The sequence below is a fragment of the Thalassotalea sp. SU-HH00458 genome (assembly GCF_040362795.1).
In the GTDB taxonomy this organism is placed as follows: domain Bacteria; phylum Pseudomonadota; class Gammaproteobacteria; order Enterobacterales; family Alteromonadaceae; genus Thalassotalea_H; species Thalassotalea_H castellviae.
This window is the reverse complement of sequence record NZ_BAABWW010000010.1, coordinates 1-57,671: the sequence shown is the minus strand read 5'-3', so window position 1 is coordinate 57,671 and position 57,671 is coordinate 1. Positions and strand designations below refer to the sequence as shown.

The window sequence follows — 57,671 nt, the reverse complement described above, 5'->3', positions numbered from 1 at the left end:
ATCTTTTACACAATCAAAAGAAAGATACGGCTACTATTAAAGATTATGCAATTCAGCGTACTGGCGAGCAAACGTTTGACGGCCGTCCTCTTTATGAAAACAAAGAAGGTTGGAGAACTGGTGATTTTGTTTTAACAAATAGTGACCAAGATGGTAAATCAACTATCTTATCATTTGCGGTTAGTAAAGATTTTGATTGGGGCTTAAATGCTACCTTGTCATACGCTTACACAAAATCACAAGATACGAACCCAATGACAAGCTCTGTTGCTGGTTCAAACTACGGTAATATCGCGACAACGGTTCCAGATCAACCACCAATGGAAACGTCAAACTATGAAGTACCTCATCGCTTTACCTTAAACTTAAGCTACGTTACTCAATTAATTGATAACTTAGATACACGCTTTAGCTTATTTGGTTCGGCAAGTGAAGGTCAACCGTACACTTATACCTTTGATAGTTCAGATGGTGCATGGGGTGACTCTAACTGGAATGGCTCTCGCCAAATGTTATATGTACCAGCTGCCAATGATGCGAATGTTGTATACGACGCTGGATTTGATAAAGCTGCATTTGATGCATTTGTTGAAGCAGAAGGTTTAGCACGTGGTGCTACGGTTGGTCGTAACTCACAAAATGCTGATTGGTTTGTTAAATTTGACTTAAAAGTGAGTCAAGAAATCCCAGGTTTATATGAAGGTCAAAAAGGTAGTGCGTTCTTCGTTGTTAAAAACGTAGGTAACTTCCTAAATGACGATTGGGGTATCATGAAGCAAGGTCAATTCGTCGGAAACCGTATGGTTGAAATGAGCATGAATGATGCTGGTCAATACGTTTACGAAGAGTTTAACGAAGGAAACGAAGAGCAAGAAATCTATAATGATGCATCATTATGGGAAATTCGTTTTGGTGTTCGCTACACTTTCTAATCAGGAAAGTTGATTTGAAAAAGCCGAGTTAATACTCGGCTTTTTTTATATCAAAAATCGTATACTTCTTAAAATGAATACACTATAGTTGACCAATTGGTAGGTTTTTATTGTGTAGCATATATGACAGTAACAAATGAACAAAAAACAGCATTAATTCGACATGCTAAAACAGCTTATCAGCGTGCTTATGCGCCTTACAGCAAGTTTCATGTGGGTGCTGCAGCATTAACTAAAGATCAAAATATCGTTAGTGGTTGTAATGTTGAAAATGCCTCTTATGGTTTAACGGTGTGTGCAGAGCGTAATTGTATTGCTCAAGCGGTTATCAACGGTGAGCAAAACTTTAAAACCTTGGTCATTTATACCGAACAAGAAAAATTAACGCCGCCTTGTGGAGCGTGCCGACAAGTGATTGTTGAATTTTTTGAACCTCAAGCCATCATCATGGCCGTTAACCATTTAGCACAATCAAAAACATGGACAGTGGACGAACTTTTACCTTCTGCTTTCACTCCTAAAGATCTTTTATAAAAGGTATTGTATGTATCTCCCTCAAGAAATAATTCGTAGAAAACGTGATGGACTTAATCTGTCTCAGCGAAACATCAGTGATTTTGTTGATGGCTTAGTTACCGGTCACTTTAATGACGCCCAAGTTGGCTCTATGGCAATGGCTATATTTCAGCAAGGGATGAATACCGAAGAAATTGTTCAACTTACCCACGCTATGATGCATTCTGGTGATGTGATTACTTGGCCAGAGCTTGATAAACCTGTTGTCGATAAACATTCAACCGGTGGTGTCGGTGATAAAGTCAGCTTTATGCTTGCTGCAATAGTCGCAAGTTGTGATGCTTACGTACCTATGATTGCGGGTCGTGGTTTGGGCCACACAGGTGGAACGGTTGATAAATTAGAAAGTATCAAAGGTTTTAATGTTCAACCTAGCATTGCTGATTTTAAACGTATTACCCAAGAGTTGGGCGTGGCCATTATTTCTCAAACGGATAATCTAGCTCCTGCGGATAAGCGTTTATATGGGATCAGAGATATTACCGCAACGGTTGAATCTATTCCGTTGATCACAGCATCAATATTATCTAAAAAACTAGCGGCAGGTCTTGATGCTCTGGTAATGGATGTAAAAGTAGGTAATGGCGCAATGATGCACAATATAGAAGGGGCAACGGCATTAGCTCAATCTATTGTTAATGTAGCGAAAGGCGCGGGTGTGAATACTCAAGCAATTATTACCGATATGAATCAAGTATTAGGTTCATCAGCGGGTAATGCGTTAGAAATGAAAGAAACCGTTGATTATCTTACGGGGAAACAACGCGAGCCAAGGTTGCATCAAGTCACGTGTCAGTTAGCCAGTGCTATGTTAGTGAATACCAAGCTTGCAGAAAATCATGACAGTGCAATAGAAAAAATTGAACGGGTTTTAGCCTCAGGTGAAGCGGCTGAATTATTTAATCAAATGATTGCAAGCTTAGGCGGACCGAAAGACTTTATTGATAATCCGTGGGGGGCTATGAGTCGCGCTGACGTTGTTATTGATGTATTAGCACCGCACAGTGGATATATAGATACCATGCAAACCCGTGATATTGGTTTAGCCGTGGTGGGTATGAAAGGTGGACGTTCAGCAAATGGCCAACAAATTGATCATCGAGTAGGCTTTGATCGTATTCTACCAATCGGCACCTTGGTCAATCGTGGTGATATTATTGCACGAGTGCATGGCAGTGATGCAGAAAGTGCTAAATCAGCGCAGCAGCAATACAATCAAGCAGTGACAGTCAGTGAATCAATGCCTGAAAAACAAACCGTTATACATAAAATCATTTAACTTTATTGCACATTTACCTTGTTACATTTCGACAATCTTTTTCTTTAATTATCCAGCAATTCGACCGAATTGTTGGATAATCCACTCTTCTCACTGTTATTTTTGTTTCTGAAACATGTTGTTAATATTTCGATGAACTGTCTATTGTTAGAGTTCAACAACCTGTTATAGACTAAGAGAATATCTTATATTCAATATGTTGGTATTCGATTGCTTATAAGTATTAAACAAAAATAAATTATTACAACAAAAGGGATCTCAGATGGAAAGACGTGACTTTATAAAGTTATCTGGCGTAGGAGCGGGAGCTATTGCATTACCTATATCGGGTATGGCGGTATCTGCTGAACAATTGCTCGATAAACCAATGGATGTTATTTATAAGAAAAAATTAGCAGACATTGCACTTAATGCGGCAAAAGCAAAAGGGGCAACATATGCTGATGCTCGAATAGGCCGTTATTTGAATCAATTTGTTACCACGCGTGAAACACGTGTAGATAATATTGTTAATACTGAATCAGCAGGAATTGGTGTACGCGTTATTGCCAATGGTACTTGGGGATTTGCCTCAACGTCGAATATGACACCAGACAGTGTTGCGAAAGCGGCAGAACAAGCGGTTGCTGTTGCGAAAGCAAACTCTAAATTTCAAACTGTTCCTGTTCAATTAGCTCCGGTTAAAGGCGTGGGTGATGTTAGCTGGCAAACCCCCATCAAAAAGAACGCCTTAGAAGTTCCGATTAAAGACAAAGTGGATCTGTTACTTTCAGCAAACGATGCAGCGCTTAAAAATGGTGCCAATTACATTACTTCAATTTTGTTTTTAGTAAATGAACAAAAGTATTTCGCGTCTACTGATGGTTCTTATATCGATCAAGATGTCCATCGTTTATGGGCACCTTTTTTCGCTACAGCGGTCGGTAAAGAAGGCTTTAAACAACGTACTGGTCTTGGTAACCCTGTTGGTATGGGCTTTGAGTACCTTGATGGCAAAGAAGAAGATAAAATTCGTATTTCCGGTGCTAATGTAGGCTATAAAAACTCTTACGATATGATTGAAGATGCAGCTGCAGCCGGTAAACAACTTAAAGCTAAATTGAAAGCAAAATCTGTCGAACCAGGAAAATATGACTTAGTACTTGATCCTGCTCACTTAATGTTAACCATTCATGAATCTGTAGGCCATCCATTAGAATTGGATAGAGTGTTAGGTTATGAAGCAAACTTTGCTGGTACAAGTTTCGCCACATTAGATAAATGGAAAAGTAAAAAATTCCAGTATGGCTCTGATATTGTTAATTTATTTGCTGATAAAACTCAAGATTATTCTTTGGGTAATGTTGGCTATGATGATGAAGGGGTGAAAACTAAAGAATGGGATCTAGTCAAAGATGGCGTGTTAGTTAATTATCAAGCAACACGTGATCAAGTACATATGATCGATCAAAAAGAATCTCATGGCTGTTGTTATTCACAAAGCTGGCGAGACGTACAATTTCAACGTATGCCTAATGTTTCATTAAAACCAAATGAAAAAGATCTTTCTGCAGAAGATGTCATTAAAGACGTTGAAAACGGGATTTATATCGCAGGTCGTGGTTCATTTTCAATTGACCAACAGCGTTATAATTTTCAATTTGGTGGACAGTTATTTTACGAAATCAAAAACGGTAAAATTACTGAACAAATTGAAGACGTGGCATATCAATCTAATACCCAGCAATTTTGGAATAGTTGTACTCAAATGGCAGGGAAATCCGATTATCGCTTAGGCGGTTCTTTCTTCGATGGTAAAGGTCAGCCTTCTCAAGTAAGTGCTGTTTCACATGGTTGTCCAACCACGCGTTTTAATGACATTAATGTTATTAACACAGCACGCAAAGTGTGATCTTTACGAAAAGAATAAAATATAAGGAAGAAAATAATCATGACAATTGTAACAGAACAACATGCTAAAGAGCTGTTAACAAAAGTAATAGCTTACTCAAAAGCGGATGAAATAGAATGTAATTTAGATGGTCGCATTGGCGGTAATATTCGTTATGCGCGAAACACAGTGTCAACGGCGGGTGAATCAAGCGATTTAACCTTAGCGGTTCAGTCAACCTTTGGTAAAAGAGTTGGGGTTGCCACCATTAATGAGTTTGATGATGCATCATTAGAAAAAGTGGTACGTCGCTCTGAGGAATTAGCGAAACTAGCGCCTGAAAATCCTGAGCATATGCCAAATTTTGGTAAGCAAACCTATACCAAGTCCTCTACTTATTTTGCTAACACAGCTAAGGTTACCCCAGAAAATAGAGCACAAGCGGCTGAAAATAGCATTAAACCTTCAAAAGCGAATGATTTAATTTCATCAGGTTTCCTTGAAGAAGAGGTCACGTGTACAGCCATTATGAACAGTAGTGGCTTATTTGCTTATAACACTGCGACGAATGTCGACTTTTCAGTGACGATTCGAACGAAAGACGGTAAAGGCTCTGGTTGGGCATCACGTAATTACAGTGATGTAAATTTACTTGATACCAAAGAAGCGTCTGAAATTGCCATTGCAAAATCGAAAGGCTCTGTTGATGCGAAAGAAATGGAACCGGGTAAATATACGGTTATCTTAGAGCCGGCAGCAAGTGTTGGCTTGTTAGGCCGTTTAGCTGGTGCATTTGATCAAAGACAAGCCGATGAAGGTCGTAGCTTCTTAAGTAACCAAGTTGAAGAGGGCAAAGAAGGGCCTAAAAATAAATTAGGTCAAAAAATGTTTGATGAACGTGTTCATATTTATTCTGATCCGAATCATCCTATTGCACCTTCTGCTCCTTTTGCTGGGAATGGTTATCCGAGAAACAAAGTTGATTGGATCAAGGATGGAGTGATTCAAAACATACCAAATACACCGTATTGGGCGAAACATACTGGTACGAAATATGTGCCTCGTGGCGGTAGTTTTATTATGGCTGGTGGTGATGAATCGCTTGAAGATATGATCAAAAATACCCGTCGCGGTATTTTGGTGACACGTCTTTGGTATATTCGCGCACTCGATCCACAAACGCTTTTACAAACAGGTTTAACCCGTGATGGCACCTTCTATATTGAAAATGGCAAGATTAAGTATCCGATCAAAAACTTCCGTTTCAATGAAAGTCCCATTGTAATGCTTAATAATATTGAAGCACTCGGTAAGCCTGAACGTATTGATGGCAACATGGTACCACCGATGAAAATTAGAGACTTTACCTTCAGTAGTCTCTCTGATGCAGTATAGATAGAAGTATTGAGCGCTAACCTAAAAACTTAGCGCTCAAATTTCTTTATCTAATTATGAATAAAAGACAATTTATAAAGTCACTCTCGGCTCTGGCAGCAGCAAATATCCTCCCAAATGTCGTTCATGCAGAACAAGGTTCTGCGTATGATTTTTATTTCACTCGGTTAAGTTATGAATCAGGTGATTGGGAAGTAGATGAAAGGATGCCCGCCAACGTATTAAATTCATTGATTGAATACACCAGTTTACGTGTTGATATAAAAGAACGGATCATCCCGTTGTCGGATCCACAAATGCTGAATTCGCCATTTTGTTATATGGCGGGTCATCGGCTTGTACAATTTAATCATGAAGAAAAACAAAACTTTAAAACCTATGTTGAAAACGGAGGTTTTGTTTTTGTTGACGACTGTAATCATGATATTGATGGTATGTTTGCTCGAACGTTTGAAAAACAAATGGCAGAAATGTTTGGCGAACACGCATTAAAAAAAATCCCGAATGATCATGCTATTTACTCCTCATTTTTTACATTTGATGGGCCGCCAAGAACCTCTATTGAACTGAATGGTTGGGGTGATGATCTCGTGCATAATTATTTAAAAGCCATTGAAATTAATGGCCGTATTGCAGTGTTATACAGTAATAAAGATCTCGGTTGTGAATGGGATTATGACTTTAGAAATAAACGCTGGTTAAAAGTGGATAATACCCGTTTTGCGGTAAATATTGTCATCTACTCCATGACCAGCTAATTCACACTTAACCTCATTAAAGTAGTCACCAAAATAGGCAAGCTATGAAAGAAGAAGCATTAAACGAGCAACAAGTTGAAGAAGCATTAAGTAAATTGCAGCATGTTATTGATGAAGTAGGTAAGGTCATTGTGGGGCAACAAGACGTTATTGAAGAATTACTGATTTGCATCCTTGCCGGCGGCCATTGTTTACTTGAAGGTGTTCCCGGACTTGCGAAAACGTTAATGGTGAGTTCTTTAGCTAAAACCCTCGAATTAGACTTTAATCGAGTTCAATTTACACCTGATTTAATGCCAAGCGATATCGTAGGTACCGAAATTTTAGAAACCGATCATGATAGCGGCGATCGATTCTTTAAGTTTCAACAAGGTCCTGTTTTTACAAATATTTTATTAGCGGACGAGATCAACCGTACACCACCTAAAACCCAAGCGGCTTTACTGGAAGCGATGCAAGAAAAATCGGTGAGTTATGGCGGAAAAGCCTATCAATTACCACAACCATTTTTTGTTTTAGCGACACAAAACCCTGTTGAACAAGCGGGTACCTATCCACTACCTGAAGCTCAACTTGATAGGTTTTTAATGTTAGTGCGCGTGGGATATCCAAGTGCATCTGATGAAATAGAAATTTTAAAGCGTACAACGGGCAATCTTTCCGCAACATTGAGTAAAGTACTTTCTGGTGAAGCAATGCTGGTGTTGCAAAAGTTAACCCGATCGGTAGAAATATCAGACGCACTTGTTGGTTATGTTACGGATATTGTCAGAGCCACACGAACAGAGAGTGAGCAAAAAAGTAGCTGTGAAAAAGTGAATGAATATATTCGATGGGGTGCCGGACCTCGTGCAGGGCAAGCCTTGGTGCTTTGTTCGAAAGCAAAAGCGCTGTTATCTGGACGTTATGCGGTAACGTTAGATGATATTAACTTTGTCGCCTACGCTGTGCTACGGCATCGTATGTTATTAAATTTTCAAGCAGAAGCTGAAAGTATATCGACAGATGATGTTATCAAAGCGTTGCTGACGGATGTTAAAAAACCTATTAGTCCTCTGGTTTAACTGTGTAGGGTTTTATCCGTATTAAATGAAAAATTTTATCGATCCTAAAACGTTATCACGTGTCAAAGATTTGCCTTTAGTGGCTAAAACACTCGCACAAGGCTTTTTACAGGGTATTCATCAGAGTGTTCAGCGCGGAGTTGGTATAGAGTTTAGCCAATATCGGGTGTATGAACCCGGTGATGATCTGTCTAAAGTTGATTGGAAGCTATTTGCCCGCTCTGATCGTTATTTTGTCAGGGAAGCTGAACGAGAAAGTGACATTAATATTTGGTTCGTCATTGATAGCAGTGCATCTATGGCACAAAAATCTGTTGGTATAGGGAAAAATAGTGACTTAACTAAGTTGCAATATAGCCAGTTTTTAGCCGCTACTATGGCGTATTTAGGACAAAAACAAGGGGATAATGTTGGTTTGTTTGGCTTATCTACCCAGCAGAAATACTTCTTACCTGCACTTTCTGGGCAACGACACTTTCAAAAAGTGTTAATTAATTTAGCGCAAATCAAGAGTGGTGGGCATTTTCCTTCGGCAAGTAGTCTTCGATCTCATTTACATTCAATGCAAAAGTCTGGACTCATTTTTGTGATCAGCGACTTTTATCAATACGACAATAATAATGAAAATGATGTGATAAATATTGTGGCTGATCTAGTAAATGATAGAACGGATGTTATTGCTATTCAGTTACAATCAAATGATGAGTTAGAATTTTCATTTAAGGGCGCCTTAAAAATTGAGGATTTAGAAACCAATCAACAATTATTAGTCTCTTCAAGACAAGCAAAATCAGCCTATTTAAAAGCGCGTAGTGAATTTAATCAGCAGTTAACTGACACGTTTACCACGAAACGCGTTAAACACTGGCCAGTGAATATTGATCAACCGCTAGATGAAACCTTGTTACAGTTTTTAAAAATCAGACAGAAGGTGAGTCGTTAATATGCTGTCTTGGTCTACCAGTTTTCCTAGTTATTTATGGGCATTCGTTGCTTTAGCTGTTCCAGTGCTCATTCATTTATTGAGCAAAAGTAAAGGCAAACCCGTTTCAGTTGGAACTTTAAAGTTTTTTCAACAGGTAAAACCTGTAAAAATGACCCAAATTAAATTGGTCGACGCGCTTTTATTAATGTTACGGCTCTCAATGTTAATTTGTGCCATATTGCTGGTGTCGCAACTTTGGTTAAGTGATAGTAACAAAAATGATAAGCCCAACATTGCATTAATAAGTCCGAATTGGTTAGATCAATCAACTTTAATCGACAAACAAGCTTTGTTGAGGCATCTCGACAATCAGCCTGCTTTTTTATTAGATTCAAAGCTTACTGAACTAAACAAACAACAAGTGTTAACTTGGCAAAAGCGTGAAATGTTAAGCGAAAACTCAACGTTAACTAAATCGTTATGGCAAGCCATTAATACGGCACATTTTATTTTACCGAAACAGGCCACCTTTCATATATACACTGATAATCAAGCGATAAATTTTATTGGCGAACCTGTAAAAATTGCTCAACAGATACAATGGCATGTTTTAGAAAATAAGCCTAACGTCGAGAAAAGCCTGATCAACTCAAGGTTTAATGTTGTTATTGTACGAGATCAAGATAGGTTGATTTCTCAGCGGCGTCTTGAACAAGCTTTTATGATCATAAAACAAGTACTCTTACCAGAATTATCAATCACAATTTTGGAAAACCAAGAGTTATTTAATCTTGAAACGGGTTCAGACTTTGTTGAAAACACCTTGATGAATGCCGACTGGTTGTTTTATTTAACTTCAAATGAGCCACCGTTATCGGTTAAAAAAGCGATTCAACGTGGCATCAATGTTTTTATTGATAGCAGATCTAATGGAAATATTGACGAAACGACAACATCACTGTTGAGTTATGACGTTCGTTTTGAAGATGTTTTACTTCATAAACGAGTAAAGTGTAATGAACAAACTTCGTTGCAAACATGGTTTAAGCTAAATCAAAAAGCCAAGTTAAATAATCAAACAAACAACATAAAAAACAAGGAAATAGATGCTCATTATCAGACAGAAGCGTTATGGTTTACAGAACAAGGACAAATCGTTTTAGAAAAGCATACTTTAGTGAATCCTATGATACCAAATACTAAAGCAGCGCAAATGACTAAATCACAACAGGATAGTCAAGGTAGCATTATTGCTGAGCAAGAAAAATCACTGACTTTACCTGAAAAAAACTCAGTGATTTATCAGTTTTATAGTCGATTAGAGCCAGGTTGGAGCGAGATTGCAGAACAACCTCAATTTATCCAAGTGCTATTAAACCTATTAATGAATACGGATGACTCACTTCAATCAATAGTAAATAAGCGATTATCTTTAACTCAAATTGAGTCCTTGGACACTAAAATAGCGAGTGAACTGGCTTCAAATGATAAAACACTAATCAATAAGTCTCTAAAACTTAAAGATTTTAACCAGCAACCGTTGACCCAATGGCTGATTTTATTATTGATAATTAGCTGGTGTTTGGAACGTTTGTTAAGTGAATACGGTTTGAAAAAGCAAGTGCGATTAACTAAGCGTGGGTTAACCGAATGAGTCAAGAAAATCAAACACGATTATCGACACTTATTGAAGCAAAATTAACGAAGATACGTCGTTATTTTATTGTCAATGCACTATGCCAGTTTCTGCCGATAGTTATAATAATTGGCTTTATCGCTTCAATATTTTTATCAAAATATTTTGCTGATCACGCCCTAGTTAACTATATAAACATGCCAGTGAGTTTGGTCGTTAGTATAGTCTTCGCGATCTTTATTTTATTGCTTAAATACTTCCGAATAACAAGTAGTAAAGCCTTTAAAAATATTAATCAAACGAACTTTTTAATACATTGTAATCGACATTTTCCTTCATTAGAGGAAAGTGCGCAATTAGCGTTATCAAATAAGCAAGAATTAAATGTTTTACAACGATTACAACAAAATAAAGTTGTCGATGAACTAAGCTTGTTACTTACTCAAGATGAAAAGCTTGGACAAAAAAAGATAAAGCTAAACGGGCATTTTCATCGTTTCCCATCTGTAGGTTTAGCGGTGGTACTGTGTTGTAGTTGGTGGTTTTTTTCACCCAGTCATCTTGTAGAGTATTTTAGTGTTGAGCAGCCTAGTTTAAAGACGGCTAATCCTGTAAAAGTGAAGTCAAATGTCGCTGAAAATAAAACAGTGACGTTATTGGCGAGTCAAGTGAGCATCACTCCACCCAAATACACTGGCCTGTTAGAAAATACACAACAAGATTTAAATGTAGATTTATTGGCAGGCTCAACAGTTACTTGGCAATTACATTTTTCAGACAGTGAACAGTCTTATTTTATTGAGTTTGAAGATGGTAATGTGAAACCGTTATTATTTGCTGAAAATGAGCAATTAACCCTCACTACTGTCATAGAACATACTGGTTTATATAAGCTTTATTCTCAAGATAAAAGCTTTCAGCAAATTTATACCTTACGCGTAAGCTTAGATAAAAAACCGGTTATTCGAATATTAACGCCAAAAAATACCATTACTGAAGTTGAGAAAAATGGGCAAACATCACTGATAACTCAAGTTAATATCAGCGATGATTATGGGGTAAATCATGTTGAAATTTTGGCTTCTATTGCGAAAGGCTCTGGCGAGTCAGTAAAATTTAGGGATCAGGTATTCTCCTTTGATACTGTTCAAAAACACCCCCCAACAGAGGCGAATCAGTTTCTAGCCACTTATGATAAAACATGGAATTTTGAAGCTTTAGGTATGAAACCAGGTGATGAGTTATATTTCACGGTAAAAGCTTGGGACAACAAACAACCGAATAGACAATTAACAAGCTCTGAAACAAAAATTATTCGTTGGTTAGAAGATGAAGAGCAGTTAGTGATGGCCGATGGTATTTTAATTGATTTCATGCCCGAGTATTTTAAAAGCCAACGACAAATCATAATAGAAACGAAAGCGTTAATAGCCGATAAAAAACAGTTAAGTGAAGAAGATTTTGTCGAAACTTCTGAGCTCCTAGGCGTTGCCCAAAGCGAATTAAAACAAAAATATGGTCAATATTTGGGGGATGAATTTGATGAAGGTGGCGCAGGACCTGTTCCTAATGACGCGGGTTTTGATGAACATCATGAAGGCGACGAACATGATGATGAATCAGAACACGAGCAAGCGAATAATCATCAACAAGCAAAAGCGTTAGCCGCCAGCGGACATGATCATGGTGTCGCCGGTCAAACTGAAATTGCCCATTCCAGTGATGATAAGTCGGGTTATAGTCAGTTAATTGAAACTTATGCGCATAATCATGAGGATACCGATATTGGTATGATGAGCAGGCAAGATCCTAAAGCATTAATGAAGCAATCAATCGCTAATATGTGGCAGGCAGAATTATATTTAATGTTATCTCAACCTAAAAAAGCACTGCCATTTGAAGAGCAAGCGTTAACATTATTAAAAATGGCAAAAAAAGCGGAACGAATTTACGTAAAACGCTTAGGATTTGAGCCGCCTCCGGTAAGTGATGAGCGCCGTTATCAAGGGGATTTAAGTGATATCAATAGTGAAAATAAAGAGGTTAACATTGAACTAAGCCAGAACGAACAAAGTCAAATGGCTCAATTATATCGAGTCATTAATCACTATTTATCTGATGAAAACTCTAAAAAGACAACTGCTGGACTTTTACCAGAAGAACGCGTTGTTATTAAAGCCGTGAAAGGATCGATACAAGATCAATTAGATGACAGGCCTGTATTAATTCAAGAGGTTGCAACATTAGAGCGAATTTTATTAGCGGATTCATTTTTGTTAGCTAATTGTCAACTTTGTCTAGAGAATCTTAAGAATAAGCTTTGGCAGTTATTAGATAGTCCAATCGCTTTACCCAATACTCGTAAATTAAATTATCTATATAATTCTCCGTTAATTAATCAATACAATCAGTTGTTAATGCAAGAAGGTGAGCGAACCCACAGAGAAAACAAGGTTGAAAATACAATGAAAACAAAGGAGGTTAGTCAATGATTTGGCTAGACAAGCTGGTTGTTCCTTCACTTTCATTGATAGAGCAATGTCTGGTTATGGTACTTGTATTTGTCACTATGTTAGTGATTTACCAAACCAAGCAACGATTATTTCAACAATCACCGGTTAAATTTGTTTGGGTTACCGTCGCTAATTTGGTGTCATTTATCGCCGTTTTATTGTTAGTTTTGCCCATTCAAATAAAGCAAATGGATAATAATCAGGTGATTTTACTCACTTCAGGTTTTGAACAGACTTCATTTAATGCTCAAACACTGTGTGATCATTCCTCGAACATATATTATTTAAATAAATCAACAGACAATTCAGCATTAAACCTAGCTCAGTCATGTGATAATTCTCTAACCAGAATAAGTCACCTTAGCGAATTAAAGATATTTGAGCCTAATATAGATCATCTTGTCGTTTACGGTGATGGTTTAACCGAACAACAATGGCAACTTTTACAATTAAATACTCATCAGTATTTCCCAAGTGAACCTATGTCGGGATTTATTTCTCCACTATGGTTAAAAGAAGCGGTTTTAGGTGAAAGCATAACGTTCAGTGCTAAGTTACAAATTAGTCAGTCACAACAACGTAAATCTGAAATTCACTTGATACAATTTATCGATGTCAATGGTGAGGTTTTAGCTGAGCAAAATGTAAGGCATCAAGAAGCTTTTTCTTTTGTATTTACGCCAAAAACCTCGGGTAAGCACAGTTACCGAGTGCGCTTAATCGAGAACACTGCTGAGAAAGGACAAGACAATAAAATAGTAGTGGATGAAGTGATACCGGTAAATATTACCTTAGCATCAGTGCCTCGTGTGCTAATTGTTCAATCAGCGCCAAATTATGAAAGCAAATATTTTAAACATTGGCTCACCGAAAATAACGGGCAATTATTAACTGTTACTCAAATCAGTAAAGATCATGTCATCAGTGAAAGTGTGAATTTACCTGAAAATACGCCAGCCGTTATTAAAACGTTAGCGCAGCAAAACAGCTTGTTAACTTCTCTTAATGAGGTGATAACACCTGATATTTTACAATATTTTGATTTACTGATGATTGATAGCAAAGCCTTGTTATCTCTTGACAGTAGACAACTTAAGGTACTTGATAATGTTAACAACAATGGTTTAGGGGTGCTTATTGCAGCCGATGAAAGATTAATAACCGCATATGTTGAACAAAAACTGCCGATATTAGCCATTTTTCAATCACAGGCCAATCAAGAAAAGATAAATAAATCTAATGAAGCTAAACAAAAGCAGGTGTTTTTGCATTGGCTCAATAATCGTTTTGAACATATATCCAAACAGCCAATCACGGCTGAACAGATAAATTTACAAAATTTTAAGGCAAAAACTTTAGTTTATGATCAGCAAAAACAACCGTTAGTGATCAGTAACATAAAAGGTAAAGGTAAAATTGCTTTGACAAGTATTAACCGTAGCTTTCAGTTAAAAACTAATGGGTTAGTACATGAATACAGCCAATTTTGGCAGTTTATTACTAGCTCATTGGCTCGAAATAGCACCCGTTTGTCTTGGATACCACAACCAGATAACAAGCTTTCGTTTGAAGGACAACCGTTAACAGCCTGTTTTCTCGCTGAAAGTAATGTTATGCAATCAGCTAATATTAGCCAAATAATTAAAGACAAAGAAATCCCGTTATACATAAATGTTGAAGGCCAAAATAAATATTGCAGTATATATTTTTCAAATGAAGCGGGCTGGCAATCTTTACGTATCACTAGTGAATTAAGCGAACAAATGTTATTAGATAACCGTCAGCTTGTTTATCACTTTTCACAACAAGATTGGTTGGCTTGGCAACAGGCTTTAAAACATTTTGCGACTGAGAAAAATGTTAAGCAAAGCCAAACATTGAGCAAACTCGATAATGAGTCGCTAACAGAGGTAAATAAACTGATTATATTCTTTGGGTTATTATTGAGTTCAATTTTATTATGGATTGAAAGAAAGCTGTTTTAATTGTTTATTTGATTAAAGTTTTAACTCATGGAGACGATATAAAGGGTAAGTTAATTTATAAAGCTTAAACTATTGGAATCTCAGTCAGTTAACTCCAACTTATTAGTTGAAGAATTACAATTAGGTGAACAACTAAATCATTGTGTACACAGTGAGAGACGTGCTGATTTTGCGCTAATGCTTTCAATGTTAACAGACGATGTTTTAGCTCATAGTCAATTTAAGTTACCCTACACAGAGAATACTCCGGCTGAAACAACAGAAGATACATTAAGAAAAACCTTTGAATTACCCAAAAAACAACGCTTAGCTCTGGAAAGTTTGACTCAAATTACCGAATTTTCACAAGCAGATTTAATTGAGCAACAACAATTACCTACACTTCATTTAACTCAGGCATTAATGCCCAAACCGTTAGCATTTAGAGATGACAAAACGCATATTAGTGCCACAGTTTTATCGAATACTCGATTATATTGCCAGCAGCAACATCAGCTTAAAAAGCACGCTGAAAACAATCAAGATAAAGAAAATCGTCTCACATTTAATGTCAACGAATGGCTGAAATCTGTACAAACCGCAATAGTAAAAGCACCGCTATTAGCGACTACTGCTTAAAACTTGTGGTAACTACTTTATAACTGTTATAACGTTGTAATTTGGTCAAGCAAGTATTTAACAGCATGCTGTTTAACCCTCACATTACACCATCTCATATACAACGAGAGAAAATATTATGAAGCAAAGTGCTTTTTTAGCATGGACAACTCGAATGCCCTTAATTCAACGCTGGGGCCTAATGCATACCTTTCAACCTGAAAACGTTTCCGAACACTCGCATCAAGTGGCGGTAATCGCGCACCTTTTAACGGTTATTAAAAATAAAAAATTTAAGGGCAATTTATTACCCGAAAAAGCAGCAACCATTGCTATTTATCACGAAATATCAGAAACAAAATTGCAAGATCTTTCATCAAAAGTTAAGTATCACAACCCTGAGTTCACTAAAGAATACAAAAAGTTAGAAATGATAGCTGAGAAGGAGTGTTTAGAAACCATTCCTGAAGATATTCGAGGAGAATTTGAAGCACTGCTTGTACAAGATAAGGTAGATCCTGAATACAAAGATATTGTTAAAGCGGCAGATTTATTAGCGGCACTTATTAAAACGAATAATGAATTAAGATTTCATAATGATGAGTTTAAAAACGTTAAAGAAAACCTTGATAATAAGCTCGCTAAGATAAAAAGAAAATTACCTGAAGTTGGTTATTTTATGGATATCTTCTTAGCTTCTTGTACCTCTACGGTAGATAAATTATCTGATATGGATAATTGATTTCTTTTAGTCAATTAATGAAAACTTAAGCCAATATCTTTTACGATTATTTTAATTATGATAACTATCTCTAACTTTCATCACGAAAAACTCCGTATTAAACACTGGCAAATTCAAGAGCGTGAACCTTGGTGTGTTTTAGGTCGTAACGGCTCAGGAAAGCAATTTATTGATCATTTGTTTACTGGGCAATTATCACAATTTAGTGCCGAAAGCTTTATCGTTCCCAAACCAGAAAAAGTCGCTATGGTTTCGTTTGAGGCGCAACAAGCAATTTACGAACATGAGTTGAAAATTGATAAAAGTGATTACACCGATTCTTATGACATAGGGACGCAAGCTAAAGCCTTTTTACCTCAAGAAAAATGGTCTGATCCGCTTATTGCTGAAATGGGGTTAGCCGACAAGCTTGAAAGTGGTTATCGTCAATTAAGTACCGGTGAAGGGCGAAAATTACTCATCTTAAAAGCTATCTTTTCAGGTGTGACCTTACTGATCTGTGATAACCCGTTCGATAGTTTAGACAAAGCTTCTTGCTTGTCGCTTGCCAAGGTTCTGAAAGGACTATCAAAACAAGGTATTACTGTGGTTTTATTACTGAGTAATCGTCAAGATATTCCTAACTGGTGTCGAAAGATTGCTTTTGTTGAACGGGGTGAGTTAGCCGTTATTGGCTCGCTTGAGCATGAGGAAACTAAGCGGCAGTTAGATGTTTTATTAGTTTCAGAACAAAAAGTCATTAACTGGCCTAAAACAATAAATCAGTTAAGTGATTATCAAAGCCCTTATTTGGTCCAATTGAAAAATGGCCATGTCTCGTACGGGGGAAAATCCGTTTTCAGCGATTTAAATGTCACGATAAAGCCATTACAACATACTTTGATCACCGGCAAAAATGGCTGTGGTAAATCTACCTTAATGCAGCTTATAACCGGGGATTGTACGCAATGTTATAGTAACGACCTTAACGTCTTAGGCTATCAAAGAGGATCCGGTGAGAGTATTTGGCAATTAAAGCAGCATATGGGCATTGTTAGCTCAGAGTTACATCGTCAATATCGCGTTAATGGAGATCTACTCACGGTAGTTCTCTCTGGCTTTTATGACTCTATAGGTTTATATCAACAACCTGAAAAATATCATCTTGATATCGCGCGACAATGGTTAGATATGGTTGGCTTGTTAGCTTTACAAAATAAAGTTTTTCAATCACTTAGCTATGGTGAACAAAGATTGGCATTAATCGCTAGGGCGTTAGTGAAATCCCCTTATTTATTGATTTTAGACGAACCAACGCAAGGCTTAGATGAATTAAACCGACATCGAATTCTTAACTTTTTAACGATTATCGCTCAACAAAAACATAGTACGTTATTGTTAGTTAGTCACCGAGAAGATGAGTTTTTACCACTCTTTACACAACATATTAAGCTGTAATATTCATGCAAGGTAACGGGGGCATATATTATTAAAAACGGTTTAAATTTTTATAATTTCCCCGTCAATAAATATACAGCTTGTTTAGTTTGTTATGTTGGCTTCATTGCTTTAAACAAATATCAAATAACAAATAACAAATAACGAAAAACAAGTGCGGCTTCTTGGCTTAAATAACTGGCTTTATTTAATTGAAGTTTATTTAACTCAAGTTACTTTTGTTAGTTGGAATGTAAGAGCAATGCTTTTACATTGCTCGAATAAATTCTTTTGAAAGTGAGTTATTCTTGACGATAATTCTTGAAGAAATTGGCAATTTTTTCAATGGCTAACGTGAGTACATCTACATGAGGTAAGAACACCAACCTAAAATAGTTTTTCTCTTCGATATTAAAACCGCTGCCATGAACTACTAGAATTTTTTCTTGTTTTAATAAATCTAACACCATTTTCTCATCGTTAGTGATATTAAACTTTTCAGCATCTACTTTGACAAAAAGGTATAACGCCCCCATCGCTGGATTACAGGATATTCCATCTATTTCATTTAACATTTTATGCGCAAGATTACGTTGTTTGATTAAACGGCCATCGTCTTGTATTAATTCGTTAATACTTTGATATCCTCCCAATGCCGTTTGAATAGCATGCTGGCAAGGAACGTTGGCACAAAGTCGCATCGATGAAAGAATATTTAAACCTTCTAAAAAGTCTTCTGCGTGTATTCTAGGCCCCGTAATTACCATCCAACCGGCTCTAAAACCTGCAATACGATAATTTTTTGATAAGCCGCCCATAGTAATGATTAACACATCGTTTGCTAGGCTTGCCGTCGGGATATGCTTTGCTTGGTCATACAAGATTTTGTCGTAAATTTCGTCACTAAAAACAATGAGTTGATGCTTTCTTGCAAGCGCTAAAATGCCTTGTAAAACCGCTTCTGTATAAACCGCTCCGGTTGGGTTATTCGGATTAATTAACACGATTGCTTTAGTACTTTCTGTGATTTTACTTTCAATATCTTCTAAATCAGGAAACCATTGGTTTTCTTCATTACAGCGATAATGAATAGCTTTACCACCTGAAAGAGCTACAGACGCTGTCCATAATGGGTAATCAGGCGCAGGAATTAAGACTTCATCACCATCATTTAGCAAGCCTTGCATTGCCATTACAATTAATTCACTAACACCATTGCCAATATAAATATCATCAACACTTACATCAAGAATGCCGTTTTGTTGAAAATATTGCATAACGGCAACACGAGCAGGATATATCCCTTTTGATTCACAATATCCTTGTGCCGTTGGCAAATTATGAATTACGTCTTTTAAAATATCATCAGGGGCTTCAAAACCAAAAGGGGCAGGGTTGCCAATATTTAGTTTTAAAATTTTATGGCCTTCGTCTTCTAAACGACGGGCTTCGGCTGCAATTTGTCCACGTATTTCGTAACAGACATTATTGAGCTTGGATGATTTTTTTACGCTTTTCATAATTTACTACTTTTAAACGGCGATAAGTGAATGAGTTAACTATTAAATACGGTTCCATTGTTGCCAATTATCACGGCTTTTGAAACAGTTTCTTGCAACTTTTTTATAGCAATAATAAAAATAAACGATAATCTTGTTATTAGCCGTTTATAAATAAGCCAACAAATCTAATATCTAAGGGGATTATTATGCCGTTACCACTGTTATGGATTGGCGCCGCAGCCGTTTCAGCATTAGCAGTAAAAAGTGCCTCTGATGATAGAAAAAATCAACAATTTAAACGTAGTCGCTATGGTAAAGTACAACGCTTGATTGATTTAGACCGTCACGAATCACCGATTGCAATTTATCCGTCCGATTACTTCTCGACTGAGCAACGCGTTAAACCAAAAGTCGGCGCTATTGTTTGTTGTGGCATAGGAGGCGTGTTAGATCATACGGGAATTTGGGTTGATGATGACACGATTATTGAATTAGATGGTGAAGGCTTAATCAAACCTATTTCAGTGAAACGTTTTACCAAAGAGCGTTCAGGCAAACATATTTTTATTGCCTGTGATTCAAATGCTATCCCTTTAGCTTGCGAAAGTGCCGCCGAACAGGCTATTTCTCAAATTTTTCAAGCGCGAAAATACCATGTGCTCGATAATAATTGTCATCAATTTGTTTGGCAGTGTTTCGAGGGTAAAGATAAAAAAGTAGTTACTTTTAAAGATTTAAATCATTGTCTGGCGAAAAAGTTTAATCGTAAAATTTATTGGGATCTGTGTGACTGTTGATTGATTAACGTTAATCGTTTGATCAAACATTAATATTTAATAATAACCAGATAGAAGGCTGTACTTTCTCATTTAAAACATTACCATAATCACTATCCTTGTATAGTCGTCGCAATTCCTTTGAAAGTATTTATTAAATCGTTTGCTGTTGTCATTTGCGTATTATTTATTACTGGTATGGCACTGGTTTATCTTGCCTTACAGTCACATCAATCTACCGTGCAATTAAATCAAATTAACGCCGCTTCAGCTAAACATAGCCAACAACTCGCGCAACGAATTGTCAGCACTTTAAAACAAAAAAATACCGTCACAAGTATTCGTATCAATCAACAAGAAGCGAATGGCTTAACTGCCTTGTTACATCGTGCTTTTCCAAGAGTGAATGCCGATGTTCGTTTGTCAAAATATGGCGCAGCAGTTGAAGCCTCATTTGAATTGCCCCTACCTAGCATGATTAAATTTTTAAATGTAAATGCTTATATTTCTCCCTCTAAAAGTGGTTTATTACTTGAAGAAGTAAGTCTTGGTGGGCTGAAAGTCAGTGGGGAGTTTTTTATCTCGTTAGTACGATTTGCGGCTGATAACTTTCTTAAAGAACAATTGTTTGATGATGCATTAGCGATGATCAAAGCGGTTGATATCAATGAAGAAAGATTGATTGCGCATTTGTCGTTAGATAAAAACTTATTAGCAATGCAGAAAAACGACACGTCATTTTTAATAAAAATGCGCGATGATTTAGCCTTGTTTGGCAACGTAGACACTATCGCTTTTTATTATCAATCATTAAGTGACTTTGCTAGGTTACAAGATAAAAACTCGTCTATTGCAGTGTTTATCAGACACGTGTTTGATTTAGCTAAAACACGCAGTGGTATTTCTCAAGACTACCTTGCGGTAAAAGAAAACCAAGCGGCTATTACGGCACTGATTATTTATTTTGGTGCTGATCGTTTTGAATTAATGGTTGGCGATGTCATTATTCGTGAAAAAGAACAACTAGTGATCCGTAATCGACTTAGAAAACATGTCAGCTTACAAAATCGGCCGGATTTACAAAAACACTTTATCTATTCTATGGCATTACAATTATTTAGTAGTCATGGTGCGAGTGACGCCATCGGTGAATTCAAAGAGTTTTTAGATACCAATAAAGGAGGCAGTGGCTTCAGCTTTGCTGATTTACAGGCCGACAGAGCCGGTACTCGTTTAGCCATGATAGTCACTAAATCAGAACAACATGCCCAACGTGCACAACAATTATTAGCTAAGGTAACTGATGCCGAATTACTGCCAAGTATTGAAGGGTTACATGAAGGTTTAAATGAAGAGAGTTTTGACAAAAAATACAAAAATGTCTTGTCTAAAGATTATCAACAAACTTTAGCTGAAATAGATAAACGCTTGAAAAATTTACCTGTTTATCAATTAGGGTGGGAATAAAGGGCTTAGCAATCGTTAGACGTGATATTCACTGAAATATCTTTTGTTTTTACGGTAAAAATTTTCGATTAAAAAAGCCTTATCATATTTTGATAAGGCTTTCACCATTCAACAAATTAAACTCGTTTAAACGTTTCTAATGCACTCAGTTTACTTAAAAAGTGACATCACATCGTCAATCGCGATTAATGACTTTTCACCACTAATTCTGTCTTTTACTTCAATTTGTTGGCTATCTAAATTACGCTCACCAACTACGAGCAATATAGGTGTACCAATTAATTCATGATCGGCAAACATAACCCCAGGGCGCTCTTTACGATCATCAAACAATACTTCTATACCGGCTTGTTGAAGTTTTTCATATAAAGCTTCAGCCGTTTCTTTAACGCGTGCAGATTTGGCCATATTCATCGGTACAATAGCCGCTTGAAAAGGTGCTATTGCTTTCGGCCATTTGATACCATACTTATCATGGTTTTGTTCAATCGCTGCCGCGACAATACGAGAAACGCCAATGCCATAACACCCCATGGTTAAGGTTTGGTTTTTCCCTTCTTCGGTTAATACACCACAATTCATGGCTTGCGCGTATTTATCGCCTAGTTGGAAAATATGACCCACTTCAATACCACGTTTGATCACGATTTTTCCTTTGCCACATGGACTAGGATCACCTTCAACGACGTTTCGGATATCTTGAATGTTTATTTCGCCACAATCTCTTTGCCAGTTAACGCCGGTATATGATTGATTATTAACATTAGCGCCACAAGCAAAATCACTTAAGTGCGCAGCGCTGCGATCAACAATCACTTCAATATTTAAGCCTTTCGGGCCGACAGAGGTGATATGACAATTCGCGACTGCTGAAACTTGTTCATCGGTTGCTAAGGTTAATGGTGAAGCAACGCTTGGTAGATTTTCTGCTTTAACATCATTTAGTTCATGGTCACCACGTAGTACTAATGCGACAATTTTTTCTGCTTCGCCTTCGGCACTAGCGCCAAGCACTAATATCGTTTTTACGGTGTTTTTTAAATCTAAATTTGATGTTTTAATTAAACGTTCAAGCTTTAACTCTTCTATTTTAATTTCTTGAGTTGGTTCAGCTCGCTCACCTTGTGGTGCTAACGCTTCCGCTTTTTCAATATTGGCAGCGAAATCACTGCTATCACTAAAAGCTATATCGTCTTCGCCTGATTCTGCAAGGACATGAAATTCGTGCGAACCTTCTCCGCCAATTGAGCCGTTATCAGCAATTACCGGGCGAAAATCTAAACCAAGACGCTCAAAAATACGGCAATATGCATCAAACATAATTTGATAAGTTTGTTTTAAGCAATCGTCGCTAAGGTGAAATGAATAAGCATCTTTCATTAAGAATTCGCGACCACGCATTACGCCAAATCGTGGGCGAATTTCATCACGGAACTTGGTTTGTATTTGGAACAAACTAATGGGTAATTGTTTATAGCTACTAATTTCGGTGCTAATAAGTTTGGTGATCACCTCTTCATGGGTTGGCCCTAGTACGAAAGGACGGTTATGGCGATCATTTAAACGCAGTAACTCAGGTCCATAATCTTCCCAGCGACCAGACTCTTCCCAAAGGTCAGCCGGTTGCACCATTGGCATCAGAGTTTCGATAACTCCAGCTCTTTGCATTTCTTCACGAACAATTGTTTCAACTTTTCGTAGTACTTTTAACCCAGTGGGTAACCACGTGTATAAACCCGAAGCCACATTACGAACTAGACCTGCTCGTAACATTAATTGATGGCTGATCACTTCTGCATGAGCAGGCGTTTCTTTCTGTGTAGAAAGTAGGTATTGGCTAGTACGCATTAAAAGCTATTCCGTAAAAGGGGTTTATAAAATTAGGGGGAGTATTCTAACAGGGCAGTACGCGTTGAAAAAGAGAAAATAACAGCGATCAGTCTATTATTTTCAATTCGCGAAAATATTTGTTCTTTATCGCGATGATTGCAAAAGAAAGTATAAATAAAAGGAATTAAAACGAAATTCGTTTTCTTTTACCAGAAGCGACTGTTGTTTCTGTTACCTCATCACTACCTGTTTCAACTGACTGTTTTTTCTTCGTTTTTTTCTTTGATTTATCGTTTTGCTGATTGTTGTTTACTGACTGACTTAGCTTTTTGGCCTTAGCGGCTTTTTGTGCTTTAGCATCTTGTACTGGCGCTGAACACTGTACAGAAATTACTTCTCCATTAAATTCAACTATATCTTGATGAAATATTTTTTTTCGTTTTTGAAACTCAACTTCACCATTTACGTATACATAACCTTCGCTGATGACAATTTTTGCTTCTCCACCACCGCCAACCATATTGGCAATTTTAAGCAACTTACATAATTCAATCGGCTGATATGAAACATCTATGGGGGTAATTTCTTGCAAAGTATCTTCCAATGTAATTTCTTTAAAGTAGTTGAGATCGCTATTTTAAGCGGAATAATGGAAAGTGTACATGTTATTGGGCGAAACAGTTGATCACCAATTCATTTTTTGTGCAAGGAAGTAATCAATAAAAGCTCTGACTTTAGCTTGTTCACCTCTTACTTGATGATAATAAACGTAGGTTGAAATATTTGTACACCAGTGCTTAGTTAAAATAGGTTTAAGGCTTTCATTTTTTAAAGCACGCTTAACTTTTAAATCATCACTTGCAGCATTAATAATTCCTAATCCACTGATAGCTAACTCAACTAAACCTGTGACGGTATTGATACGATTGTTTAATATTTTATGGGTTGGCTCTCCTGATGCAGACTGATAAATGATGATGTTATTGGGCTGATTATGTAGATAACCTATGACGGTGTGATGATTTAAATCATCAATGGTATTAATACTTGGGTTGTTTTCTAAGTATGCAGGGGAGGCAAATAAGCCATAATCACAGGTCCATAAGGTTCGACGTTTTAAATTGCTAAAGTGCTCACCTAAATAATCAGATACTCCCCAAAACACATCGTAATGATCTGTATTTAAATCAATAATGGCTTCTTTAACATCAAGATCAACCTTGATGTTAGGATAGAGTTTAAGAAAGTCGGCTAGCCAAGGTATAATAGTTTCATGAAGCATTTCAGGAGCTTGGCATAATACTTTCACCGTACCATTTATCGTGCCGTTTTCTTCTTCAACCCAACTGGACAAATTGTCACACTGCGCAATCACTTGTCGTGCTTTATCTTTAAAACCAATGCCAAACTCTGTTAGCGTTAAGCTTCTACGAGTTCGACAGAATAATGGTTGGCCAATTTCCTTTTCAAGTAAGGCTATTTTTTTACTAACCGCCATAACAGATAGCTGATAATGATTAGCTACGGCAGTCATTGTTCCTAATTCAGTCAGTGATATGAAAATTTTTAATTGCTCAATTTTAAACATGTTAAAACTATCTCAAACTTAAACTTAAAGTTTATAAGTTGTAAATACATATACTATATACTTATAAAGAAGTGAGCGCTAATCTGTATTACAAATTAAGTTTTGGAGAAAGTTATGCAAATAACTGAAGTCTTATTAATCGTTGCAATCGCGTTATTAGTAGTGTTAAACCTATTAGATAAAAGTAAAGAGAATGTAAGAACAGAAAAAACCTCTCTTGTACGGGTTTATTATGAAACTATCGCTTTACTTTGGTTCCCAGTGGTATTTTTAGTGATACACCTTTACTTTACGGCTACGCCCCTTGAATCAATTGGCATCAGTTGGAACTATCACTGGCAAATAATGACAGGACTTGGCTTGCTTTCACTGCTAATTGTTTACTTTATCTATGACTTAAAATTACTCGTGAATGATCAAGACAAGCAACAAAAACTTGCAGAACAAATGGCGTCGTTCGCTTGGTTTATGCCGAAAACAAAGCCACAAATGCTTATTTTTACCTTAGGCTTGTCTGTCTCTGCAGGAATATGTGAAGAGCTTATTTTTCGAGGTTATATTTTAAATGCACTGTCGCAACACCTTGGTGTTATTTTATCCGTGATTTTATCCAGTGCACTTTTTGGGCTTTGTCATTTTTACCAAGGAGTCTTTCATGTTTTCAGAACTTTCATCATAGGAATTGTCTTTTGCTTAATATATTTAGGCTGTGAGACCATTATTATCCCGATTATTTTGCATATTGTATTAGACGTCTATGGTGGGATATCAAGTTACATTGTGAGAGACTTCGTAAAAGAAACCTCGTAAGTTGTTATTTCAAAAAGGCAGCGGTGTTAACCCTGTATTACATCGTAAACAATGTAAATAACTTTGAGTTACTATGATTGAAACATTTAAGCATGAGGGCATATGAAAACAATTGGTTTACTCGCGGGCATGAGTTGGGAAAGTTCACTTGGTTATTATCGAGTTATTAATCAAGGTGTTAATACCGCTTTAGGTGGTTTACATTCGGCTAAAATAGTTATGGTTAGTGTTGATTTTCAACCGATTGAACAATTACAACACAGCGGCGAGTGGCAAAAAACGGCTGAATTGTTAATAACATCAGCCAAACAAGTACAAGCGGCGGGCGCTGACTGTTTGTTAATATGTACTAATACTATGCATAAAGTGGCCGCTGAAATTGAAAACGCTATTGATATCCCGTTGCTTCATATTGCTGATGCAACAGCTGAAGTTATCATCAAAAAGAGCCTTACTACCGTTGGTTTATTAGGTACTGCTTTTACCATGGAACAGGGGTTTTATAAGAATAGGTTAACGGAAAAATTTGGCATTAAAGTTATCACGCCTAATGAGCAAGATAGAATGATTGTTCATGAGGTTATCTACCAAGAGCTTTGCTTAGGAAAAGTGAATTTAACTTCGAAAAACGAATATTTACGCATTATTCAGACCATGGCTGATCAAGGTGCACAAGCAGTAATACTGGGTTGTACTGAAATCGGTATGTTAGTTGAGCAAGCTGATACTCGGGTAACCTTATTAGATACCACCACCATTCATGGCCAAAAAGCCATTGAATTTGCTTTAAAAGGTGAGCAATAAACGTTGTGTAATAGGTCTGTGGCCATTGGCTACTCATTTGTTATCAATGATATTTTTGATGAAATTAGAGTAAGTTACGTGCAGAAACAAATTGGTTACAAAATTTTGTAAATTATCAGTTGCGCAGTTTAATTATTTCTGTACAATGCGCCGCAGCTAGAAACGGCAAGGTACTTGAAAGAGTATTACGCAAAACTACCGGTCTAAGGGCAATAGTCTACGACAGCGGAGTTACCAAGGCAGACCCCTTTGTTTAGGTAACATGAAAACCGGTATTAACGTTTCTTATTTGAATTGTTTAATATTATTAAGGTTATACCATGAAATCTATTATCGCCGTGATCGCATTCGCAACATTATCTCTTACTTACACAACACAAGTTGAAGCATCAAGCATTGCTCAAAACCTTTGTGATTATGTTAATGTTGATAATAAGTCTAAGTTACGTTCTTTCTTAAAAAGTAATAAATTAAAAATTCGTAACGTTTTTGATAGTGTTTCTTGTAATGGTAAAAACTTATTAGAATTTGCCGCAGAAAAAAATTCGACGGCAACGGGTTCAATGATCATTGGTAAATTATCAAAGAAAGTTGTTTCAAGTAACTTAGCAACTATTGCTTCTAGTGAATTAGCAGTAATAGCCGAGCAACGTGTTAGCAGCTAAGCAAAACCACATTTGTAAAAGGCGAGTCGTAAACTACTCGCCTTTTTTGATCGCCTCTTTTTCAATCTCGTAAAATCAAACCGCAGTTATTTATAGGAAGCTATCACGTCTTCTACGGTGTTTATACCGAACATAACTTTTTTAATAAAAGATTCCGCACTATTGACTAAATTGAAATTTGGATGTTGCGACCAAACTTCCTGAAGTTTATCGTCTAGTGCTACAGCCGCTTGTTCAGATTCATTTCTTATGGGATTGTTACTTTTTATACTTTCACCTGATTTAGCCGCAGTTTCAAAAAAAATCACCGCATCATAACGTGCAAATTCTTCTTCTAAACTGGTTTTCATGGTTTGAAAGTAATCATCATTAGAGCCTGGCCAATAAGCTAATCCATCTAAACTTCCTCTATCACATAAAATAATGGAGTTTGGAAAAGTCGCTCGTTGAATATCTTCTAAATGTTTTTGTAAATGATAAATAGCTGTTTGCTGTGTTTTTAATACATTGTTTACCGTTGAACGTGCAATTCCGCCACTAAAAATCATGGTAGCTGCTTCGGGAACCGTGGCTATTTGTCCTTCAAATTCACGTCTTATCAAATCTAGAGCGGTTGTTTTGCCCCCGCCAGGACCACCGGTAAGGACAATGCGTTTCTTAATTGTTTTTATGTTCATATAAAGTCACTTCTTATTCACGTGATGATATTATCGCTTAACTTAGAGACAATAATGATAATGTAAATCAAACAATCCGTTGTTCTGTCGATTTTTCAAGATATACCGCAATTGATTTAGACGTAGGGGTAAAAGATCGGTCGCCAACACTGTCTAATGGGACAAGCGGATTAGTTTCTGGATAATAAGCGGCTAAGTTACCTTGTGGAATATCATAAAAGCAAAGTTTGAATCCTTTCACGCAACGGCTTTGATCATCATGCCAAATCGAGGTGATATCTACTAAGTCGTTTTCTTCAAATTTAAGTTTTCTGGCATCTTTTTCATGGATAAATAACACGTTTCTTTCATTTGCAATCCCTCGATATCGGTCATTCAATCCATAAATAGTGGTATTGTATTGATCATGAGAACGCAGTGATTGCAAAGTAAATATTTTTTGATTTTTAACTGACACTTGCTGAGAAGAAATTGCGTGAATATTCTCAGGCAAGGCTTGATAAGAAAACAACGCTTTATTGTCAGGGGTGCGCCATGTTAATTCAGCTGCTGGGTTGCCTAAATAAAAGCCACCTGGTTGGGTTATCTGTTGGTTGAAATCTGAAAATTCAGTGATCGATTGACTGATTAACTCTCGTATTTTCGTGTAATCATCGGCTAAAGCTAACCAATTTATTGCGGTATTCTTTGAGCTTTCTATAAACTTGGGTGTCGTTTTGTTATCGAGGAGGCTATTGTGAAAGTTTCGGCTATTTAATGTGCTATCAGCAATATGAGCGACAATACTGGTTTCAGATTTCAAGTTCGTTGAAATTGGCGCAACATTGCCCTGAGAAGCATGCACCATACTAAAAGTATCTTCTACAGTTATTTGTTGTTCGCCAGATTGTTGCATGTCAATTTCAGTGCGGCCAAGGCAAGGTAGAATCAATGCGTCCTGACCGATTAATAAATGGCTACGGTTTAACTTAGTACTAATTTGTACATTCAACGTGGTATTTTTTAGCGCTGCATGAGTTTGATGGGTATCGGGCGCGGCAGCAGCAATATTTCCACCTAAACAGATCAGCACTTTACTGCGTTTTTCAAGTAAGGCATTAATTGCATGATAAACATTATGACCTTTTTCATAAGGTAGTGGTTGATTCACTAACTCAGACATTGCATCAATAAATGCTTTAGTGGGTTTTTCGTTAATACCCATGGTTCGATTACCTTGCACATTTGAATGGCCGCGAACAGGGCAAAGTCCTGCGCCTTTTTTACCAATATTACCGCGAAGTAATTGTAAATTAACAATTTCTTGAATGGTGTTAACCGAGTGCAAATGTTGCGTTATCCCCATAGCCCAAGTACAAATTACCTTAGTTGATTGTAAATAAATCTCCGCTGCTTGCGTAATTTCTGCCTTAGATAGTCCTGATTGTTCAACAATTTTTTGCCATGAGGTTGCATTAACGACTTGGCAATATTCGTTAAAGTTTTTGCAGTGTTCAGCAATAAAGCTTTCGTCTATTAAGGGAGCTTTGCCTTGTTCTATCGCTTCGCTGTTTTTCGCTAGAATAACTTTTACCATGCCTCTAATTGCCGCCATATCACCGCCAAGCTTCGGGGTAAAATACGCATGACTTATAGTGGTTGCTTTTGGAGTCAATAATTCAAGCGGATCTTGCGGACTTGCAAAACGCTCTAACGCCACTTCTTTTAAATTATTAAAGCTGACAATTTTACCGCCATTTCTGGCGGATTTTCGTAACGCATTCATCATGCGTGGGTGATTAGTACCAGGGTTTTGTCCAAACACAAAAATAGCATCAGCATGGTCAAAATCTTCTAAAACCACGGTGCCTTTGCCTACGCCAATTGCTTCATTTAATGCAACGCCACTGGCTTCATGACACATGTTGGAACAGTCGGGAAAGTTATTCGTACCAAACATGCGGCCAAATAATTGATATAAAAATGACGCTTCATTACTGGCACGACCCGAGGTATAAAACTCTGCTTGATCAGGTGAGTCTAATTGATGTAAATGTTTGGCAATTAATGCAAAACTATCTTGCCAACTAATAGCTTGATAGTGATCAGTTTCTTGGTTGTAGCGCAAGGGTTGAGTGAGTCTTCCTTGGTACTCTAACCAATAATCGCTTTGCCTCATTAATTCACTGACAGAATATTGTTCAAAAAAAGCCTGATCAACAACTTTACTGGTTGATTCCCAAGCGATTGCTTTTGCGCCGTTTTCACAAAATTGTAGCAAGCCTTCTTTTTCATCTCCCCACGCACAACCCGGACAATCAAAACCTTTGTTTTTGTTGGCCTTTAACAGACTTTTTACATTCGTTTGTGGTTGTTGACTTTGCATAATATGCTTCAACGTTGAGGTTAATGACGAAATTCCCCCCGCTTTTTTTGGTTTTTTATGCATGCTTGATATCGGATCATTTTGATGATTATTTTCTGACATAATTAATCCTTTGAAGACGGCAACATTCGCCACTCACCATGATAAAGATTGAAAGACTCACAAGTAGTAAAGCCAATTAAGGTTAAATCAAAACGTTTTGCTGCTAATATAGCTAAGTTAGACACCGCACCAACAGCGATTAACACACCAATACCTGCCATCACCGTTTTTTGAACAATTTCAAAACTAACACGGCTACTGATAACCATGGCTAATTGTGTATCTGCACGTTGAATTAATTGCTTTTGAAGGCAAGCCCCTAAAAGCTTATCTACGGCATTATGACGGCCTATATCTTCCTTAATCAATAACAACTTCCCTTGTTCATTAAAAAGGGCCGCCGCATGACAACCACCGGTCGTTTCAAATAATTGTTGCTGGTCTCTCATCATGTTTGGCCAATGGCCTAAGCTAGTTGCATTTAGCCAATGTGCTGCAGCAGGAGATTGCGGTGGCGATTTTAGTTCAAGTGCCTTCAACGATGTTGTGCCACATAAACCACAACTACTATAGGTCAATTGGTAGCGTTCAAGACTTGATAAATTAACTTTCACTTTTTTTGTTAATTTAACTTCCCAACTATTTTCTTTATTTACTATTGATGATTGTTGACTTGAATCAAGTTGTTCAATGGCGATTGATTCAATGTCATCGATATGACTGATGATCCCTTCAGATAATAATAAGCCGAGAATTAATTGTTCATCGTCACCAGGGGTTCTCATGGTGATAGAAAATATACGTGAGGAAGATTGAGTCAACATTTTGGGGTCGCTGATTGCTGGCTGTTCATAAAAGCTTAGCCTGATCTGCAAAGGTTGTTCGGCAATCACTTGATCATGGCTTACCTGCCTTTGCCCATGAGCATAGGTAATTTTATTCGTTTTATGACTCAAAAGTTCTGGCATTTTTGATTCTATTGTTAAGTGCTGAGTTTTTATTTGCGATATTACGGATTACTTTTTTAAAGGGCTATCATTTAAATGCTTAGCAAGTCCTGATCATAAATAAACTTAGCGGTTAAATGCTCGAACAAAAACAGAATACCAAGCCGAGCTTTGTGTTTTTAAATACTAACATAGTCAATTTGTTATTAGCATGATTAAGCGTAAAACTTCACTTTTACAATTGCTGATAATGTAGATTTATATGAACAATCTTCGTGGTTAATTTGTTCTTTAAATGTGACAAAGTAATGTATTGCAATATGTGTCTGAGTTTAACAAAGAATTTCTAACCTGCTTTCTATCCTATTTTACTTTCCGTTGAACGTAAGCTCACTTTATCTTCTGTCATTGCTCACTAATGATGAATTAATGAGCAATAACTTATCGCTAAAACTATATAAAAAGCGGCGGAGTCATTTATGAAATTAACGTCAAGTGCATTAACAAGCCCCGCAGCGGTAGCTGTGGGTGTTGCTTTAATTTTGTTAGTAGGATTTATCAGTTTATTCAAACTACCAGTGCAATTATTTCCTGATATTGAACGTCCCCGTATTGCCGTGCAAACGTTTTGGCGAGCAGCTTCTCCACAAGAGGTTGAGTCAGAGTTGATAGAACCTCAGGAGCAAGTATTACGCGGTATTCCAGGATTAACTGCAATGAATGCCTTTGCTAATCGTGGCAGCTCTTATATCAACTTAGAATTTAATGTCGGCACAAACATGGAGCAAACCTTGATTGAAGTGATCAGCCGCATGACAAGGGTTCCTAGTTTACCTCGTGATGCATTGCCGCCTCGGATCATGTTAGGTGGCTTTGGGGGAGCAAACCCCGCTTTAACGTTTTTCTTTTTACAAGCACTGCCCGGTAATAACAAATCAATAGATGAATATATAGATTTTACCAATGACACTATTCGACCTCGTATTGAAGCCGTAGAAGGGGTCGCCAGTGTACAAACTTTTACTCAACAAAATAGAGAAGAATTACAAATAAGATTTGATCCGATAAAAGCCGCAGAATATGGCATTCAAATCCCACAATTGATCTCGCTCGTTTCTGCAACGAATGATATTTCTGGTGGATTTGTTGACGTAGGACGTCGCCAATATACCTTAAGGTTTAATGGTAAATATAAAGTAGATGAACTTGAAAACCTTATTTTAGAATCACGCAATGGCAGTAATATTCGTCTTGCTGATATCGCGAAAGTTGAATTAGCTCGACCGGACAAACAAAATATTGCCGTGCAAAATGGTAATCCTGCTTTTTCATTAAGAATTGATCGAGCTAATGGCGCGAATGTTTTAGAAACATTGAATCGAGTGAAGGCAGAAGTAGCCTCCCTTAACAATGAGGTACTTGCTGATAAACAACTGGTGATGGTGCAATCATTTGATGCCTCGGTATTTATTTATCGAGCAATAAAGTTAGTCACCAGTAATCTTTTCGCCGGTGTTATTTTATCGTTATCAATTTTGTGGTTTTTTATCCGTAGAATGCGCGCCACTCTTATTATTGCTACGGCAATTCCCATCAGTTTATTGAGCACCTTTATTGTTTTAGAAATTACCGGTAGATCGTTAAACGTCATTTCTTTAGCGGGTTTAGCCTTTGCCGTTGGTATGGTATTAGATGCGGCAATTGTCGTGTTAGAAAATATTCTTCGAATGCGTGATAAAGGACTTGATAATCATCAAAGTTCAGAGCAAGGGGCACAACAAGTATGGGGGGCATTACTAGCATCTACTGCAACAACGGTGGCAATATTTCTGCCGGTATTTTTCTTAAAAGATATCGAAGGGCAGCTATTTGGTGATTTAGCCTTAACTATCGCAATTGCGGTTTCGGTATCATTAATTGTCGCGGTCGTGTTGCTGCCGGTTTTGGCTAAATATTTATTAAACCAACAAACGATTGAAGATCCTAACGCTAAGCTTTGGGCAAGGTTAACCGCTAAAGTAATGTCGTTAACTCATACTCGTAAAAAACGTCTCAGTGTGGCATCTGGTTTATTAATGCTTCCTTTGGTGATCACTTATCTTGCAATTCCAACGTTAGATTATTTACCACCGGTTAAACGTGATGCTGTCGATGGCAATTTACAGTTTCCTCCTGGCGCGAATATTAACACCATAGAACGTGAAGTTGTTCAACCTATTGTTGATCGATTAAAGCCTTATATGGATGGCACTAAAGAACCAGCACTCAAAAATTATTATCTTTTCAGTGGTCCATTTGGCGGCAATATAGGGGTAAGAGCAAAAGATCAATCTAAAGTAAATGAATTATTAGACATTGTCAGAAATGAAGTGTTAGTGGATTTACCTGATACTCAAGCTTTTGCTTATCAGGGGAACTTATTTGGGGGCTTTGGCGGTGGTCGACAAGTGAGAATGAATTTACAGTCCACAGATACTAAAGCATTACAAAGTGCTGCCCGCCAAGGCGTTGAGTGGGTTAAAGCTGCAATTCCACAAGCGCGTGTTCAAGCAAATCCAAGTACTGAAGATGCTGAGCCTGAATTGCGGTTAACGCCTAATGATAGAAATATATTAGAACAAGGTTGGGATCGTCGTCGTTTAGGTCAGGTTGTAAGGACTTTAGGTGATGGACTTTATGTCGGCGAGTACTTTAATGGTAGTAAACGTTTAAATATGATTTTACGTTCAGAAGGATGGGATGATCCTGACAACTTAGCTGATGTACCTGTGGTAACCGGAAGTGGTTCGATTACCCAATTGTCTGAGCTTGTCGATATTACTCGCACGGTAGGGCCTTCACGTTTAACTCGAATTGATGGAAATCGTACTATTAGTTTGAATATCAATCCCCCGCAAGGCTGGTCATTAGAGCAAACCATAGCCGTTTTGAAAAAAGAAGTAGAGCCTAAACTTAAAGCGGCTTTACCCAGCGATGGCAATATTATTTATGGCGGTAGCGCTGATCAGTTAGAAAAAGCAATTGGTTTAATGGCGGAAAATTTTGCCTTTGCTTTAGTCATTTTATTCTTGTTAATGGCGGCATTATTTAAGTCGATTAAAGATAGTTTATTAGTTGTGATCACCATTCCATTAGCAACGGTTGGTGGCGTACTAGCTTTGCAGGGGTTAAATGTATTTGTTTTTCAACCGCTAGATTTATTGACCATGATTGGCTTTGTGATTTTATTGGGCTTAGTCGTTAATAACGCTATTTTATTGGTACATCAAACACGCTTAGGTCAAGCACAAGGCTTGAAAAGAGTGGCGGCCGTTGAGCAGGCATTAAGGTTACGATTACGTCCTATCTTTATGAGTACCTTAACCAGCTTTTTTGGCATGTTGCCGTTATTGTTAATACCGGGTGCAGGTAGTGTTATTTATCGAGGATTAGCTGCAGTCATTGTGGGAGGGCTGGCGATGAGTACCTTATTTACTATTGTGCTATTGCCTTGTTTATTGCGTTTGAGCAAACAAGATTTTATGCCAAATGCCCTCAGAGAAAAAGCTACAAATCACACGTTAATTGGCCAAGTTTCTAACAATCAAATCATTTAATTATTAGGAGTTTATTATGAAATATCTTCAGGTGAAAAATAAAATCCGCCAGTCATTATTCAATCAAATAGTGACGTTTTCATTGTTCACGATAAGCTTAGCCAGTTTTTCAGTCCAAGCTTTATATTATCAAGAAGGGCAAGACAAAGGTCATTTAGTGAGTGTTGAATTGGCTAAAACAGAGCTAGTGAATCCTACTATGTGGTTGCCGGGTAATGTCGTTAGTCGAAAGAATTCACCTATTTCTGCAGAGCAAACGGGACAACTATTATGGATTGAGGATGTTGGCAAGCAAGTAAAAAAAGGAGATTTAATTGCTAACATCGACAATAGGCATTTGAAATTACAATTAGCAAGACAGCAAGCGCAAGTTAAACAACACCAAGCGAATGTTAGCTACTTAACTAAACAACAAAAACGACTTTCTACTTTAAATCAAAAAAATAACACTTCCCTCAGTGAACTTGAACGGATAATCAAAGATTTAGCCATAGCTAAAAACGAAGTGATTGCGCTTGAAATGCAGGTAAAACAAACGGAGCTTGATATTGAAAAGTCTGCGATAAAAGCGCCATTTTCAGGGAATATAAGCCAACGTTTCGCTCATCTTGGTGAATTAATCACATTAGGACGACCGTTAATACAACTTGTTGATACCAAACATTTAGATATAAAGGTTTCCACTCCATTGGCGATAGCAAAATTTTTACAAGCAGATGCGCAAGTATTAGTGAAATGGCAAGATAAATTAATTGAATTACCGGTTAGAACTTGGAGTAAAGCTGGAGATCAAATATCACGTACTTTTGAAGTAAGATTAGCAGCAGATGACTTAAACTTAATTGCTGGTTCGGCTGTAACTGTTTCGTTGCCTAAGCAAAATAGTAAGCAAGCGACTATGGTTCCAAGAGACGCGCTGGTACTTAGAGAAAATGAAACTTTCGTGTTAACGGTAAATGAAGAAAATCAGGCGAAAAAAGTTAATGTACTTGTCGGGCAGGGCGTTGGACGTTGGGTTTCTGTTATCGGTGCTTTAGGTGAAGGCGAGCAAGTGGTTGTCAGAGGCGGAGAGCGATTAAGTGATGGCCAAAAAGTCAGAAAAGATCAGGCATTAGCGGTTACCGCATCAACCCATTTATAAGCTTTTAACGGCTAAATAGTCTTGGTATTTTGGGCAATAGACTTTGCTTGTTATGCTAGGTACAAGGTTCATTGCATTTTAATTAATGAAACCTTGTACGAGACATTCGCTCATACAGCGTAGCGTAAAGTAAAGTCGAACAGTATATAGGGTAAAGCTTTGATTTAATGTAAATTTTGGCTTTTATATACTTCTATTCTATTTCGACCGTTTTCTTTAGCAAGATACATGGCGCGATCCGCATCGTTAATGAGTTCTTCAAAGGATTGATGCTTTTCATTAAAGGTAGCAATACCAATACTAAGGGTCATATTAATTTCTTTATTGTCAACGGACATACAATGACGCGCTAAAGAGTCTTGAATACGCCGTGCTGTTTCTAATCCTCCAGCAATATCGCAATCTGGCAGTATTATGACAAATTCTTCACCGCCATATCGACCTAAAAAGTCAATTTCACGGATCTCTTTAGTACAAATTTCACAGATATGCATTAATACTTCATCACCGACTAAGTGACCATATTTATCATTAAATTCTTTAAAAAGATCACAGTCGAGTAGAATAATCGTTAAATTATTCTGTGAACGTTGTACCCGTGAAATTTCGATATGACCGCGGTCGAATAAAGCTCTGCGATTTGCTACTTTGGTTAATGGGTCTGTATTTGAAAGCTCTTCTAGCACGTGAGTTCTTTCTTCAACAACTTGTTTCATTACCTGTAAAGAAACCGTTGTTTTACTCAACTTTTCATTCATGGCATTAAAAGCATTCGCAATATTTTCAAATTCTTGAGAATGATTTGATAATTTTATTTCTTCAAAGTGGCCACTGTGATTAGCTTGAAAAGCATCTTTAATTTCATTCATAGAAGTTTTAAATACCTTCGTTAAATGATGAGCGCCAAAGGTAAGTAGGAAAATACACACCGCTAATATAATCACAATAATTGCAACTTCCTGTTTTAACACATGATGAATATTTTTTTGGGCGATAGTGGATAATTGTTCAGAATCACCTCGAATGGTTTCAAGTTGAATAATTAATCGATTTTTTAAGTGAGCTTTAATCGCTTCACTGGCATTATGTAACTTATTTTCGTTAATTTTTTGAAATAAGCGTATCACACTAAGGTTTTGGCTATTGATACTGTTTTTTAATGTTTGTTCTTGCGGAGTGAGTGTCGGGGAATCTTTTAGGATCATGGCCAGTTTTCGTTGAGAATCATGCCATGTAGAGGCGTTATAATTATCTTTATAAATATCGTTATTAATGATCAATTGTTTTAATATGTTGGTATGAGTAACAAGGTTTTTTGCGTAGTTTTCTTGTTCGATTGCCTGTTCAATGATTTCTGATGAACGAATAATACTAGCCACTAAGAAAATAAATATCATGCAACAACTTGCGGTGAAAAAGTATATGCGCTGGGTGAGGCTCATTTTCATTTTTATATCCTTATAAAATGACGTTAAACAGTCCGTTTATCGGCTAATATTCACCGCACTTGGGTTAACTTGCAGTATCGCTCTACTGTCAACAAACTGATTCATGTTAGGCACTTGTTTAATTATATTTGAATGTGTTTCAGCAAGCCAAGCGGTTTGAGAATTTAAATTAAGCAATAATGATTGGTTTAATTCTAGTTTAAAAAGATAATCTGGCCATATCCAATTAATAAATTCTGTCGATAAATCAAGTTTACTGTTTATTATCTCTTTCGCTTTGTCAGGGTGAGAAGCGATATAGTTAATCGCGGTATTTAACCCCTGCAAAACACATGTTGCTTTTTCGATGCGAGCTCTATCTGGGACTAATGATACTAAGTTAAAACTCAGTGTATTTAAGTTTTTTGTGTCATGAATAGTTACTTTTTTATCAAATATTTGTTTGCTTTGAAATGCGAATGGCTCCCAAGGAACTATAGCATCTACTTCATTATTCATTAAACCATCAACCAATTTCGCGGGTTCATAATGAACTAATGACACATCTTGTGCGTTTACACCATCAATGGCTAGTAAAGTACTTAAAAAGTATTCACTGGCGGTTTTTTTTGTTACGCCAATGATTTTTCCTTGTAAGGATGAAGTCCCCGCTAGGTTATCATCAGAACGGGTGATGAGTTTGACATCATTATCAGATTGAGCAAACATTGCGTGTGTTACAAAGGGGAGTCGGTTTAAACTTTGAAACGCAATTACGGAATCTGAGCTAGTGGCAAAATCGACTTCTCCTTTAATCACTTTATTAAAGGCTACACCACCGCCTATGACGTCTTTAATCTCTACTTCTACACATGTTGAATCAAAAGCCTTGATCGCCGTTGCCACATAAAATGGCGCTGATAGAGGTGTTTTTGAAACGGCAATACTAACGGGGTATTTTTCTACTTGCCAAAACTTAGTTAAATTAACAACTAAGAAAATAACGCTCATGATTAACAGCAGTATCATAATAGAAAATGGAATGCTTTTTCTTCGCAAAGGTGATCACTTATAAATTTGGTTTATTTGATTATAGAAAAGATTCCATTTTTTATCTTTAATATGATTAACATTCCTAAAATAATTTGTAGAGAGTGTTATTTAAGGTATCGTGTTAAAGGTTTAAAGCTATCTCTTAGTAACTAACGGATTTACTTCTTTTGTTGAACCAAGCCAAGCAATAATAAAAGCTAATACAAAAGGTAAAACACGTTCCAAGACATCGCCTGGTGGTGGAGGGAAAAAGCTAAAAATAACGGTGGTGAAAAAACCAATCAATATTGCTAAAAAGGTGAACTTTCCAGAAATTATTCTGCCCATTAATATAATGATCACTACTGGCCCAAATGCGGCACCAAGAGCATTCCAAGCAAATAACACTCGGGTAAAAATATCTTCTGGAGCAAAAATAGCTAAACACATGGCAACGCCACACATTACGATTACCGTGACGCGTGATAACACTAAATTTTGTCGTGATTTCTGTGAACTGACATCATATGAAATAGCACTAGCGGCAACTAAGAGCTGGCTGTCTGCTGTAGACATGATGGCAGACAAAGTGGCAGCAACAACTATGCCTGCAAGTACCGGATGAAAGACTTGTTGCGACAACGTGACAAGTGCTTGCTCACCAGTCACGGGAGTTGCCAATAGAACTTTTGCACTCCAACCCACTAAAAGCATGCTAAAAAAGATAATAACAGACCAACCAATACCAATATATTTGCCTTGTTTAACCGCTTTTTCATCTTTTAGAGCCATTAAACGATTAACAACATGGGGTTGGCCGGGGTTACCCAATCCAATGCCAAAAGTGCCTAAAACAAAAAATAACGCATAAATACCTTGATGTTCACCAAACCAAGTTAATTGCGTTTCATTAAAAACCAATTGCATTTGTTGCCATAATTCGATGGGACCACCAATTGCATAGATAGCGGCAGTTGGGAGCATAATCGCTGTTGCTACCATTAATAAACCTTGTAACGTATCTGTGATGCTAACCGCCCAAAAGCCGCCTAATAAGGTATAAATTAAGATGATAACCGTGCCAAGCATGATACTGTTGTTAGCACTCATCGCAAAAGTGTCGCTAAACATATTTCCAGCTGCTTGAAATTGTGCCGCGATATAGAAAGCAAACGAAAACACGATACATAAGGAACATAGCCATAAGATGGCTTTACTATGCGAACGTCCTTGAGCAATAAAGTCACTTAAGGTGACCGACTTTTGTTGTTTGGCTTTTTTTTGCATACGAGGCGCGAGCCATAACCAGTTAAAGCTATAACCTAAAACGACTGATGGGACTATCCAAATAGCTGATAAACCGAGTAAATAAGCTGCGCCGCTCATTCCTAACAATGACCACGCTGAAGAAGCACTTGCTGCTGCACTAATTGCCGCGACCCAAGGACCTAATTCTCTGCCACCGATAAAATATTCATCCGTGTTTGTCGTGCGTTTATTACTCCAAATACCAATGGAAATAAGTACTATTTTGTAAATAATCAGAGTTATTAATACGGTAGTTTGATAGTCCATACGGGGTTATTATTCTTTTGAGTCGTTACTCCGTTTTAACATTATCGAACGTAGAGATAAATACTTGCAGTTGAGATTGCTTATTTTTATAACCGATAAATCGTAATAATAAGTGTTGTGGTATGACAGTTTCGTACTCTAAAACCGAGAGTTTTTCAAAGTCGTTATGTGTATACAAAGTCTCTAGCGAGTTATTAGCAAAACAAATTAAAGGTTGATGAAGTTTATTCGCATGGTTAAGCAATAAAGAAGCGATACCTTGATGTTGAAATTTTTCATCAACCACTAAAGCATGTAGAAAATAATGACGAAATTGTTCAGCAATTTTAGATACCATGACTGCGGCAATGATCGTGTTGTTTTTTTTTACGAAATAACACTGGTCGTGTCCTAAGAAACTGGCAGAATAATGTTGTGCTTTATAAAAGTGCAATAGCGCTTTTTTATCAGACTTTTCTGCTTTGGTTATTTTCATGATTGATAACGGTGTGTTAATTCATTGCACTATAGTAACGTTTTTTTATTTCATTTAACTTTTGAACTGTGCTTTTTAGCAAAATAGTTAACAAATAAAGATAAATACATTTAAAGTATTGTCATAAAATGAGTAACATAAGCCATATCGCTTAGGTCTGATATAACGAAAAGCTGAACGTGAGTTTATTGTAACTTATAACTTTCTCTTCATTTTATGTGAACATGTGCTATTGATAATAGGTAGCCATGCTCAAGGATAGGATTTTAGCAACTCAGATGAGCGGCAATTGATTTTTTACTGTGTTAGGTAATTGATTTGATTCGTTTTAACCAATGATTAAGTACTATTCATACTTTTCGAGCAATTAGGAGTTTATAAGTAAATGGTAACCCCTGAATTATCAATTATTGTATTAAATCTATTTATAATTTTAGTGGCATATATTTCTATTTACCCTAAATTAGCAGGCAATAGTTTTAATAAAATTTCATTTTACGATATTTTTGCCTCAGGGTTTTCATTGGTATTGGTCGGTTTTAACTATTGGGAAAGTTCTTATCAATTTAGTTTGCTGGTGACTAAAACGAATTGGTTTTGGTTCACTTTTATTAGTTACGCCATTATTGAAATACCTATTATGATTTGGTATTTCAAAAAGCGAAAAGTAAAAATAAATATAAAGTTAGCCAAGAAATGAAGCAAGAGTACTTACGGTTAGCTGATTCGTTTTTGCGCATAACATCCACTCAGTTGACGATGTTATGAGTCAATATTCTATTAACACGATTGTCTGTACCATTTTTGCTTTAGTAGCATTTGCGGGAAATTCAGTACTCTGTCGGCTTGCTTTAGGGGAAGATACCATTGATGCCGCCAGTTTTACCATAATACGTTTGTTGTCGGGCATCATTACCTTATTACTTGTTATCTTCATTGTGAGAAAAAAACACACCTCAAAAACCTGCCTACCTCTTTCTTATGGGAATTGGTATGCAGCCGTTTTGTTATTTATTTATGCCTTAGCATTCTCTTATGGTTACAACACTTTAGATACAGGCACTGGTGCATTAATTCTATTCGGTGCTGTTCAAATAACGATGATTATAATCAGTGTTTTTAAGGGCAATCGACTACATTTAAGTGAATGGCTAGGGTTAGGCGTAGCCTTTAGCGGTTTTGTATACTTAATGCTTCCTAGCATAACAACCCCGTCGGTAATGGGGTTTATCTTAATGACGATTTCAGGTGCTGCTTGGGGAGTGTATACATTAGTAGGTCGGGGATCCAAACACCCGCTTTTTGATACGGCTTTTAATTTTTTAAGAACTGTTCCATTGCTAATAGTGCTCATTTTTTTTACTTTCGATGATTTTTCTGTCACATCCAATGGTGTGTTATTCGCGGTTTTATCGGGTGCTCTTGCTTCCGGGCTAGGTTACGCCGTGTGGTATGTTGCGCTTAGGGAGTTAACAGTTACACAAGCGGCAGTTGTCCAGCTATTTGTCCCTGTTATTGCCACTTTGGGTGGTGTTATATTTACCCGTGAAATATTAACGCTACAGTTAATTGAAGCGTCTGGTTTAATTCTCGGTGGGATTTTTATGGTCATCTTAGGTAGACGTTATTTTGTTACACCTCTAAAAAACTAATGATAACCCTAATAAAGTTAAAGGCTTAATAAAAGTGTATTGAGTTGATGTCGTCAATAAACCTGCTAAAATTTTAGTAAGAGTATAAAGTTTATACTTGTGAAATTTATCGCCGTTCGTGCTATTTAGTGCTTATGGCCTAATAAAAATAACGATTTAAGGGCATATTTATGTATCAAACTATTATTTGCGCAATAGAAGCAAGTGAAGAAGGCAAAGAAATACTCGAAAAAGCATACAAACTTGCGCAACTGCATAATGCTAAGTTATTCGTTACTCATGTGATCCCCTATTCAATATTGCCAAAAGATTATCAAAAAGAATTGGAAGAAAATGCATTACCTGAAATTGAATCAATCACTTCTTCTTTCGATATTGATAAAAATCACATTACGATTAAAGTTGGCAAAGTTTACGAACAAGTTTGCTTATTAGCAGAAAAAAAACATGCAGACTTAATTATTCTTGGCACTCATTCAAAAAAAGGCTTGAATGCGCTGATTGGTTCAACGGCTAATGCTGTAGCAAACTATGCAAAATGTGATGTGTCCCTAATTAAAATATAATTGTAGCTCTAAATTATATAAATCTTACTTGAATGATCTTAACGTTATAGGATAAATGCCGATGGGTTTTTATCCTATTTTGTTTATTTTAATGATAATTTATTTGTTTTAAATATTTTCTCTTGTTGGTATATCGATGAATGCATTACTGGTAGTCATAATAACAACCCTATTCGCTGGTTTAGCGATGGCGCTAGGTGCCACATTAGCTTATTTTGAAAAAATTGATAACCAATGGGTAGAAGAAGATATAAGGCATGGCGTGATGGCATTTGGCGGGGGAGCATTGCTGTCTGCCGTCGCCTTGGTATTAGTGCCTGAGGGGATTGCAAACTTATCCCCTTTATCGGCTTCATTCTGGTTTATACTTGGTGGCGTTAGTTTTATGATGCTTGATATTTATCTGATAAAAATCAATACTCCTGCTAGTCAATTAGCGGCAATGCTTGCTGATTTTATACCTGAATCTATTGCTTTAGGAGCCGCATTTGCAACAGGGCATAGTAACGCCATGTTACTTGCAACGTTAATTGCCTTACAAAATTTACCAGAAGGCTTTAGTGCCTTTCGTGAGCTTAATACCGGTGCTGCTTTTAAGCCTAAAAAAGTCATTTTACTGTTTTGTTTAATGGCAACTTTAGGTCCTATTGCTGGGATAATGGGATACTTTTGGTTATCTGAATCTCCAGTCGCTATTTCCATTATTATGCTTTTTGCTTCAGGTGGAATTCTTTATTCTATTTTTCAAGATATCGCACCACAAGTGAAATTGGAAAAACATTGGACACCACCTATGGGGGCTGTTTTAGGTTTTGTTTTTGGTATGTTCGGCTTGATGGTCAGTTCTTAAATAAATGTGCTAGTGGGATCACAAACTAGGCTAACAGCAAATGTAGCTCAATTAATTGAGTAAATTCAGACATTTTCATACGAGGAGTATTTGTAAATATGGATGTTTCTAGACAATTTAATCGATATTTAGTTTTATCTGGAATATTAAATGCAATTGCAGCCATTTTGCATTTAGGTTGTATTTATTTTGGTGCCTCCTGGTATCGACTATTCGGGGCAGGTGAAGAAATGGCATTAATGGCCGAACAAGGTAGCAATTATCCTACGATCATTACCTTCGCTATTTTTTCTGTATTGTCTATTTGGGCTCTGTATTGTTTCTCTGCGGCTGGATTAATCCAAAAACTCCCATTCACTAAGTTTGTTCTCGTGCTTATTACATCCATTTATTTTATACGAGGATTTATTGGCTTTATCTTTATCTTTATGCCGATAGGGCGCAGTCCAGAATTTTGGTTTTGGAGTTCTTTTATTTGTATCACCTTCGGTGTTTGTCATGCATTAGCTTTAAAAACAATGGACAAGCATTAAGCCACGGTTAAATTGTTAAAAGTTCAAAGGACATTTCTCCCCATCATGTACTGCTTTTTTGGTCTAAACGGTCATAGAAGGTGATGATTTTTACGACGTCGCTTTTGTTGCGACTGAGCTGACTTAGTCATGTTTCCTCTTAAAACATTGAGATCAAACGGATCAGTGACATCACTTTCATCATAATTAACTGTTAAGATAGTTTGTCACCCAAATGGTTATCTTTAAAATCTTTCGGTGCGTTAACCTTTTATACTCTTCTTGACTTTATCAATTTAAAACAAATGATTGTTGGTTTTTTATACGATATGCGTTAGTTTTAATCAGGGTGACAGGTTTTTGCGAGTAGTTTGGTTTTATCTGTCAAATTATCGTAATGGGAGGTGTTTATGGATCGAAAGTTTATTCTCACTGCATTTGGTTATGCAATTCTCGGCTTGGGTTTAGGCATTTATATGGCTGCTTCAAAAAATAATATTCAGCACGTAACCCATGCTCACTTTATGTTAATTGGTTTTTTATTATCTTTTGTCTATGGTTTATGCCACAAACTATGGCTAAATAACTCAACCTCGCGGTTAGCAAATGTTCAATTTTATGTTCATCAAATAGGCTCGTGTATAACCTTAATAGGCTTGTTTTTACTCTATGGCCAGTTTGTGCCATTTGAAATTATAGACCCTATATTAGCGATAGCATCACTTGCTGTTTTTCTCGGTGTTATTTTAATGAAAATTGAATTTGTCAGATGTACTCGTCAAAAATAAAAACTCATTTGTCAGGTAACGTTATTATTTTGATAGTTGTTTTTATGGGTAAACGTTAAAAAAAATTAACGGACTCTGACAGTGTAGTTAACTAACTATCATGTGTTTATTAAGTAAAAGCGAACTGGGAGGATTTATGATACATAAAGCCAAAGCCATATTAATTATTACAGTTTCGCTGTGGGGGCTCATTGGTGCGGTTCAGAATGTTATCGATTGGAACGGTACTATTGGTGCCGTAGGCGCGGTGGCATCAATGTCTACCATTCAAGGAGGCAAAGAAAGTTGGCAAGCCACTGATAGCACAATTGTCATTTTAGTTGGTGCTTTCTTTATTGTTGCATCTAAGCTGGTAAGCGCAAGTTTATGCGCGATTGGCGGGTTTAAGATGTGGCAAGCACAACAAAGCGATATAAAAGCTTATAAGCAAGCAAAAGAGCTGGCTTTAACTGGATGTGCGATTGCAATTTTCATGTTGTTTGGTGGTTTTATTGTCATTGCTGAAAGTTGGTTTGAATTATGGCGCTCTCAAACGATGTTAGGGCCCGTACTTCAGTCTGCTTTTCGATATGCAGGTATGATAACTCTGATCGCGATCTTTGTTTCGTCTAAAGAATGACTTTTGACATTTATTTGAAGCTTCAAGTAGGTTTTAAACAAACATGAATTTATCATTATAAACATTGTATTAAACTTGATATAAATTGGAGGATTCGTCATGGAATTTCACAAACATGGATTATCCATTGGCATAGAAAGGTTTGATAAGAACTTTTTCCTGTCATTAAAAGCCGTTGGTAAATTAACACATGAAGACTATGAGATAATTACCCCCATGATTGACTCAGCACTCTCGCAAGTAAAAGACCCGAAAGTAGATGTGTTAATTGATGGCACTGAATTACAAGGTTGGGAATTAAGGGCTGCCTGGGATGATTTAAAACTTGGTCTGAAACATAACAACGAGTTTCGTAAAATAGCGATTTACGGTAATAAGCATTGGCAGGAAATTACTGCGAAAATAGGTGCATGGTTTATGTCGGGTGAAGTGAAATATTTTGACGATGTTAACGATGCACTTAGTTGGTTAACACTTAAAGAAAAGTAACTCACTAAACACTGTGCATTAAGAAACTTTTGCAGCAAGGAATTTATGAAAAAACTACTGTTAAGCTTAATTCTTATGTTAATGACGGGCTGCTTAGGTATGCCGCAATTAGTGCAACCCGTTAATCATTTTGAGCTCGATAAATATTTGGGTAAATGGTATGAAATTGCCCGTTTAGATCACTCATTTGAACAAGGTCTTAGTAAGGTTTCGGCAGAATACTCTTTACTCGAAGACGGTGGAGTGTCGGTGATTAATCGTGGCTTCTCTGCTGAAACTCAAACGTGGCAAGAAGCAGAAGGTAAAGCTTATTTTGTCAACGATGAAACACAAGGCTATTTAAAGGTCTCTTTTTTCGGCCCCTTTTATGGGTCATACGTGATTTTTGAGTTAGAGAGAAATAACTATGATTATGCGTTTGTTTCTGGACCAAATCATGATTACCTTTGGTTATTAGCGAGAAGCCCTTCAGTAAGTCAAGAAATCAAGACAAAGTTCGAAAAAATTTCACAAGATCTTGGTTTTGATATCCGTAACTTAATTTACGTTGATCAAAACTAATTGACATTGATAGTCATTACTAGGCAAGCCTACATTTCCTTTTTTGAGGCTAATGAACTAGTGCTTTTGCGCTTTATCAAGGTATAAGTTTATTTTAAGTATTTACCTTAACCAGTTAAAAAGTCGCTATGCAATAATCGTATTTAAGTTAATACTCAACAGTTTAGCAATAATCACGCTGGAAATAGTTTTATAGCAACAATGAACCATGTATTATTTGAACGATAAAGCCGCGTCTTGGAATTAAACTGACCCATGGAATTAGAAATCAATATCATTGATGCCTTTACCGATGTTGCATTTAAAGGCAATTCAGCCGCAGTCATTATCACAGAAGAGTGGTTGCCTGACAGTCTTATGCAGTCAATTGCAACGGAAAACAATTTATCGGAAACGGCTTTTGTAAAACAGCTATCACGTCAAGAATATGAAATTAGATGGTTTTCACCGATCACTGAAATAGATTTCTGCGGACATGCAACTCTGGCTGCTTCATTTGTTATATTCGAAAAAAATTTGAGTATTCAAACTTTACGTTTTTATGCAAAAGCTGTTGGTCATTTATCGATTAATAAAGCGGAAAATGGCTATATTGAAATGATTTTTCCGAGTAGGGCACCGAAAGTGTTGCATGATATTCCTTCTGCGTTATTAACAGGGTTGTCGATTCAACCTGAAGAAGTGTTGTTAAACGAGCAAGCTTATTTTGTTGTATATGAAAATGAAGACGAGGTAAATGCCGTCGTTACTGATAATGACTTACTGAAACAGCTTGCTCCTTATGATGTTGTGGTTACCGCTCGATCAACAGAATATGATTTTGTTTCCCGATATTTTTGGCCTGCTAATGGCGGTGAAGAAGATCCAGTGACAGGTTCAATTCATACTGGTTTAGCGCCTTATTGGTCTGAAAAACTAGCTAAATCTAAGCTCGTTGCATACCAAGCATCAAAGCGTGGTGGTGAAGTTATCTGTCATGTGATTGACAAGAAGGTTGCTATATTAGGTAAAGCAGTAAAGTACTTAACGGGCACAATAATCATATAGAACTTCTTCTTTTAAACGATTTATTTATAGCGCAAAATACCGTATTGAAAGACTTATTTTCGTTTCAATTATCATTAACTGTTAAAAATATATTTGTCTGAAAAGGAGTAACTGTGATTTCTAAATTGCCCAAATGGGTAGAGTATGGTGCTTTTATACTATCTTTTGTCGCGGGTTATATAAATTCGATTGGGTTATTAGGTTTTGATCATAAAGCTGTGTCACATTTATCAGGCACAGCTACCTTACTTGGTATTAATATTATCAATGCAACCACAGGGTCATTTTTTCATATTTTACTGATATTAGTCAGCTTTTTAGTGGGCGCTACTTTATCAGGTTTTTTAATCCGCAGTAGTGCTCTCAAATTAGGTCGCCATTACGATACGGCGTTATTTTTAGAAGCAATTTTAATACTTATTTCAATTCCGCTTTTATCAAGGGGCTATCTGATAGGTCATTATGTCATATCAGCGGCATGTGGTTTGCAAAACGCGTTAGCTACTTCATATAGTGGAGCGATCATCAGAACAACCCACTTAACAGGAATATTCACAGACTTAGGCATTTTAATTGGAGCAAAATTTCGCGGAGAAGCCTTTGATAAAAGAAAGTTTTTATTATTTTTATTGATAATTTCAGGCTTTATTATTGGTGGCAGCTCTGGTGCATATTTTTATTATCAATTTAGTTTTCAATCATTATTTCTACCAACATTAATTTGTATATCAATTGCTTGTGCATATCGTCTTTATAGCGCGAAATCAGTGTCTTGAACTACAAGTCTTTAGGCATAGAATGCTTAGTCTATAAACGGTTCATAGGCATGATTTGTGTGTTTTGTTTCTAGTTAAGTTATTGACTATTAAGTAATAATTTTTAAATGGTGAGTAGTTTGTTGATGTAACAGTACAAGCCTACCAGTGATTAGCGCGATCTACTTCTTTAGTGAATGATTAATTGTTTAAGAAAATCTTTACTTTATTATTTAACCTATTGTTTTAATTTGTATAAATTGAATATTTATGTTAAATCATCTCAGATACACTATAAATTTCTACCTAAACAATTTTTCGGAGTCACATGAATAACGTCCACCAATACTTAGAAATGGCTTCATTTGTAGTCACTATCATAGGCTTTCCCATTGCCATTATCAGCTATATTAGGGAACAGAAAAACCAGAGAGATGAACGAGAATACGGCACTTACGATGCATTAGATGATAAATATATAGAACTTCAACAACTGTGTCTTGATTATCCTAATCTAGATATTTTTGATACTGCTTTTCCTACAAAAGAAGAATTAACTATTGAAGAACAAAAACAAGAAGAAGCTATTTTACTTATCAGAATATCAATCTTTGAAAGAGCATATTTAATGTATAAAAGAACGCCAGATAAGTTTAAAGCGTCTCAATGGCTTGGCTGGGAACTCGAAATTAAAGAATGGTTAGAAAGAGATAATTTTAGAAAAGTTTGGGAAGAACATAAACATTATTACGATAAAGATTTTGCTAATTATTTTTCATGATGTTTAGTTCTGTTAAAATTGACTATCCCGTAAAAATTAGCCTATCTTGATGACTAATCTAAGTGTATTTGCTACTTTACTATATAATTCAATGTGATATATGTTGGATTTAGTTAACGTTGTACTAATGCAGTATATAAAAAGCATTTGTTTACTTTTAGTTAACATTACTTGTGCTACGCTTAAATAATTAACAGGGATTGGATAATTCCTTCATTGAAGAAGTTAATGAGTATTTAGGCTTTATATCTTGAAGGTAGTTCATGAATAGTTTAACGGGTGTAACACTACAATCCTTGCTTGAAAAAGCAAATATCGGGGTAGTGATTCATAATTGGGATACTAAGGTTGTCTATGCAAATCCTGTTGCTCTTAAGCTCTTGAGGTTAACTCATGAGCAAATGATCGGCAAAGATGCAAAAGATCCCCAGTGGCGATTTATTGATGAAGGTAATCGACCAATACAGCCTGAAAATTACCCTGTATCTCTTGTCAAAAGATTCAAAGCACCATTAAATAATGAAGTGTTTGGTGTGATTGATAGTAAAAATGAAAAACCTTCTTGGTTTATGGTCAATGCATATCCTGAGCTTTCATCTTTTTTAAAAGAAAGCTTTATTGTGGTAACGTTTAATGATATTTCAGAACAGAAAAATTTATTTTCATATCGTGCTATTGTTGATAATGCAAAGGATGTCATCATAGTAACGGAAGCTGAGAGTATTGATGCACCGCTAAGTCCACGAATTGTTTATGTTAATAAAGCGTTTGAAGCGCTTACCGGCTATACAAAAGATGAAGTGATTGGTGAAACACCACGGATCTTACAAGGAAAAGAATCCGATAAAGCAGAGTTAGCAAAAATTAGACAAGCTCTGTTAGAAGAAAAATCCATCAATAGTACCATTCTTAATTACTCTAAATCAGGCCACCCATATTGGCTAAATATGGATATATTTCCTTTAACCAATAAATATGGGGAAGTAACCCATTTTGCCGCCTTAGAAAGAGATGTTACCAGTGAAAAATATTATGCCGAACAATTAGAAAGTAAGAATGAAGGATTAAAAGAGATCAAGGCGAACCTTGAAAGCATCATCCGTGAAAAAACTCAAAAACTGCATGATGCCAATAAAAAGCTTTATCATCACGCCTATTATGATGAGTTAACCGATATACCAAATCGACGTAGTTTCACAGAGCAAGCCGTTAAGCAATTTAGTCGAGCTAAACGCGAGAATTCAGTCATATTATCAGGGCTAATAGATATTGATTTATTTAAACGATTCAATGATACCTATGGTCATGCCATTGGTGATCAAGTGCTAGTCAGTGTCGCAACAACATTATCATCCTTTTTCCGTCAAGAAGATGTGTTTGGCCGTTATGGCGGTGAAGAATTTGCCTTTTGTATTTTAATCTCAGAACAAAGTAAAGTAATGGAAATTTGTGAGCGATTAAAAGATAAAATGGCCCAGTCGATGATAACGCTCGAAGATAACACTGAGTTGTCTGTTACTGTAAGCATTGGGGTGAGTGTAGCTTCTGCCGACAAAACAACTAATTTAACAGATGAATTAATTAAAGCGGATAAAGCTCTTTACGAAGCGAAGAATAATGGCCGAAATTGTGTAAAAATTAGTAAAGAAACTTAAAGCACTTACTTTTTCACTGATCTTAACTAGTCAAGTTAGTCGTAAATATAAAACAAGTAATGAAGGAAAGAAAGTGGTGAACTGTAGTAGCTCATATCTGATTTAATTTTGGTTTTGACTTAACCCTTAAGTTGATTAGCTCAGCAAAGATTCGAAAACGGACATTTCACTCATTAGTTTTATAACTTCTTGGTGCCAGCAGCAGACAATGGTAACGCAAACAGGAACCGCTAAAACAATGCGAATTTGCATATAAGCGGTCCTACTGACTGACTTTGTTAACCTGTCATTTTATTTGTCACTATAAGAGTGATGGTTATTGGGATTTGTTTTTAATATATAAGTTGACCAAACGTATGGCCACGGGATAACTAGCAGATCGATAATAATCCCGATTGAGTTAGATCTTATTAGCCCAGCCGCCACCGGACCAATTTGTCCTGCAGACCAAAGTTGCAAACCAACTGCCAACATCCAAATTACTTTATAAGTCAATTGCATAAAAAGCAAAGGTAGCATTTTCAGAGGCTGCCAAACTCCTAAAATAGACAATAAAGTAAATGCTCCCCAAAAGCTAAATGCCACCCCTTGCAAAGGATCCCATACTTCATTTGGGTTGATGATTGTCGGCCATATCCTATAACCAAATACAACCACAATAAGAAGGTAAACCGTTCTTAGTATATTTATTCGTAATTTTGATACTTCTACTTTCATAATTTTCCTCATGAATTCTAATAGAGTTAGTTTCATTGGCCACTGAGGCAAAGAATACGCCAACACTTAACTCTCTGATATTAAGTGGGAATCACTCTGAGTTAACAAGTCGTAAGGAGTTGGTTTTACAACTTTATAGTCGTTTTAACCACAATATTAGGATTAGTGTAAATTTAAATTTTTAGTAAAATATAAGATATTATCTTTGATATACTTACTTGAAAGTAAATGAAAAATATTATTATGAGTAGCGATATGTTGATGGTCTTCTATCTAGCTCAACTTTAAATACACTATTTTGTAAGTGTCCGCTCGTCGCTCTGATCTTTTGTCGGTAGCAATAAAGATCAATGTCAGCTTTTAGCGCTATTTCTCTATAAAGGCGAAATTAAGATTATGTTTGAATCATTAAAACAAGATGTTATCTCTTTAAAGTAATTTATTTTCAGATTGTTTCGTTTTTTATATTCGCTAGTGTGTTTCTCTTCTTAGGAAAAAGTTAAAAGGAAAGAGATTAATAAATAAAAAGACCGAAAAACCTAGGTTTTCGGTCTTCATTGGTTGAATCATTTGAGTAATTCAATCTCATGTAGTTGAGAAATCAACTACACATTATTTTACTTTCATGCCTGGTTTAGCACCATCTTCAGGATTCATTATCCATAAGTCTTTACCACCTGGACCTGCCGCTAATACCATACCTTCAGACATGCCAAAACGCATTTTACGAGGTGCAAGGTTCGCTACCATAACCGTTAACTTGCCTTGTAAGTCTTCTGGCTGATAAGCCGACTTAATCCCTGCAAATACTTGACGTGTTTCACCGTTGTCATTGGAGTCTAATGCAAGCTCTAAACGAAGTAATTTATCAGCACCTTCAACATGCTCTGCTTTGATTATTTTCGCAATACGTAAATCAATTTTGGCAAAATCATCGAACTGAATCTCAGGGGCGATAGGATCGGCACCCAAAGGGTCGGCAAGGGCGGCTGAATTATCGATAACTTTTTCCTTTTTAGCCTTTTTCTTTTTTGGTTTTTCTTCTTTAACAGACTCTCCGCCTAAACTTTCTTTAGAGGCATCTGTCATGGCATTAATTTTATCCATGTCTACGCGCTGTAGAAGTGCTTTAAATTTATTAATTTTATGATCGGTCAATATAGTTTTATGACCTTCCCAAAGTAATTCATCATTTAAAAAGCTTTCTGTGCTTTCTGCTAACACCGGCAACACTGGCTTTAAATAAATCATTAAGGTTCTAAATAAATTAATACCAAGCGAACAAATATCTTGTACTTCTTGTTGTTTAGTTTCATCTTTGATTAATTGCCAAGGTTCTTTTACGGCAATATATTCATTAACTTTATCGGCAAGCGCCATGATTTCGCGCATCGCTTTACCAAATTCACGATTTTCATAAAGTTCAGCTAAACGATCACCGGCGGAAGTTACTTCATCGGCAAGCGCTTGATCATCGATATGAGTTGATAACATGCCGTCGAAACGTTTGGTAATGAAGCTTGCACAACGAGAGGCAATATTAACGACTTTACCGACTAAATCAGAGTTTACACGTTGTGCAAAGTCTTCAAGGTTTAAATCTAAATCATCAATGCGGTTCGTTAATTTTGCCGCATAGTAATATCGTAAATATTCTGGATTTAAATGTTCTAAGTAAGTTCGACCTTTAATAAAAGTCCCTTTAGATTTAGACATTTTTGCGCCATTCACGGTCACAAAGCCATGGGCATACACTGAAGTTGGTTTGCGATAACCTGCACCTTCTAGCATGGCAGGCCAAAATAAACTGTGGAAATAAATAATATCTTTACCGATGAAATGATAAAGCTCAGCGTCCGAGTTTTCTTGCCAGAAACTGTCAAAATCAATATTTTCCTTAGCACACAGGTTTTTAAAACTGCCCATATAACCAATTGGCGCGTCTAACCACACATAGAAAAATTTACCCGGTGCATTAGGAATTTCAAAACCAAAGTAAGGTGCATCACGACTGATATCCCATTGCTTTAAACCTGATTCAAACCATTCGCTAAGTTTATTAGCCATTTCTTCTTGTAATGAACCACCCGTTGTCCAGTCTTTCAACATTTGTTCAAAAGCGGGTAAGTCGAAGAAATAGTGTTCAGAATCTTTTAGAACTGGTGTTGCACCTGATACAACAGAACGAGGGTTGATCACCTCTGTTGGCGAATAGGTGGCACCGCAGTTATCACAACTATCACCATTTTCATCTTCACTTTTACATTTAGGACATGTGCCTTTAACAAAACGATCAGGTAAAAACATGCCTTTTTCTGGATCATATAATTGTGAAATCGTGCGTGTTTTAATATGACCATTAGCATGTAGCTTGTTGTATATCTCTTCGGCAAACGCTTTGTTTTCATCACTGTGCGTTGAATGATAATTATCGAAACTGATATGAAAATCATTAAAATCGCGCATATGCTCATCACGAATTCCAGCAATCATAGCTTCAGGTGTTACACCTAACTCTTGCGCTTTAAGCATAATAGGCGTGCCATGTGCGTCGTCAGCACAAACAAAATAAGTTTCATTACCACGCATTCGTTGAAACCGAACCCAAATATCCGTTTGAATGTGTTCAAGTAAATGACCTAAATGAATGGAGCCATTCGCGTATGGGAGGGCACAAGTAACAAGTATTTTACGTTTGTTAGCCGTTGTTGTTGTACTAGATTGCGAGTTTGATTGCATAGGTGTCTTCAGTTCTTTTGCCAAACAAAAAATGTTTACGATTTAAGGTGGTAATTATGGGGGGAATGGTACAGAATTTATCAACATTTTTCATTAAGAAATATCGGCATTTAATCGTAAATATCGATATATATTCTTATATTTTTCTAAAATAAGTATTTATCGTATGTTTTCTAAATTATTTTCATCAAAATCAGTACCTAAAGAACAGCAAATTGTGATTGAAAAATTTTATCAAGAATATACAAGCGACTTTTTTCCAAATGGTATCGCCACAATTTGCCAATTAGAGCAAATCGTGATGATTGATGGCCATATTACATTAACTTTAAAAGTACCATTTGCCTGTGAAGATGAATTACAACATTTTGCAGAATCTTTACTTGAAACCCATCAAATATCAATTATTGTTGATGGTCAACTTGATGTTATCAAAATTAAAAAGCATCAAATCCCTGGTATTAAAAATATCATTGCCATTTCATCAGGGAAAGGGGGAGTTGGTAAATCAACGACTACGGTAAACCTGGCTTATGCTCTTCAAGCGCAAGGAGCTCGTGTTGGTATTTTAGATGCAGATATTTACGGACCCTCAATACCCAAAATGCTTGGGATAGAAAATGAAAAAGTCACCTCCAATGATGGCAAATTAATGACCCCCATTGAAGTAAATGACTTATCGGCTATATCCATTGGCTTTTTGGTTGACAAAGAAGACGCGACTATTTGGCGAGGACCAATGGCCAGTAGAGCCTTTGGTCAGCTTTTAAATGAATGTGCGTGGCAAGATATCGATTATTTACTGATTGATATGCCACCAGGTACAGGGGATATTCAGTTAACTTTGGCACAGCAAGTACCCGTTTCTGCAGCCGTGATTATTACAACGCCACAAGATATTGCTTTAGACGATGCTGCTAAAGGCATTGCAATGTTTAATAAGGTTGATGTTCCTGTTTTAGGAGTGATCGAAAATATGAGTTATCACCTGTGTGATCATTGTGGTGAAAAATCGCATTTATTCGGCAGTGGTGGCGGTGAACGATTAAGTGAAGAATTTAAGACTAAGTTATTAGGTCAATTGCCGTTAGATATTACAATTTGTCAGCATGCTGATAGCGGTAAATCGGCATTGCTTGAAAATAGCTCTGGTGATATTGCTATACAATACCGTAGAATAGCCGCCAAAATAGCCGCTGATTTATTTTATCAGTATGATGTGCGTAGCCCTCAAACGAGCGAAATACTTTTTACACAAATTGATTAACGTTAATCGATTCGTCATTTTATTGAATAATAAGTGAAAATATACCCATGAGACTTTGTGATAGCGACATAGAAAAATTAATTGAACAAGAGCGTATTGTCATCTCGCCAAAACCTGATGAAACCATGATTTCAGGTGTAAGTGTTGATATTCGACTTGGCCACGAGTTTCGGGTTTTTCAAGATCATACCGCGCCTTATATCGATTTAAGTGGGCCAAAAGAAGAAATGCAAAAAGCAATGAACTCGGTAATGAGTGATGAAATAGTGATCCCCGATGGTGAAGCTTTTTTCTTACACCCAGGAGAGTTAGCATTAGCGGTAACGTATGAGTCTGTTACTTTACCGGACGATATCGTAGGATGGTTAGATGGCCGTTCTTCATTAGCGCGCCTTGGCTTGATGGTACACGTAACGGCACATCGAATTGATCCAGGTTGGTCAGGGCAGATCGTCTTGGAATTTTATAATAGTGGTAAACTTCCACTCGCACTTAGACCAAAAATGAAAATTGCAGCGTTAAATTTTGAAACGATGTCTGGCAGTGCACAACGACCTTATAACAAAAGATTAGATGCCAAATATAAAGGGCAGATGGGCGCCGTTGCCAGCAGGATCAGCGAAGATGAACGCTCAAAATAAATAAAGTTTTACTATGAATTCTCGGTTGTATTATTATCAAAACGTCAAAATCACAGGCGTTTTTTATAAGCGCTTTCAATAACTGTTTATATTAAGTATTTTACGAATTAACGATGTTTGAAAAGTCGTTAACCGATTTATGATCAAGTGTTATGGGTTGTTCTTCAATATTTGCAACACATTGCTCTAACGCTTTTATTAATTTTGCTCTATCGTGATAGTGTTCGATATTATGATTCGCGAGATCGCAATTTAATACCGGTAAAATATCAGACTTAACCTCGTTTCCATGAGCAATGACGCTATCAATTGGTAAACATCCAATATTTTCTTTAATCCACAGTAGCTTTTCATCTAAGGTAAGTTGCGAGGAAGGGCTTTTCTCAGGAACAATATTTTCAATAAACACGCAGTGTGCTTTACTGTTTTGAATGCCATTGACAATATCTCTCACTAAAAGAGGAGGAACCACACTGGTGAGAAAACTGCCAGGGCCTAAAATAATGAGGTCGGCATTAGCTAACGCTTCGTTACAATGGGACAAGGTTTTCACCAAGGGAGCTAACATTAAATTTTTTGGCATGACTGGCATTTCATCGACGGATAATTCACCAACTCGACAGCGGCCTTCAGGATAAAAAGCCATTAAATCAGTTGGCGTTTCTGACATAGGTAATACCGGAGTTTTGACTCTAAGTAGACGACGTACCAATTTAATAGAGTCAAGAGGGCGAGATTGAATTTGCCCTAAAGCAAAAAGGATTAAGTTACCTAAGTTATGACCGCCAAGTTCATCTTCACCGTCAAAACGAAAATCAAATAGTTGGCTGCCGATAGAGTCTTTATCAACTAACTGAGTTAAACAGTTTCGTAAATCTCCCCATGCAATAGTACTACTACGTTTTCTTAATCGACCCGTGGAGCCGCCGTTGTCTGTTGTCGTAACAATACCAGTCAGTTGTTTTTCCAAAAAGGAAAGGGTAGATAACACACGTCCTAAACCGTGACCTCCGCCTATGGCAACAACTTTGATATTTTTTAATTGCATATATTATTTTTATAACAGAGAGATAACATTAACTTTACCGCTTTTTATTAAAAAAATAAAGTAAAAGGCTTATTTAGCTAAGGTTGAACGGGAGTTTTGTTTTATAAAATTTATTTTTAAACTATCATTATCTCAGAAGAAAAGTGTAATTTTGCTTGAATGAACAAGACATCATTATTTTTTTAAAGAGATTATTGAGATTAAGCACTTGAATATACAAAAAATAGTCAAGTTGTCGTTTATATAATCAGTTAATTAACTGTCAGTAAAAAAATAGCCTTTTATCTAAAATAAGGGTTGACAGTGAAAGGGCTGCTGCTTAGAATGCGCCTCGCTTTCGATGAGTAGCAGTACACTTTTCGAATTCTGAAATATAGGTACTAGGCCATCGATATTTCAGACAAGCGGGGCTATAGCTCAGCTGGGAGAGCGCTTCGCTGGCAGCGAAGAGGTCTGCGGTTCGATCCCGCATAGCTCCACCATCTTTTAAAGAGGTGTTTTTAACATTTCTTAGATAGTTTTATTAGTTGTCTCTGTTGAAAAACGTTGATTAACTAATTTGTGTCCCTATCGTCTA

50 protein-coding genes, 1 tRNA gene and 1 riboswitch (1 of these 52 running past the window's edge) are annotated in these 57,671 nt (G+C 36.7%); of the genes, 37 read left to right on the top strand and 14 right to left on the bottom strand.

Annotation, left to right across the window (positions count from 1 at the left end; translation table 11 throughout):
* From ABXH06_RS14885 to ABXH06_RS14820, 14 genes are all read left to right on the top strand, one after another.
* Window positions 1-932, top strand: partial view of a TonB-dependent receptor gene (locus tag ABXH06_RS14885; protein WP_311583618.1) — the final stretch only. It extends 2,170 nt beyond the left edge of the window; the window shows 932 of its 3,102 coding nt (coding positions 2,171-3,102); its start codon lies off the left edge, out of view; the stop codon is at window positions 930-932.
* A gap of 123 nt (window positions 933-1,055) precedes the next feature.
* Window positions 1,056-1,466, top strand: coding sequence for a cytidine deaminase (locus tag ABXH06_RS14880; protein ID WP_353518722.1), 411 nt, complete (start codon window positions 1,056-1,058; stop codon window positions 1,464-1,466).
* Between the two features lie 10 nt (window positions 1,467-1,476).
* Window positions 1,477-2,787 (top strand): thymidine phosphorylase, encoded by a 1,311-nt coding sequence (gene deoA / locus ABXH06_RS14875; RefSeq protein ID WP_353518721.1) that lies wholly within the window; start codon window positions 1,477-1,479, stop codon window positions 2,785-2,787.
* A gap of 262 nt (window positions 2,788-3,049) precedes the next feature.
* Window positions 3,050-4,678 carry a TldD/PmbA family protein gene (locus ABXH06_RS14870; protein ID WP_311583610.1) on the top strand — a complete coding sequence of 543 codons (1,629 nt, stop codon included), beginning with the start codon at window positions 3,050-3,052 and terminating at the stop codon, window positions 4,676-4,678.
* A 39-nt stretch (window positions 4,679-4,717) separates the two neighbouring features.
* The gene (locus ABXH06_RS14865) at window positions 4,718-6,052 is read left to right on the top strand and encodes a TldD/PmbA family protein (protein WP_353518720.1); all 1,335 of its coding nucleotides are present in this window, start codon (window positions 4,718-4,720) and stop codon (window positions 6,050-6,052) included.
* A gap of 56 nt (window positions 6,053-6,108) precedes the next feature.
* Window positions 6,109-6,810, top strand: a complete 702-nt coding sequence (locus tag ABXH06_RS14860; RefSeq protein ID WP_311583604.1) for a DUF4159 domain-containing protein — start codon at window positions 6,109-6,111, stop codon at window positions 6,808-6,810.
* A gap of 44 nt (window positions 6,811-6,854) precedes the next feature.
* Window positions 6,855-7,874 carry an AAA family ATPase gene (locus ABXH06_RS14855; protein WP_353518719.1) on the top strand — a complete coding sequence of 340 codons (1,020 nt, stop codon included), beginning with the start codon at window positions 6,855-6,857 and terminating at the stop codon, window positions 7,872-7,874.
* 25 nt (window positions 7,875-7,899) lie between these two features.
* A complete protein-coding gene (locus tag ABXH06_RS14850) occupies window positions 7,900-8,817 on the top strand; it encodes a DUF58 domain-containing protein (protein ID WP_353518718.1) in 918 nt (305 codons plus the stop codon).
* 1 nt (window position 8,818) lies between these two features.
* Window positions 8,819-10,453 carry a BatA domain-containing protein gene (locus tag ABXH06_RS14845; protein WP_353518717.1) on the top strand — a complete coding sequence of 545 codons (1,635 nt, stop codon included), beginning with the start codon at window positions 8,819-8,821 and terminating at the stop codon, window positions 10,451-10,453.
* Window positions 10,450-12,927: an ABC transporter permease gene (locus ABXH06_RS14840; RefSeq protein WP_353518716.1), complete on the top strand. Its 2,478-nt coding sequence runs from the start codon at window positions 10,450-10,452 to the stop codon at window positions 12,925-12,927. The genes ABXH06_RS14845 and ABXH06_RS14840 overlap by 4 nt, the downstream gene beginning before the upstream one ends.
* Window positions 12,924-14,933 (top strand): hypothetical protein, encoded by a 2,010-nt coding sequence (locus ABXH06_RS14835; protein ID WP_311583589.1) that lies wholly within the window; start codon window positions 12,924-12,926, stop codon window positions 14,931-14,933. The genes ABXH06_RS14840 and ABXH06_RS14835 overlap by 4 nt, the downstream gene beginning before the upstream one ends.
* A 72-nt stretch (window positions 14,934-15,005) precedes the next feature.
* On the top strand, window positions 15,006-15,551 hold the full coding sequence (locus tag ABXH06_RS14830; protein ID WP_311583586.1) for a VC2046/SO_2500 family protein: 546 nt from the start codon (window positions 15,006-15,008) through the stop codon (window positions 15,549-15,551).
* A 118-nt stretch (window positions 15,552-15,669) separates the two neighbouring features.
* Entirely contained in the window at window positions 15,670-16,272 is a 603-nt protein-coding gene (gene yfbR, locus ABXH06_RS14825; protein WP_311583583.1) for a 5'-deoxynucleotidase, read from the top strand.
* A gap of 57 nt (window positions 16,273-16,329) precedes the next feature.
* Window positions 16,330-17,709 (top strand): ATP-binding cassette domain-containing protein, encoded by a 1,380-nt coding sequence (locus tag ABXH06_RS14820; RefSeq protein WP_353518715.1) that lies wholly within the window; start codon window positions 16,330-16,332, stop codon window positions 17,707-17,709.
* A gap of 281 nt (window positions 17,710-17,990) precedes the next feature.
* Here the strand turns inward: ABXH06_RS14820 and ABXH06_RS14815 are convergent, their stop codons facing one another.
* Window positions 17,991-19,208: a pyridoxal phosphate-dependent aminotransferase gene (locus ABXH06_RS14815; RefSeq protein ID WP_353518714.1), complete on the bottom strand. Its 1,218-nt coding sequence runs from the start codon at window positions 19,206-19,208 to the stop codon at window positions 17,991-17,993.
* 188 nt (window positions 19,209-19,396) lie between these two features.
* Between ABXH06_RS14815 and ABXH06_RS14810 the strand changes: the two genes are divergently transcribed.
* Window positions 19,397-19,987 (top strand): hypothetical protein, encoded by a 591-nt coding sequence (locus ABXH06_RS14810; RefSeq protein WP_353518713.1) that lies wholly within the window; start codon window positions 19,397-19,399, stop codon window positions 19,985-19,987.
* 120 nt (window positions 19,988-20,107) lie between these two features.
* Entirely contained in the window at window positions 20,108-21,433 is a 1,326-nt protein-coding gene (locus ABXH06_RS14805) for a hypothetical protein (protein ID WP_353518712.1), read from the top strand.
* 150 nt (window positions 21,434-21,583) lie between these two features.
* Here the strand turns inward: ABXH06_RS14805 and ABXH06_RS14800 are convergent, their stop codons facing one another.
* From ABXH06_RS14800 to ABXH06_RS14790, 3 genes are all read right to left on the bottom strand, one after another.
* Complete coding sequence (locus ABXH06_RS14800) at window positions 21,584-23,281, bottom strand: proline--tRNA ligase (protein WP_353518711.1); 1,698 nt, start codon at window positions 23,279-23,281, stop codon at window positions 21,584-21,586.
* 166 nt (window positions 23,282-23,447) lie between these two features.
* Window positions 23,448-23,867 carry an RNA-binding S4 domain-containing protein gene (locus tag ABXH06_RS14795; RefSeq protein ID WP_353518710.1) on the bottom strand — a complete coding sequence of 140 codons (420 nt, stop codon included), beginning with the start codon at window positions 23,865-23,867 and terminating at the stop codon, window positions 23,448-23,450.
* Window positions 23,868-23,948: 81 nt separating this feature from the next.
* A complete protein-coding gene (locus ABXH06_RS14790; RefSeq protein WP_353518709.1) occupies window positions 23,949-24,851 on the bottom strand; it encodes a LysR family transcriptional regulator in 903 nt (300 codons plus the stop codon).
* A gap of 114 nt (window positions 24,852-24,965) precedes the next feature.
* Here ABXH06_RS14790 and ABXH06_RS14785 point away from each other — a divergent pair, with 114 nt between their 5' ends.
* The 3 genes from ABXH06_RS14785 (at window position 24,966) to ABXH06_RS14775 (ending at window position 27,130) form a co-directional block, all read left to right on the top strand.
* Entirely contained in the window at window positions 24,966-25,661 is a 696-nt protein-coding gene (locus ABXH06_RS14785; RefSeq protein WP_353518708.1) for a CPBP family intramembrane glutamic endopeptidase, read from the top strand.
* Between the two features lie 102 nt (window positions 25,662-25,763).
* Complete coding sequence (locus tag ABXH06_RS14780) at window positions 25,764-26,465, top strand: aspartate/glutamate racemase family protein (RefSeq protein WP_353518707.1); 702 nt, start codon at window positions 25,764-25,766, stop codon at window positions 26,463-26,465.
* 154 nt (window positions 26,466-26,619) lie between these two features.
* Window positions 26,620-26,704, top strand: a riboswitch (cyclic di-GMP riboswitch).
* 81 nt (window positions 26,705-26,785) lie between these two features.
* Window positions 26,786-27,130 carry a DUF3718 domain-containing protein gene (locus ABXH06_RS14775; RefSeq protein ID WP_311583554.1) on the top strand — a complete coding sequence of 115 codons (345 nt, stop codon included), beginning with the start codon at window positions 26,786-26,788 and terminating at the stop codon, window positions 27,128-27,130.
* Between the two features lie 86 nt (window positions 27,131-27,216).
* On the opposite strand, the gene ABXH06_RS14770 is transcribed toward ABXH06_RS14775, so the two are convergent.
* From ABXH06_RS14770 to fdhD, 3 genes are all read right to left on the bottom strand, one after another.
* Window positions 27,217-27,807 carry an AAA family ATPase gene (locus ABXH06_RS14770; protein WP_353518706.1) on the bottom strand — a complete coding sequence of 197 codons (591 nt, stop codon included), beginning with the start codon at window positions 27,805-27,807 and terminating at the stop codon, window positions 27,217-27,219.
* A 67-nt stretch (window positions 27,808-27,874) separates the two neighbouring features.
* A complete protein-coding gene (locus tag ABXH06_RS14765) occupies window positions 27,875-30,274 on the bottom strand; it encodes an FdhF/YdeP family oxidoreductase (RefSeq protein ID WP_353518705.1) in 2,400 nt (799 codons plus the stop codon).
* 2 nt (window positions 30,275-30,276) lie between these two features.
* Window positions 30,277-31,182, bottom strand: a complete 906-nt coding sequence (gene fdhD, locus ABXH06_RS14760; protein ID WP_311583546.1) for a formate dehydrogenase accessory sulfurtransferase FdhD — start codon at window positions 31,180-31,182, stop codon at window positions 30,277-30,279.
* Window positions 31,183-31,640: 458 nt separating this feature from the next.
* Here fdhD and ABXH06_RS14755 point away from each other — a divergent pair, with 458 nt between their 5' ends.
* Both ABXH06_RS14755 and ABXH06_RS14750 read left to right on the top strand, forming a co-directional pair.
* Entirely contained in the window at window positions 31,641-34,757 is a 3,117-nt protein-coding gene (locus ABXH06_RS14755; RefSeq protein WP_353518704.1) for an efflux RND transporter permease subunit, read from the top strand.
* 16 nt (window positions 34,758-34,773) lie between these two features.
* Window positions 34,774-35,898: an efflux RND transporter periplasmic adaptor subunit gene (locus ABXH06_RS14750; RefSeq protein ID WP_353518703.1), complete on the top strand. Its 1,125-nt coding sequence runs from the start codon at window positions 34,774-34,776 to the stop codon at window positions 35,896-35,898.
* A gap of 164 nt (window positions 35,899-36,062) precedes the next feature.
* On the opposite strand, the gene ABXH06_RS14745 is transcribed toward ABXH06_RS14750, so the two are convergent.
* The 4 genes from ABXH06_RS14745 to ABXH06_RS14730 all read right to left on the bottom strand — a co-directional run bounded on the left by ABXH06_RS14745 (window position 36,063) and on the right by ABXH06_RS14730 (window position 40,407).
* Complete coding sequence (locus ABXH06_RS14745) at window positions 36,063-37,346, bottom strand: diguanylate cyclase (RefSeq protein ID WP_353518702.1); 1,284 nt, start codon at window positions 37,344-37,346, stop codon at window positions 36,063-36,065.
* Window positions 37,347-37,382: 36 nt separating this feature from the next.
* Window positions 37,383-38,336, bottom strand: coding sequence for an ABC transporter substrate-binding protein (locus tag ABXH06_RS14740; RefSeq protein WP_353518701.1), 954 nt, complete (start codon window positions 38,334-38,336; stop codon window positions 37,383-37,385).
* 177 nt (window positions 38,337-38,513) lie between these two features.
* A complete protein-coding gene (locus tag ABXH06_RS14735; protein ID WP_353518700.1) occupies window positions 38,514-39,932 on the bottom strand; it encodes a sodium/proline symporter in 1,419 nt (472 codons plus the stop codon).
* A 25-nt stretch (window positions 39,933-39,957) separates the two neighbouring features.
* Window positions 39,958-40,407, bottom strand: a complete 450-nt coding sequence (locus ABXH06_RS14730; RefSeq protein WP_353518699.1) for a GNAT family N-acetyltransferase — start codon at window positions 40,405-40,407, stop codon at window positions 39,958-39,960.
* A 385-nt stretch (window positions 40,408-40,792) separates the two neighbouring features.
* Between ABXH06_RS14730 and ABXH06_RS14725 the strand changes: the two genes are divergently transcribed.
* From ABXH06_RS14725 to ABXH06_RS14665, 13 genes are all read left to right on the top strand, one after another.
* On the top strand, window positions 40,793-41,107 hold the full coding sequence (locus ABXH06_RS14725; protein ID WP_311583528.1) for a hypothetical protein: 315 nt from the start codon (window positions 40,793-40,795) through the stop codon (window positions 41,105-41,107).
* 64 nt (window positions 41,108-41,171) lie between these two features.
* Window positions 41,172-42,059, top strand: coding sequence for a DMT family transporter (locus ABXH06_RS14720; RefSeq protein ID WP_353518698.1), 888 nt, complete (start codon window positions 41,172-41,174; stop codon window positions 42,057-42,059).
* A gap of 170 nt (window positions 42,060-42,229) precedes the next feature.
* Window positions 42,230-42,625 carry a universal stress protein gene (locus tag ABXH06_RS14715; protein ID WP_311583521.1) on the top strand — a complete coding sequence of 132 codons (396 nt, stop codon included), beginning with the start codon at window positions 42,230-42,232 and terminating at the stop codon, window positions 42,623-42,625.
* A 136-nt stretch (window positions 42,626-42,761) separates the two neighbouring features.
* Window positions 42,762-43,475, top strand: coding sequence for a ZIP family metal transporter (locus tag ABXH06_RS14710; RefSeq protein ID WP_353518697.1), 714 nt, complete (start codon window positions 42,762-42,764; stop codon window positions 43,473-43,475).
* 98 nt (window positions 43,476-43,573) lie between these two features.
* Window positions 43,574-44,008 carry a hypothetical protein gene (locus tag ABXH06_RS14705; protein WP_353518696.1) on the top strand — a complete coding sequence of 145 codons (435 nt, stop codon included), beginning with the start codon at window positions 43,574-43,576 and terminating at the stop codon, window positions 44,006-44,008.
* A gap of 389 nt (window positions 44,009-44,397) precedes the next feature.
* Window positions 44,398-44,775, top strand: coding sequence for a TonB-dependent receptor (locus tag ABXH06_RS14700; protein WP_311583512.1), 378 nt, complete (start codon window positions 44,398-44,400; stop codon window positions 44,773-44,775).
* A gap of 136 nt (window positions 44,776-44,911) precedes the next feature.
* Window positions 44,912-45,394 carry a DUF2165 family protein gene (locus tag ABXH06_RS14695; protein ID WP_353518695.1) on the top strand — a complete coding sequence of 161 codons (483 nt, stop codon included), beginning with the start codon at window positions 44,912-44,914 and terminating at the stop codon, window positions 45,392-45,394.
* Window positions 45,395-45,493: 99 nt separating this feature from the next.
* Window positions 45,494-45,883, top strand: a complete 390-nt coding sequence (locus tag ABXH06_RS14690; protein WP_353518694.1) for a SpoIIAA family protein — start codon at window positions 45,494-45,496, stop codon at window positions 45,881-45,883.
* A 45-nt stretch (window positions 45,884-45,928) separates the two neighbouring features.
* Entirely contained in the window at window positions 45,929-46,444 is a 516-nt protein-coding gene (locus tag ABXH06_RS14685; RefSeq protein WP_353518693.1) for a lipocalin family protein, read from the top strand.
* A gap of 255 nt (window positions 46,445-46,699) precedes the next feature.
* A complete protein-coding gene (locus ABXH06_RS14680; protein WP_353518692.1) occupies window positions 46,700-47,491 on the top strand; it encodes a PhzF family phenazine biosynthesis protein in 792 nt (263 codons plus the stop codon).
* A 113-nt stretch (window positions 47,492-47,604) separates the two neighbouring features.
* Window positions 47,605-48,267 carry a YoaK family protein gene (locus ABXH06_RS14675; RefSeq protein WP_353518691.1) on the top strand — a complete coding sequence of 221 codons (663 nt, stop codon included), beginning with the start codon at window positions 47,605-47,607 and terminating at the stop codon, window positions 48,265-48,267.
* A gap of 307 nt (window positions 48,268-48,574) precedes the next feature.
* On the top strand, window positions 48,575-49,027 hold the full coding sequence (locus ABXH06_RS14670) for a hypothetical protein (protein ID WP_353518690.1): 453 nt from the start codon (window positions 48,575-48,577) through the stop codon (window positions 49,025-49,027).
* Window positions 49,028-49,290: 263 nt separating this feature from the next.
* Window positions 49,291-50,682 carry a diguanylate cyclase gene (locus ABXH06_RS14665; RefSeq protein ID WP_353518689.1) on the top strand — a complete coding sequence of 464 codons (1,392 nt, stop codon included), beginning with the start codon at window positions 49,291-49,293 and terminating at the stop codon, window positions 50,680-50,682.
* 291 nt (window positions 50,683-50,973) lie between these two features.
* On the opposite strand, the gene ABXH06_RS14660 is transcribed toward ABXH06_RS14665, so the two are convergent.
* Window positions 50,974-51,399: a hypothetical protein gene (locus tag ABXH06_RS14660; protein WP_353518688.1), complete on the bottom strand. Its 426-nt coding sequence runs from the start codon at window positions 51,397-51,399 to the stop codon at window positions 50,974-50,976.
* Window positions 51,400-52,011: 612 nt separating this feature from the next.
* Window positions 52,012-54,138, bottom strand: a complete 2,127-nt coding sequence (gene metG / locus ABXH06_RS14655; protein ID WP_353518687.1) for a methionine--tRNA ligase — start codon at window positions 54,136-54,138, stop codon at window positions 52,012-52,014.
* Between the two features lie 166 nt (window positions 54,139-54,304).
* On the opposite strand from metG, the gene apbC reads away from it, so the two are divergent.
* Entirely contained in the window at window positions 54,305-55,405 is a 1,101-nt protein-coding gene (gene apbC / locus ABXH06_RS14650) for an iron-sulfur cluster carrier protein ApbC (protein WP_353518686.1), read from the top strand.
* A gap of 47 nt (window positions 55,406-55,452) precedes the next feature.
* The gene (gene dcd, locus ABXH06_RS14645; protein WP_311583481.1) at window positions 55,453-56,046 is read left to right on the top strand and encodes a dCTP deaminase; all 594 of its coding nucleotides are present in this window, start codon (window positions 55,453-55,455) and stop codon (window positions 56,044-56,046) included.
* 100 nt (window positions 56,047-56,146) lie between these two features.
* On the opposite strand, the gene ABXH06_RS14640 is transcribed toward dcd, so the two are convergent.
* Complete coding sequence (locus ABXH06_RS14640; RefSeq protein WP_353518685.1) at window positions 56,147-57,094, bottom strand: gluconeogenesis factor YvcK family protein; 948 nt, start codon at window positions 57,092-57,094, stop codon at window positions 56,147-56,149.
* Between the two features lie 406 nt (window positions 57,095-57,500).
* On the opposite strand from ABXH06_RS14640, the gene ABXH06_RS14635 reads away from it, so the two are divergent.
* Window positions 57,501-57,576, top strand: a tRNA-Ala gene (locus tag ABXH06_RS14635).
* The last annotated feature ends 95 nt before the right edge of the window (window positions 57,577-57,671 follow it).

Coding starts and splice junctions, on each gene's coding strand:
- ABXH06_RS14680 (WP_353518692.1), top strand. CDS start 46,700: ATGGAATTAGAAATCAATATCATTGATGCCTTTACCGATGTTGCATTT.
- ABXH06_RS14735 (WP_353518700.1), bottom strand. CDS start 39,932: ATGGACTATCAAACTACCGTATTAATAACTCTGATTATTTACAAAATA.
- yfbR (WP_311583583.1), top strand. CDS start 15,670: ATGAAGCAAAGTGCTTTTTTAGCATGGACAACTCGAATGCCCTTAATT.
- ABXH06_RS14690 (WP_353518694.1), top strand. CDS start 45,494: ATGGAATTTCACAAACATGGATTATCCATTGGCATAGAAAGGTTTGAT.
- ABXH06_RS14835 (WP_311583589.1), top strand. CDS start 12,924: ATGATTTGGCTAGACAAGCTGGTTGTTCCTTCACTTTCATTGATAGAG.
- ABXH06_RS14740 (WP_353518701.1), bottom strand. CDS start 38,336: ATGAGCGTTATTTTCTTAGTTGTTAATTTAACTAAGTTTTGGCAAGTA.
- dcd (WP_311583481.1), top strand. CDS start 55,453: ATGAGACTTTGTGATAGCGACATAGAAAAATTAATTGAACAAGAGCGT.
- ABXH06_RS14730 (WP_353518699.1), bottom strand. CDS start 40,407: ATGAAAATAACCAAAGCAGAAAAGTCTGATAAAAAAGCGCTATTGCAC.
- ABXH06_RS14710 (WP_353518697.1), top strand. CDS start 42,762: ATGAATGCATTACTGGTAGTCATAATAACAACCCTATTCGCTGGTTTA.
- ABXH06_RS14695 (WP_353518695.1), top strand. CDS start 44,912: ATGATACATAAAGCCAAAGCCATATTAATTATTACAGTTTCGCTGTGG.
- metG (WP_353518687.1), bottom strand. CDS start 54,138: ATGCAATCAAACTCGCAATCTAGTACAACAACAACGGCTAACAAACGT.
- ABXH06_RS14800 (WP_353518711.1), bottom strand. CDS start 23,281: ATGCGTACTAGCCAATACCTACTTTCTACACAGAAAGAAACGCCTGCT.
- ABXH06_RS14770 (WP_353518706.1), bottom strand. CDS start 27,807: ATGAACATAAAAACAATTAAGAAACGCATTGTCCTTACCGGTGGTCCT.
- ABXH06_RS14720 (WP_353518698.1), top strand. CDS start 41,172: ATGAGTCAATATTCTATTAACACGATTGTCTGTACCATTTTTGCTTTA.
- ABXH06_RS14640 (WP_353518685.1), bottom strand. CDS start 57,094: ATGCAATTAAAAAATATCAAAGTTGTTGCCATAGGCGGAGGTCACGGT.
- ABXH06_RS14660 (WP_353518688.1), bottom strand. CDS start 51,399: ATGAAAGTAGAAGTATCAAAATTACGAATAAATATACTAAGAACGGTT.
- ABXH06_RS14820 (WP_353518715.1), top strand. CDS start 16,330: ATGATAACTATCTCTAACTTTCATCACGAAAAACTCCGTATTAAACAC.
- ABXH06_RS14665 (WP_353518689.1), top strand. CDS start 49,291: ATGAATAGTTTAACGGGTGTAACACTACAATCCTTGCTTGAAAAAGCA.
- ABXH06_RS14860 (WP_311583604.1), top strand. CDS start 6,109: ATGAATAAAAGACAATTTATAAAGTCACTCTCGGCTCTGGCAGCAGCA.
- ABXH06_RS14840 (WP_353518716.1), top strand. CDS start 10,450: ATGAGTCAAGAAAATCAAACACGATTATCGACACTTATTGAAGCAAAA.
- apbC (WP_353518686.1), top strand. CDS start 54,305: ATGTTTTCTAAATTATTTTCATCAAAATCAGTACCTAAAGAACAGCAA.
- ABXH06_RS14815 (WP_353518714.1), bottom strand. CDS start 19,208: ATGAAAAGCGTAAAAAAATCATCCAAGCTCAATAATGTCTGTTACGAA.
- ABXH06_RS14705 (WP_353518696.1), top strand. CDS start 43,574: ATGGATGTTTCTAGACAATTTAATCGATATTTAGTTTTATCTGGAATA.
- ABXH06_RS14750 (WP_353518703.1), top strand. CDS start 34,774: ATGAAATATCTTCAGGTGAAAAATAAAATCCGCCAGTCATTATTCAAT.
- ABXH06_RS14725 (WP_311583528.1), top strand. CDS start 40,793: ATGGTAACCCCTGAATTATCAATTATTGTATTAAATCTATTTATAATT.
- ABXH06_RS14870 (WP_311583610.1), top strand. CDS start 3,050: ATGGAAAGACGTGACTTTATAAAGTTATCTGGCGTAGGAGCGGGAGCT.
- ABXH06_RS14700 (WP_311583512.1), top strand. CDS start 44,398: ATGGATCGAAAGTTTATTCTCACTGCATTTGGTTATGCAATTCTCGGC.
- ABXH06_RS14765 (WP_353518705.1), bottom strand. CDS start 30,274: ATGTCAGAAAATAATCATCAAAATGATCCGATATCAAGCATGCATAAA.
- ABXH06_RS14865 (WP_353518720.1), top strand. CDS start 4,718: ATGACAATTGTAACAGAACAACATGCTAAAGAGCTGTTAACAAAAGTA.
- ABXH06_RS14790 (WP_353518709.1), bottom strand. CDS start 24,851: ATGTTTAAAATTGAGCAATTAAAAATTTTCATATCACTGACTGAATTA.
- fdhD (WP_311583546.1), bottom strand. CDS start 31,182: ATGCCAGAACTTTTGAGTCATAAAACGAATAAAATTACCTATGCTCAT.
- ABXH06_RS14715 (WP_311583521.1), top strand. CDS start 42,230: ATGTATCAAACTATTATTTGCGCAATAGAAGCAAGTGAAGAAGGCAAA.
- ABXH06_RS14745 (WP_353518702.1), bottom strand. CDS start 37,346: ATGAAAATGAGCCTCACCCAGCGCATATACTTTTTCACCGCAAGTTGT.
- deoA (WP_353518721.1), top strand. CDS start 1,477: ATGTATCTCCCTCAAGAAATAATTCGTAGAAAACGTGATGGACTTAAT.
- ABXH06_RS14755 (WP_353518704.1), top strand. CDS start 31,641: ATGAAATTAACGTCAAGTGCATTAACAAGCCCCGCAGCGGTAGCTGTG.
- ABXH06_RS14855 (WP_353518719.1), top strand. CDS start 6,855: ATGAAAGAAGAAGCATTAAACGAGCAACAAGTTGAAGAAGCATTAAGT.
- ABXH06_RS14685 (WP_353518693.1), top strand. CDS start 45,929: ATGAAAAAACTACTGTTAAGCTTAATTCTTATGTTAATGACGGGCTGC.
- ABXH06_RS14670 (WP_353518690.1), top strand. CDS start 48,575: ATGAATAACGTCCACCAATACTTAGAAATGGCTTCATTTGTAGTCACT.
- ABXH06_RS14775 (WP_311583554.1), top strand. CDS start 26,786: ATGAAATCTATTATCGCCGTGATCGCATTCGCAACATTATCTCTTACT.
- ABXH06_RS14810 (WP_353518713.1), top strand. CDS start 19,397: ATGCCGTTACCACTGTTATGGATTGGCGCCGCAGCCGTTTCAGCATTA.
- ABXH06_RS14845 (WP_353518717.1), top strand. CDS start 8,819: ATGCTGTCTTGGTCTACCAGTTTTCCTAGTTATTTATGGGCATTCGTT.
- ABXH06_RS14850 (WP_353518718.1), top strand. CDS start 7,900: ATGAAAAATTTTATCGATCCTAAAACGTTATCACGTGTCAAAGATTTG.
- ABXH06_RS14880 (WP_353518722.1), top strand. CDS start 1,056: ATGACAGTAACAAATGAACAAAAAACAGCATTAATTCGACATGCTAAA.
- ABXH06_RS14785 (WP_353518708.1), top strand. CDS start 24,966: ATGCAAATAACTGAAGTCTTATTAATCGTTGCAATCGCGTTATTAGTA.
- ABXH06_RS14780 (WP_353518707.1), top strand. CDS start 25,764: ATGAAAACAATTGGTTTACTCGCGGGCATGAGTTGGGAAAGTTCACTT.